Annotated in this window: 46 protein-coding genes and 1 pseudogene (2 of these 47 running past the window's edge); 25 read left to right on the top strand and 22 right to left on the bottom strand. The window is 52.4% G+C overall.

Annotation, left to right across the window (positions count from 1 at the left end):
- A protein-coding gene (locus tag CA264_RS19100) for a tyrosine-protein phosphatase (RefSeq protein ID WP_025608997.1) crosses the window boundary here: on the bottom strand, positions 1-371 show its 5' end (the start). 382 nt of this gene lie to the left of the window's left edge; only the first 371 of its 753 coding nucleotides appear in the window; the start codon lies at positions 369-371; the stop codon falls past the left edge of the window.
- Positions 372-614: 243 nt separating this feature from the next.
- Here CA264_RS19100 and CA264_RS19095 point away from each other — a divergent pair, with 243 nt between their 5' ends.
- The 4 genes from CA264_RS19095 (at position 615) to hpf (ending at position 3,372) form a co-directional block, all read left to right on the top strand.
- Entirely contained in the window at positions 615-1,754 is a 1,140-nt protein-coding gene (locus tag CA264_RS19095) for an acyl-CoA dehydrogenase (protein ID WP_025608996.1), read from the top strand.
- 149 nt (positions 1,755-1,903) lie between these two features.
- A complete protein-coding gene (gene rpsU, locus CA264_RS19090) occupies positions 1,904-2,098 on the top strand; it encodes a 30S ribosomal protein S21 (protein WP_025608995.1) in 195 nt (64 codons plus the stop codon).
- A 71-nt stretch (positions 2,099-2,169) separates the two neighbouring features.
- Entirely contained in the window at positions 2,170-3,048 is an 879-nt protein-coding gene (locus CA264_RS19085) for a tyrosine-type recombinase/integrase (protein ID WP_025608994.1), read from the top strand.
- A gap of 24 nt (positions 3,049-3,072) precedes the next feature.
- Positions 3,073-3,372, top strand: a complete 300-nt coding sequence (gene hpf / locus CA264_RS19080) for a ribosome hibernation-promoting factor, HPF/YfiA family (protein ID WP_025608993.1) — start codon at positions 3,073-3,075, stop codon at positions 3,370-3,372.
- A 121-nt stretch (positions 3,373-3,493) separates the two neighbouring features.
- On the opposite strand, the gene metK is transcribed toward hpf, so the two are convergent.
- Positions 3,494-4,798 carry a methionine adenosyltransferase gene (metK, locus tag CA264_RS19075; RefSeq protein WP_025608992.1) on the bottom strand — a complete coding sequence of 435 codons (1,305 nt, stop codon included), beginning with the start codon at positions 4,796-4,798 and terminating at the stop codon, positions 3,494-3,496.
- 260 nt (positions 4,799-5,058) lie between these two features.
- Here metK and CA264_RS19070 point away from each other — a divergent pair, with 260 nt between their 5' ends.
- The gene (locus CA264_RS19070) at positions 5,059-5,862 is read left to right on the top strand and encodes a phosphatase PAP2 family protein (protein WP_025608991.1); all 804 of its coding nucleotides are present in this window, start codon (positions 5,059-5,061) and stop codon (positions 5,860-5,862) included.
- Positions 5,863-6,451: 589 nt separating this feature from the next.
- On the opposite strand, the pseudogene CA264_RS19065 reads toward CA264_RS19070, so the two are convergent.
- The 8 genes and pseudogenes from CA264_RS19065 to CA264_RS19035 form a co-directional block, all read right to left on the bottom strand.
- A pseudogene (locus tag CA264_RS19065) lies at positions 6,452-7,610 on the bottom strand (IS256 family transposase); the annotation flags it as partial.
- 726 nt (positions 7,611-8,336) lie between these two features.
- On the bottom strand, positions 8,337-8,762 hold the full coding sequence (locus tag CA264_RS21970) for a hypothetical protein (protein ID WP_157593747.1): 426 nt from the start codon (positions 8,760-8,762) through the stop codon (positions 8,337-8,339).
- 21 nt (positions 8,763-8,783) lie between these two features.
- Positions 8,784-10,253, bottom strand: a complete 1,470-nt coding sequence (locus CA264_RS19060; RefSeq protein WP_025608990.1) for a SusD/RagB family nutrient-binding outer membrane lipoprotein — start codon at positions 10,251-10,253, stop codon at positions 8,784-8,786.
- A gap of 30 nt (positions 10,254-10,283) precedes the next feature.
- Positions 10,284-13,409, bottom strand: coding sequence for a SusC/RagA family TonB-linked outer membrane protein (locus CA264_RS19055; RefSeq protein WP_025608989.1), 3,126 nt, complete (start codon positions 13,407-13,409; stop codon positions 10,284-10,286).
- 662 nt (positions 13,410-14,071) lie between these two features.
- Positions 14,072-16,477, bottom strand: a complete 2,406-nt coding sequence (locus CA264_RS19050; RefSeq protein WP_025608988.1) for a prolyl oligopeptidase family serine peptidase — start codon at positions 16,475-16,477, stop codon at positions 14,072-14,074.
- A 118-nt stretch (positions 16,478-16,595) separates the two neighbouring features.
- A complete protein-coding gene (locus CA264_RS19045) occupies positions 16,596-18,269 on the bottom strand; it encodes an amidase (RefSeq protein ID WP_025608987.1) in 1,674 nt (557 codons plus the stop codon).
- A gap of 234 nt (positions 18,270-18,503) precedes the next feature.
- Positions 18,504-19,952 (bottom strand): tetratricopeptide repeat protein, encoded by a 1,449-nt coding sequence (locus CA264_RS19040; protein WP_025608986.1) that lies wholly within the window; start codon positions 19,950-19,952, stop codon positions 18,504-18,506.
- Between the two features lie 12 nt (positions 19,953-19,964).
- A complete protein-coding gene (locus CA264_RS19035) occupies positions 19,965-22,784 on the bottom strand; it encodes a TonB-dependent receptor domain-containing protein (protein WP_025608985.1) in 2,820 nt (939 codons plus the stop codon).
- A gap of 700 nt (positions 22,785-23,484) precedes the next feature.
- Between CA264_RS19035 and CA264_RS19030 the strand changes: the two genes are divergently transcribed.
- Positions 23,485-24,369 (top strand): TraB/GumN family protein, encoded by an 885-nt coding sequence (locus CA264_RS19030; protein WP_025608984.1) that lies wholly within the window; start codon positions 23,485-23,487, stop codon positions 24,367-24,369.
- 137 nt (positions 24,370-24,506) lie between these two features.
- Complete coding sequence (locus CA264_RS19025) at positions 24,507-26,456, top strand: M1 family aminopeptidase (RefSeq protein WP_025608983.1); 1,950 nt, start codon at positions 24,507-24,509, stop codon at positions 26,454-26,456.
- A 2-nt stretch (positions 26,457-26,458) separates the two neighbouring features.
- Here CA264_RS19025 and CA264_RS19020 read toward each other — a convergent pair whose 3' ends face one another.
- Both CA264_RS19020 and CA264_RS19015 read right to left on the bottom strand, forming a co-directional pair.
- Positions 26,459-26,815 (bottom strand): TM2 domain-containing protein, encoded by a 357-nt coding sequence (locus CA264_RS19020; protein ID WP_025608982.1) that lies wholly within the window; start codon positions 26,813-26,815, stop codon positions 26,459-26,461.
- Entirely contained in the window at positions 26,772-27,155 is a 384-nt protein-coding gene (locus CA264_RS19015) for a DUF2752 domain-containing protein (protein WP_084196290.1), read from the bottom strand. The genes CA264_RS19020 and CA264_RS19015 overlap by 44 nt, the downstream gene beginning before the upstream one ends.
- Before the next feature lie 75 nt (positions 27,156-27,230).
- Here CA264_RS19015 and CA264_RS19010 point away from each other — a divergent pair, with 75 nt between their 5' ends.
- Both CA264_RS19010 and CA264_RS19005 read left to right on the top strand, forming a co-directional pair.
- Positions 27,231-28,688: a PQQ-dependent sugar dehydrogenase gene (locus CA264_RS19010; protein ID WP_025608980.1), complete on the top strand. Its 1,458-nt coding sequence runs from the start codon at positions 27,231-27,233 to the stop codon at positions 28,686-28,688.
- A gap of 5 nt (positions 28,689-28,693) precedes the next feature.
- Positions 28,694-29,047: a c-type cytochrome gene (locus CA264_RS19005; protein ID WP_025608979.1), complete on the top strand. Its 354-nt coding sequence runs from the start codon at positions 28,694-28,696 to the stop codon at positions 29,045-29,047.
- A gap of 218 nt (positions 29,048-29,265) precedes the next feature.
- On the opposite strand, the gene CA264_RS19000 is transcribed toward CA264_RS19005, so the two are convergent.
- Entirely contained in the window at positions 29,266-29,643 is a 378-nt protein-coding gene (locus tag CA264_RS19000; RefSeq protein ID WP_025608978.1) for a hypothetical protein, read from the bottom strand.
- A gap of 300 nt (positions 29,644-29,943) precedes the next feature.
- On the opposite strand from CA264_RS19000, the gene CA264_RS18995 reads away from it, so the two are divergent.
- The 3 genes from CA264_RS18995 (at position 29,944) to CA264_RS18985 (ending at position 31,178) form a co-directional block, all read left to right on the top strand.
- Positions 29,944-30,150: a YgaP family membrane protein gene (locus CA264_RS18995; RefSeq protein ID WP_025608977.1), complete on the top strand. Its 207-nt coding sequence runs from the start codon at positions 29,944-29,946 to the stop codon at positions 30,148-30,150.
- Positions 30,140-30,547 (top strand): thiol-disulfide oxidoreductase DCC family protein, encoded by a 408-nt coding sequence (locus CA264_RS18990; RefSeq protein ID WP_084196289.1) that lies wholly within the window; start codon positions 30,140-30,142, stop codon positions 30,545-30,547. The genes CA264_RS18995 and CA264_RS18990 overlap by 11 nt, the downstream gene beginning before the upstream one ends.
- Positions 30,548-30,632: 85 nt before the next feature.
- A complete protein-coding gene (locus CA264_RS18985) occupies positions 30,633-31,178 on the top strand; it encodes a dihydrofolate reductase family protein (RefSeq protein WP_025608975.1) in 546 nt (181 codons plus the stop codon).
- 127 nt (positions 31,179-31,305) lie between these two features.
- Here CA264_RS18985 and CA264_RS18980 read toward each other — a convergent pair whose 3' ends face one another.
- Positions 31,306-32,571 carry a DEAD/DEAH box helicase gene (locus CA264_RS18980; protein ID WP_025608974.1) on the bottom strand — a complete coding sequence of 422 codons (1,266 nt, stop codon included), beginning with the start codon at positions 32,569-32,571 and terminating at the stop codon, positions 31,306-31,308.
- Positions 32,572-32,886: 315 nt separating this feature from the next.
- Between CA264_RS18980 and CA264_RS18975 the strand changes: the two genes are divergently transcribed.
- Genes CA264_RS18975 through CA264_RS18960 form a run of 4 tightly spaced genes read left to right on the top strand, consistent with a single transcriptional unit; the run spans position 32,887 to position 38,097 of the window.
- Positions 32,887-33,573, top strand: a complete 687-nt coding sequence (locus tag CA264_RS18975; RefSeq protein ID WP_025608973.1) for a TetR/AcrR family transcriptional regulator — start codon at positions 32,887-32,889, stop codon at positions 33,571-33,573.
- 10 nt (positions 33,574-33,583) lie between these two features.
- Positions 33,584-35,317: a peptidase domain-containing ABC transporter gene (locus tag CA264_RS18970; RefSeq protein ID WP_025608972.1), complete on the top strand. Its 1,734-nt coding sequence runs from the start codon at positions 33,584-33,586 to the stop codon at positions 35,315-35,317.
- 3 nt (positions 35,318-35,320) lie between these two features.
- Positions 35,321-36,676, top strand: a complete 1,356-nt coding sequence (locus tag CA264_RS18965; RefSeq protein ID WP_025608971.1) for an HlyD family secretion protein — start codon at positions 35,321-35,323, stop codon at positions 36,674-36,676.
- Positions 36,673-38,097 (top strand): TolC family protein, encoded by a 1,425-nt coding sequence (locus CA264_RS18960; protein ID WP_025608970.1) that lies wholly within the window; start codon positions 36,673-36,675, stop codon positions 38,095-38,097. Before CA264_RS18965 ends, CA264_RS18960 begins: the two co-directional genes overlap by 4 nt.
- 87 nt (positions 38,098-38,184) lie before the next feature.
- Here the strand turns inward: CA264_RS18960 and CA264_RS18955 are convergent, their stop codons facing one another.
- The gene (locus tag CA264_RS18955; protein WP_025608969.1) at positions 38,185-39,006 is read right to left on the bottom strand and encodes a sulfite exporter TauE/SafE family protein; all 822 of its coding nucleotides are present in this window, start codon (positions 39,004-39,006) and stop codon (positions 38,185-38,187) included.
- A gap of 202 nt (positions 39,007-39,208) precedes the next feature.
- Here CA264_RS18955 and CA264_RS18950 point away from each other — a divergent pair, with 202 nt between their 5' ends.
- The gene (locus CA264_RS18950; protein WP_036777694.1) at positions 39,209-40,432 is read left to right on the top strand and encodes an alpha/beta fold hydrolase; all 1,224 of its coding nucleotides are present in this window, start codon (positions 39,209-39,211) and stop codon (positions 40,430-40,432) included.
- An 840-nt stretch (positions 40,433-41,272) separates the two neighbouring features.
- Here CA264_RS18950 and CA264_RS18945 read toward each other — a convergent pair.
- The gene (locus tag CA264_RS18945) at positions 41,273-43,858 is read right to left on the bottom strand and encodes a lamin tail domain-containing protein (protein WP_025608967.1); all 2,586 of its coding nucleotides are present in this window, start codon (positions 43,856-43,858) and stop codon (positions 41,273-41,275) included.
- Between the two features lie 327 nt (positions 43,859-44,185).
- Here CA264_RS18945 and CA264_RS18940 point away from each other — a divergent pair, with 327 nt between their 5' ends.
- The 5 genes from CA264_RS18940 to CA264_RS18925 all read left to right on the top strand — a co-directional run bounded on the left by CA264_RS18940 (position 44,186) and on the right by CA264_RS18925 (position 47,659).
- A complete protein-coding gene (locus CA264_RS18940; protein ID WP_025608966.1) occupies positions 44,186-45,175 on the top strand; it encodes an aspartate-semialdehyde dehydrogenase in 990 nt (329 codons plus the stop codon).
- Between the two features lie 197 nt (positions 45,176-45,372).
- Positions 45,373-46,287, top strand: a complete 915-nt coding sequence (locus tag CA264_RS18935; protein WP_025608965.1) for a DUF5655 domain-containing protein — start codon at positions 45,373-45,375, stop codon at positions 46,285-46,287.
- Positions 46,288-46,429: 142 nt separating this feature from the next.
- On the top strand, positions 46,430-46,711 hold the full coding sequence (locus CA264_RS22155) for a hypothetical protein (RefSeq protein ID WP_157593746.1): 282 nt from the start codon (positions 46,430-46,432) through the stop codon (positions 46,709-46,711).
- Positions 46,712-46,806: 95 nt separating this feature from the next.
- Positions 46,807-47,091, top strand: a complete 285-nt coding sequence (locus CA264_RS18930) for a GIY-YIG nuclease family protein (RefSeq protein WP_025608964.1) — start codon at positions 46,807-46,809, stop codon at positions 47,089-47,091.
- 37 nt (positions 47,092-47,128) lie between these two features.
- Positions 47,129-47,659, top strand: a complete 531-nt coding sequence (locus CA264_RS18925; protein ID WP_025608963.1) for a GNAT family N-acetyltransferase — start codon at positions 47,129-47,131, stop codon at positions 47,657-47,659.
- 127 nt (positions 47,660-47,786) lie between these two features.
- Here the strand turns inward: CA264_RS18925 and CA264_RS18920 are convergent, their stop codons facing one another.
- The 4 genes from CA264_RS18920 to CA264_RS18905 form a co-directional block, all read right to left on the bottom strand.
- Positions 47,787-48,302, bottom strand: coding sequence for a hypothetical protein (locus CA264_RS18920; RefSeq protein ID WP_025608962.1), 516 nt, complete (start codon positions 48,300-48,302; stop codon positions 47,787-47,789).
- Positions 48,303-48,411: 109 nt separating this feature from the next.
- The gene (locus tag CA264_RS18915) at positions 48,412-49,554 is read right to left on the bottom strand and encodes an FAD-dependent monooxygenase (RefSeq protein WP_025608961.1); all 1,143 of its coding nucleotides are present in this window, start codon (positions 49,552-49,554) and stop codon (positions 48,412-48,414) included.
- Between the two features lie 96 nt (positions 49,555-49,650).
- Positions 49,651-50,712, bottom strand: a complete 1,062-nt coding sequence (locus CA264_RS18910) for a lysylphosphatidylglycerol synthase transmembrane domain-containing protein (protein ID WP_025608960.1) — start codon at positions 50,710-50,712, stop codon at positions 49,651-49,653.
- A 132-nt stretch (positions 50,713-50,844) separates the two neighbouring features.
- A complete protein-coding gene (locus CA264_RS18905) occupies positions 50,845-51,615 on the bottom strand; it encodes a segregation and condensation protein A (protein WP_025608959.1) in 771 nt (256 codons plus the stop codon).
- Positions 51,616-51,983: 368 nt separating this feature from the next.
- On the opposite strand from CA264_RS18905, the gene dxs reads away from it, so the two are divergent.
- Both dxs and CA264_RS18895 read left to right on the top strand, forming a co-directional pair.
- Positions 51,984-53,900 (top strand): 1-deoxy-D-xylulose-5-phosphate synthase, encoded by a 1,917-nt coding sequence (dxs, locus tag CA264_RS18900; RefSeq protein WP_025608958.1) that lies wholly within the window; start codon positions 51,984-51,986, stop codon positions 53,898-53,900.
- A gap of 305 nt (positions 53,901-54,205) precedes the next feature.
- A complete protein-coding gene (locus tag CA264_RS18895; protein ID WP_025608957.1) occupies positions 54,206-54,973 on the top strand; it encodes an alpha/beta fold hydrolase in 768 nt (255 codons plus the stop codon).
- Between the two features lie 39 nt (positions 54,974-55,012).
- Here CA264_RS18895 and CA264_RS18890 read toward each other — a convergent pair whose 3' ends face one another.
- Complete coding sequence (locus CA264_RS18890; protein ID WP_025608956.1) at positions 55,013-55,879, bottom strand: helix-turn-helix domain-containing protein; 867 nt, start codon at positions 55,877-55,879, stop codon at positions 55,013-55,015.
- 122 nt (positions 55,880-56,001) lie between these two features.
- Here CA264_RS18890 and CA264_RS18885 point away from each other — a divergent pair, with 122 nt between their 5' ends.
- Positions 56,002-57,183 (top strand): MFS transporter, encoded by a 1,182-nt coding sequence (locus tag CA264_RS18885; protein WP_025608955.1) that lies wholly within the window; start codon positions 56,002-56,004, stop codon positions 57,181-57,183.
- Between the two features lie 130 nt (positions 57,184-57,313).
- On the opposite strand, the gene CA264_RS18880 is transcribed toward CA264_RS18885, so the two are convergent.
- On the bottom strand, positions 57,314-57,671 hold the 3' portion of the coding sequence (locus CA264_RS18880) for a hypothetical protein (RefSeq protein WP_025608954.1). It continues 53 nt past the right edge of the window; only the last 358 of its 411 coding nucleotides appear in the window; the start codon falls outside the window, past its right edge; the stop codon is at positions 57,314-57,316.

Genomic DNA, 57,671 nt, shown 5'->3' with positions numbered 1-57,671 from the left:
AAGGTAAGCAGCTCCTGGTTGTTTTCCAGCTTCTCCAGAAAGCCTTCGTCCAGGTAGTACTCTGCGGCGCAGTCCAGCTCCATGTCGATGCCGGCCTCCGCTACCGCCTGCCGCAGCAGCTGCAGCTTCTCCCGGATGATCTCGGGCGTGTTCTTGTAGAAGTCGCTCATCACGTGCGGCGTCATGATCAGTTTGCGGTAGCCCAACTCCTTCATGGCCCGCACCAGCTCCAGCGAGCGCTCCAGGCTGTCAGAGCCGTCGTCGATGCCCGGCAGGATATGCGAGTGCATGTCCACCCCAAGCTCGCCAAGCGACACGCCCATAGCAGGATCACTGCTCCCTCCAAACAAGCTTTTCAAAAACTGTATCATCTTCTCTACATTGGTCCCTGTGGCCCTGCTGCAGCGGGCAGCACAGCAAGCAAACCTCAAAATAACGGAAATAATAATCCCTGTCAAAATAAAGCTGCTTTCGCCGCAGCCGCCTCTTTTACATACGATTAAATCTATATAGCCGATTGTCCCTTTACCCTAATTTCTATAGTTTTGTAAACAACGGATAGTGACCTACCGTTATTAATGCGACTTAACACCTTAACACAATCCAAACTATCAATGGAATTAAAAACAACTGAAAACCAGCGCATGATTGCGGATATGGTCCGGGATTTCGGCGCCAAGCACATTAAGCCCCAGATGCGGGAGTGGGACGAGTCACAGGAGTTTCCGGTGGAGGTCTTTAAGAAGCTTGGTGAGCTGGGCCTGATGGGTGTGCTGGTACCGACGGAGTACGGCGGCTCAGGCTTCGGGTACCTGGAGTACGTAACGGCTATCGCGGAGCTGGCTAGGATCGACGGCTCCATCGGCTTGTCTATGGCGGCACACAACTCCCTCTGCACCGGCCATATACTGCAGTTCGGCAACGAGGAGCAGAAGAAGAAGTACCTGCCGAAGCTTGCCACTGCCGAGTGGATCGGGGCGTGGGGCCTGACGGAGCCGAACACCGGCTCGGATGCAGGCAACATGCGTACGGTGGCCGTGCAGGACGGCGATTACTATGTGATCAACGGAGCGAAGAACTTCATCACCCACGGCAAGTCGGGCAATGTGGCCGTAGTGATCGTGCGCACCGGGGAGGTGGGCGACTCCCACGGCATGACGGCCTTTGTAATTGAGAAAGGCACACCGGGCTTCAGCGCCGGCCGCAAGGAAGACAAACTGGGCATGCGTGCCTCTGAAACAACAGAGCTCATCTTCCAGGACTGCCGCGTACACAAAGACCAGATCCTGGGAGAGGTGGGCGAAGGCTTTGTGCAGGCCATGAAGGTGCTGGACGGCGGCCGTATCTCTATCGCAGCCCTGTCGCTGGGCATTGCCCAGGGCGCACTGGATGCCGCGCTGGCCTACTCGCAGGAGCGCCAGCAGTTCAACAAGCCCATCTCCAGCTTCCAGGGCATCGCCTTTAAGCTGGCAGACATGGCAACAGAGGTGGAGGCGGCCTCGCTGCTTACCTACCAGGCAGCCGACATGAAGAACCGCGGCCTGAACGTGAACAAAGAGTCGGCGATGGCCAAGCTCTTTGCCTCTGAGGTGTCGGTAAGGGTGGCCAACGAGGCGGTGCAGATTTTCGGCGGCTACGGCTTCACCAAAGACTACCCGGCCGAGAAGTACTACCGCGACGCCAAGCTTTGCACCATTGGCGAGGGAACAAGCGAGATACAGAAACTTGTTATATCCAGAGCGATGCTTAAATAAAGCGCCCGGGAGAGGCTGTTTTGGCGCTTCTCCCAAGCTTTTTAAAATAAAATCAGCCTGACTGATAAATAATTAGCCAATAAGTTGATTTTTAAGTGTAAGCTTGTTTAAATTTGCAACCCTAAATTCAAAGAGAAGCGAGGAAAAATATGATTATTGTAAACGTAAAGGACAACGAGTCTGTAGACCGTGCACTGAAGAGATTCAAGAAGAAATTTGAGAGAACTGGTGTTCTGAAAGAGCTGCGTTCTAGAGCTTATTTCGAGAAGCCATCTGTATCTAAGAGAAAGCAGAAGGAAAGAGCAGCATACAAGCAACAGATGTTTGCTGAGCAAAACTACTAGTATCTCTAACAAGATATCTTATTTTTCCATAAATTGGTATATCTGATTCACCCAATCAGGTATACTAGTTTATGGATTTATTTTTTAAGTACCTACAGTACGAAAAGCGGTACAGCCCGCACACCTTAACCTCCTATCACACTGATCTGGGGCAGTTTGCGGCTTACCTGCAGCAGGTTTACGACATCACCGATGCCGCCGAGGCCGACCACACCATTATCCGCTCCTGGATTCTGACGCTGGTGCAGAACAACATTAAGCCGCGCTCCATCAACCGCAAAATTGCCTGCCTCCGCTCCTATTACCGATTCCTGCTGGCGCAGGAGCGCGTAAAGGTAAACCCCATGCTGCGCATTAAGGCCCCCAAGGCCACCAAGAAACTCCCTGCGTTTGTGCAGGAGGAGCCCTTCAACAACCTGCTCGACAGTTTTTCTTTTGAGGACACCTTTGAGGGGCAGCGCGACAGGCTGACCCTGGAGTTCCTGTACGGCACCGGCATACGCCTGGCAGAGCTGATCAACATAGAGCCCTCAGACATCGAAGAGAGGGCTAAAACCGTGCGTGTGCTTGGCAAGGGCAACAAAGAGCGCATTGTGCCGCTGAACGACTCCCTGCTTCTCGCCCTTGACGCTTACAAGACTGAGAAAAGTCATTTTTTGGGCGATAACAATTCGGTAAAATTGCTCGTTACAAATAAGGGACGGCCCCTTTACCCAAAATTTGTTTACCGCGTCGTTAAAAAGTATATCAGCTTGATTACCACCTCTGAACATAACAGCCCACACGTGCTGCGCCATTCCTTCGCTACGCACTTACTTAACAAGGGTGCCGACCTGAACGCGATCAAGGACCTGTTGGGCCACGCCAGCCTGGCGGCAACGCAGGTTTACACCCATAACACCATTGAGCAGCTGAAGTCCATCTTCGAGAAAGCTCACCCCAAAGCATAAGTTTAACTTTTAAATACAAAGACTATGAAGCTACAGATGCATTCCATCCACTTCGAGGCAGACAGACAATTGACTGACTTCGTTCAGCACCGCATAGACAAGCTGGAAACGTTCTATGATCGCATAGTGGAAGGCGAAGTGTTTCTTAAACATAACAACAGTGACGGTATCGCTACCAAAACTGTAGAGATTAAGCTCTTCGTGCCGGGCTCTACCCTCTTCTCAAAAGAAGAAGCCCCGTCTTTTGAGGCCGCCGCAGATGCCGCCGTAGAGGCCATGCGCCGACAGCTTAAAAAGTTCAAGGAAAAACAGATGGCGCACTAGCCATACCCGGCCTTGCCCGGTAAGAACTGGGGGCGGAAACACCCCGTTCGAAATAAAGTATAAAAGAGAAGGCCTGCTAAACATAGCAGGCCTTCTCTTTTATATAAGTGCCGGGTCCGGACTACAGACCGAACTCAGCCTTGATCCTGTCCACATAATCGAGTTTTTCCCAAGTAAAGGTCTCAAACTCTCTCGTCTCTTTCTTTCCGTTCACAGAAACTTCCACCACTTTCTTGCCCGGGGTTCTGCCCATGTGGCCGTACGCAGCTGTTTCTGAGAAGATCGGGTTTTGCAGGCCGTAACGCTGCACAATGGCGTAAGGGCGCATATCGAACAGCTTGCCTACCTTCTCGGCAATCTCCCCGTCGCTCATCAGGTGCCCGTTGGCATCGTTTACTTTCGTAGAGCCGTAGGTTGTTACGTACAGGCCTACCGGCTTGGCAACACCAATAGCGTAGGCCACCTGTACCAGCGCCTGGTTCGCTACACCCGCAGCCACCAGGTTCTTGGCGATATGGCGTGCCGCATAGGCTGCAGAACGGTCTACCTTAGAGGAGTCTTTGCCAGAGAAGGCACCGCCACCGTGTGCGCCTTTACCACCGTAGGTGTCCACGATGATTTTGCGGCCGGTGAGGCCAGTGTCTCCGTGCGGGCCACCGATCACAAACTTACCGGTTGGGTTAATATGGTAGATGATATCGGAGTTAAACAGCTTCTGGGTACGCTCCGGCAGTTTCTCCAGCACGCGCGGAATCAGGATGCTGTCCACATCGTCTTTGATCTTGGCTACCATCTTTTTCTCAGCGGCGTCTTTCGCCTCCGCAGTGTCTCCCTCGGCCGGCACAAACTCATCATGCTGCGTGGAAATAACGATCGTGTCGATCTTCTCCGGCACATCGTTATCGTTGTAGCGGATAGTTACCTGAGACTTGGCGTCCGGGCGCAGGTAAGTCATCTCCCTGCCCTCCTTACGAATGGCGGACAGCTCCTGCAGCAGCAGGTGCGAGATGCTCAGTGCCAGCGGCATGTAGTTGTCAGTTTCGTTGGTGGCATAGCCAAACATCATTCCCTGGTCGCCGGCTCCCTGCTCTTCGGGGTTAGCACGCTCCACGCCCTGGTTTATGTCTGACGACTGCTCATGGATGGCAGAGATCACTCCGCATGCATCCGCATCGAACATATATTCTGATTTGGTATAGCCAATACGCTTGATTACCTCGCGGGCCACTTTTTGCACGTCTACGTAGGCTTCTGTCTTCACCTCGCCGCTCAGCACCACAAGGCCTGTGGTTACCAACGTCTCGCAAGCTACTTTAGACTGCGGGTCTTGCTTTAGGAACTCATCTAAAAGTGCATCCGAAATCTGGTCGGCCACTTTATCTGGGTGCCCTTCAGACACAGACTCAGATGTAAATAAATAAGGCATTTTTTCTGTGGGTTTAGGTACAAAGTATAAACCAACTGCCCCCCGTGGCAGCGGCTACAAAGCTAAGACAAATCTGCCATACTTGAAACATGTATCTACAACAGTCCGGCAGGGCGCCCTTGCTTCTGCTCCACAGGGTTACGCGGAGAACGTGCCTCTAGTTCAAGGGGTTAAACCTGGCGGAGCATGCAAGTACAACCTTTTGAAAATTGAGCCCGTTTCAAGTACAACATTTTGTACTATCATTTGACACCTCCTTTATGAAACCTATACTAACGATACTTTCGGCCCTGTTCTTTTTAGCGCACAGCGTCTGCGCCCAGGATGACTCGCCCTACCGTACCAGCTTTAAGGTTGACGCCCCGATTATTGCGGCCGGCATGGGTCTGAGCGCCTATGGCCTGAAGCTGATGCAGGACAAAGAGGGCCTGAGCGAAGAGCAGATCATGGCCCTGGACAAGGATGACGTAAACGGCTTCGACCGCTTCTCTGCAGGGTATGACTCCAAGAACGCTAAGCAGATCAGTGACTTCCCATTCTATGGCTCCTTCGCCATGCCGGTGGTGATGATGCTCAACGATAACGTGCGCAGCAAAGCAGGGCAGGTTGTCGTGCTTTACGTGGAGACGATGGCTGTGACGGGCGCCCTTTTCACCATGACCAACGGGAACGTAGAGCGCACGCGCCCCCTTGCCTACAGCGATGATGTGGAGCTTTCGGATAAGAACGACTCAAACGCCAGGAACTCCTTCTACGCCGGCCACACAGCCGCCACCGCAAGTGCAACTTTCTTCGCCGCAAAAGTATTCCACGACTTCAATCCGGACTCCCCGGCCAGGCCCTACGTGTGGGCCGCCGCCGCCGCCATACCGGCGACAGTAGGCTACCTGCGCCTGAAGGCAGGAAAGCACTTCCTGAGCGATAACCTGCTAGGGTACGGGCTCGGTGCTGCCGCGGGTATTCTGGTGCCACAGCTGCACAAGAAGTCGAACACCAGAAACATCAGCCTTATACCTGTCTCAGGCAAGCACTTTAGTGGGGCTTTGATGACCTATACGTTTTAGTAAGGTATGTTTCCTACTGCTTACGTACTTTTCTCTTTAGTTATTTCGGATACTTCATGATAAATGACTGCTTCTCCGCACATAACTGACTGGCTGTGAAATGCGCCGCAATAGTAACCGGAGACGTTATGGCTACCTTACCTAGCCTTTTCTTACTTGATAAAAGGACAAAGTAACAGAGCCCGTACTTGTTGCTCTTCTTAAGCAAAATGTGAATAGCTTTTATCGCTTTTCAGCAAAAGATGAATTAAATAAAAGAAAGTGAGCCTGAAAACCAAGCCTATGGAAATGGTTGTGTATAAAGAATGCGATGCGAGCCGTTTAAGAAAGTAGTTAGCACAAGGGGTATCAAAGGAATAGTTCCAGAAGGGCGGTTGTGGCTTAAAACAAGAAAACGACCCTCATAAACTTCTCGATTATAAGACCTTTAAGAAAAAAACAAGCGTAGAGTAATCTATCGCTAGCTCAAAGATTATTGTAGATGGGGAGTGTAATTTAAACTGTGTCATTTCCATCTTTCCATTTACTGGCCCTTTTGCTGTTTTGGCTAAGTCCTTACGGCAAAAGGGCCAAACTTTTGAAGCGCGTCTCACTTCAAGTCCAGCTGCATCCTGTCCCCGAACCAGATCGAGAGCTGCTGGGCCGTCTGGCTCCAGTTGGCAAGGGGCATGATCCACTTTCGGCTGATGTTCTGGTGCGCAAGGTAGATCAGCTTCAGCAGGGCCATATCCGAGGGGAAGGCTCCCTTCGTTTTGGTCACCTTCCTGACCTGGCGGTGAAAGCCCTCGATGGTGTTGGTGGTATAGATCAGCTTTCGGATTGGCTCGGTGTACTTAAAGTACGTTGAGAGCTTGTCCCAGTTCCGCTGCCAGCTCTCAATGACCTTCGGGTACTTCTTGCCCCACTTCTCCTCTAATTCCAGTAGCCTCAGCTCAGCCAGCTCCTTTGACTCTGCCCGGTAAACGGGCTTCAGATCCCGCATGAACTCTTTCTGGTCCTTGGAGCCCACGTACTTGATGCTGTTTCTTATCTGATGCACGATGCAGCTCTGCACCTCGGTTTGCGGGAAGACACTGGCAATGGCCTCGGCAAAGCCCTTCAGATTGTCGATGCAGGCGATGAGTATGTCGGCAACGCCCCGCTGCTGCAGGTCGGTGAGCACACTGAGCCAGAATGTGGCCCCCTCGCTTTCCGAGACGTACACGCCCAGCAGCTCCTTGTGGCCGTGGCGGTCAATGCCCAGGATGTTGTAGACGGCTCTTGAGACGGTGCGCCCTTCCTGACGCACCTTGTAGTGCATGGCGTCCAGTCAGACGATGCAGTAGAGCGCATCCAGCGGCCGGGCCCGCCACTCCTTGACCTGGGGCACGATCTTCTCAGTCAGGGCGGCCAAGGTGTCGTGGGAGATGTCCATGTCGTACATGTCCTTGAGATGAGCCGAAATGTCCCGCAAACTCGTACATGCTCAGGATGCGGGGCTCCAGGTTCTCGGCCAGCACCGTCTCCCGCTTCTTGATGATCTGCGGCTCGAAGCTGGCCCAGCGGTCGCGGGACGACTCCACCTCAATGGTGCCGTCGGAGGTGCGCACCTGCTTGGAGACCTTGTCGTTGCGCCGGTTGCCTTTGGCCCGCTGCTCAGCGTCCAGATGGACTTCCATCTCCGCATCCAGGGCGGCTTCTAGGAAGTGTTTTAATAGGGGGCCAAGCGCTCCGTCTTTGCCGAAGGTGGATTTGCCGCTCCGGAATTCTCCAGGAACTGGCGCTTGATCTTCTCCAGATCCAGCTCGTTTTTCTCTTCCATGTTGACTGTGTTAAAGGCAACACTGCTAACCCTTTGACACAGTTTATTTCACAGCCTCTGTAGATGTAAAATACTAACCTTCAGCCTCTAGCAACGCTCAAGCCGACTTTTATCAAGGTAGTTGTACCTGAAAAGTATCCATCAGACACATCCTTGATAAAGGTATACAGCAGAGCGCTCCAGATATACCTGATGTACGGAGAGATTTATCTGATTCAGGTGGGGTTTGGTAGTCTAAAAGCAGGACTATCTCGCCGACGACGGCCTTACATTCACTTTACTTACATTGCAAGAGTAGGCATTGGTACACATGCAGCCACCTTCTCCTGTCCCAGCCATAAAGCCACTACAGCTGCCTCTACTTTTTTGTGGCTAAGTTGGTCTTTCTTGACTTCAAACTTTATCTACCTGCCAGACTTGATACATAGGCAGTCGCTGTACTCACAATTGTTGGCAGGCAAGCATGTCTCGAGTGATAACATTGTAAGATATGCTATAAGAGTAAATCCAAGCACGCTTGTGCCGGAGTTGCACCTAAGAACCTAAAAACTTGTGTTGCTATCATTTAGTAATGGTTTGTATGATGGAATAGCGGTGTTACCTTACTTAGGTTTTAAAACAAAAGAGGCTTCCAATTGGAAGCCTCTTTTGTTTTAAAACCTAAGTAAGGTACTTATTTCTTCGTGATATTGATAGTGACAACCTCTTTATCTGCTCCTTTTCTTCCTACAGACAAACCATCTGCATCTGTAAGTGATAGTGAAGCAACTGCAGTTTCTGAACCAGCAGGCACTACTCCTGTTGGTACTGTAAAAGTTAACGCTGTCGATAACGTATTTCTTGGTAGCACAACAGTTCCTGTAGCATTGTATGCTCCAGCTATCTCATAAGTAAGCGTCTTTGCCTGCTGAAAAGCTTCTCTTGATTGAAACGTAACAGTAGCTGTTGCACCTTCTTCAACAGTTAGTGCAGTTTTAGATTTTATTTCAACATATGCAGGCATAGATTCAGAAAAGTCATATGAATCCTTATCCTCTTCACATGCGGTAAACGACAAGCATGTTGCAAACAATGCTAATAAAACTAGTTTATGTTTCATCTTAATATCCTGTTAAGCGTTCTATAAATCGAACCACGTTTTTTCTGTAAATCTTGGTGCCGGGCTAGGCGAATTTGGATTAGAAGTAGCCTCATCTGGTGGGTATACCCATCTTCTAATCAAACCACCTGCCGGAGTTCCTTGTGGTTGAGTTAAGTTTGGTATTTCACTTCCTTCCACTCCAGATCTTCTCCATTGTGTCCAAGCCTCTAAAGGTCTATCCATTAAATCAATCCACTGCATTAAATGAATTTGATCTACTGGATTAGCAACTGCTGTTAGAGCAGGAAGTGTGTTTTGCACATAACTCTCTGCACCCGCAGCACCAATGCCATTGAACAACAGTGCTTCTTTAGTTGCTTTTTTATAGAGCTCATTAGCTTTTGCTATGTCTTGCCCAACTCCCAAACCTCTGGCATAAGCTTCTGCTTCTAAGTAAAGCTGCTCCTGATAAGAAAAAACTACCTCTGGTGCATCAGCTCTGTAAAGATACATGCTTACTGTTGCAGTCTCTGCATCTGCTTCTTCTTCTGAATCTACACCGTTATAGGTTGTAACATCATCAGGCTTATCAAAATAAACAGAAATACGTGGGTCCTCCAACTGCTTCATGTAATCCAATACATTGTTGTTTGCAAAGAAGAAAGTATTGATCACATTCCCTTTAGCATCAACCCCTGAATATCTTTTCAATATTTTGTATCTAGGGTTCTCCTTATCTGGCGAATTGAAGAAAGGGAAAGCGAAGTTTGCAGCCGAAGAGGACACCATACCTCCTTCAGTTAACATCTGCCCTATTTTGGAAGCAACAGAAGGATCCTTGTCAACCATTACCATGTAAGTTCTGAACTTAATGGATTTTGCAAAGCTCTTCCATTTAGACATATCTCCCTTATAAACCAGATCATAATCTGATATTTTTAAAGGACTGCTTTCATCTATTTGAACTATAGCCTCATCTAAGAGGGCGATCACCTGCTCAAACACAGACTTCTGCGAGTCAAATGCAGGATAAGCTATATCCCCCTGCCATGACTCTGAAAAAGGGATATCTCCCCAAATAGTAGAAGCTTCATACATCATAGTGGCCAACTCAATTTTAGCTTGAGCAGCTGCATTGTTATTAGCCGGCGAGGCTTTTTCTGCCTCAGCGATGGCCTGAATAAGATTCAGACCTGCTGTTGCATAATAAGCTTTCCAAGTGTTTCCTGTACTGTACGGGCTTATATCATATACATCGCCCTTACCCCAACCATAATTGCCTCCACTAGCTATAGTCTGTGCGGCCAACGCTACAGAGATATAATTGTCTCCACCGGCACGGTTTGCAGCCCAGTTCGTAGTTGCGTAGTTGAACAAAAGCTTTGGCTCAACTTTAGTGCTTGCGTATGGGGCTGTATTAACATCGAGATAACTCTCACAGGACGTTACAGCAACTGCACTTAACCCAAGCGCTGCAATTGCTGTGTATCTTTTAATGCTTTGAAACATTTTGAATCAATTTAATTTTTAGAACAACTATTAAAGTGTTAGTCTCAGGTTGAAGCCAAGTGTTCTTGTAGTTGGCATTGTGTTAAATTCAACACCTTCACCTACAGAACCGGCACCAAAGAAGTTAGACTCTGGATCAATATGAGGCACGTTAGAATGAATGATCCACAAGTTACGCCCTTCTATACCAAGTTCAGCAGACCCAATAAAGGTTTTATCTAGCCATGCTTTTGGCAGTATATAAGACACTCTAACTTCTCTAAGCTTCACATAAGATGCGTCAAAAACGTTACCTTCTGTATTTGCTGTAGCAGAATATCTACCCCAGAAATCTTGCATGCTTTGTACTGGAGTAGTGTTAGGAACAAAGTCTCCGTCTTTGGTCTTGTTTACTCCACGGTCAATAAAAATGCTTCCACGGTTTTCAAGCGTTTCTTCAGCTAAACCTGAAGAGCGAAGGCTAGCGACAGTACCTGAATAGAACACACCACCCTTACGAATGTCAACTAAGAATCCAAGATTTACACCTTTATAAGAGAAAGTGTTATTAACACCCATTGTCCAATCAGGGTTAATACTTCCTAAACGCTTACCCTGCTCAACTTCTCTTAGGCCTGTTTCTGCATTGATGATAAAGTTACCCTCTGGATCGCGCTGCCATGCGGTACCGTACAAGCCAAAAGATTTGCCATCCTCAGCTTTGATCTGCAAACCACTCCAACCACTAGCCAAACCATACGACTCTAAACCCTCTGGCAGATCTTCAACGGATTGTACGTTTCTAGCAAAATTCACATCTGTTGTCCAGTCAAATCCTGAAGAAGTACGTATTGGATTTAATCTCAGGTCAACTTCAAAACCTTTGTTCAAAACAGCACCTACGTTAACTGTTCTTGCAAAGTATCCTGTAGATAAAGGCACATCAAGGCTCACGATCTGATTAGATGTTTTCGTATCGTAGTATGTTACACCTAATCCAATTCTGTTGTCTAAGAAACGGAAGTCAGCACCAAACTCAATGTTCTCTTGGTTCTGTGGCTTCAGGTTAAAGTTTGGATACGTTCGTGGAGCGGTAAAACCGAGTAGACCACCATGAGGGAATGTACCACTTAAGCTATACTGTACAAAGTATGAAGTAGCCGGATTGTAAACATAGTCAAGGCTATAAGGATTTGCCCCGCTACCAACATTTGCCCAGCTAGCTCTTATTTTACCATAATCAAGAACGCTTGACTGGATGTTAAGTGCATCAGTAAAAACAAAACCTGCACTTACAGATGGGTAAAAGAATGATCTGTTATCTACAGGAAGAGTTGAAGACCAGTCATTACGACCTGTAACATTCAAGAACAAGTACTCTTTATAACTTAATCCTAAATCACCCCAGACACCGATAATTCTCCTCTGAGAAAACCCTTGTCCCGGAACTGTGCTAGTAGCATTTGCATAATCATACAGGCCATCAATCGTAAGGTTTGTAGCAGTTACTGATTGAGATGACACTTCAGTTGCATAAATGTTATGACCTGCCATTGCTTTTATGTTAAAGTCTGGCGTGATATCACGCTCGGCAGTAACAATAAAGTCGTTGTTGAATATTTGATTCTGTATTGTTGCTTTGTAGAACTCTCCTTGTAACGCGCCAAATGTGCCTTTACTTGTCTTGTTAAATCGATTTTCTGTATAGACATCTAAGCCTGCATTGTTAGACAAGGTTAACCATGAAAGAGGCTTGTAAGATAGTATCACGTTACCGTAAGCACGTTTCACGTCACTCTCATTGTTATTCCTGTTGATGATCCAGTACGGGTTATTACCAGTCTTATCTGGAGTCAATGCGATTTGCTCACCTGTCACAGGATCAATCCAGTTATCTCTCAACTGGTTAACGTCAACAGTTCTTGGCAATCCGTAGATTGCAGAAGTAAGGATATTTGGGCTATTAGAGCTTTGTACTGGGCGACCTTCAGCTTCAGTTTGAACATAATTAATGTTAGTACGAACTGTAAGCTTATCTTTGAAGCTTCTACCAGCGTTTAAGCTTACATTGTAGCGGTCTAAAGACTGGTTTTCGATGATACCTGTCTGGTTTGTAGAACCAACACTTAAGCGAAAGTCCCCTTCTTTGCTACCACCTTCGAACGCAAGGTTATTCATATACGTCATTCCTGTTTGGAAGAAGTCCTTCACGTTATCAGGATAAGCTTGCAACGTTACATCTTCTCCTAAGAAGTTTTTTTCTGTAACATCTTGCACTTCGCTAATTTTAGGTCCCCATCCATTTGTGTTGCGTATGTTGTACTGCCCATAGTTACCCTGTGCGTATTCATTCTGAAGATCAGGCAAACGTAGCACATTGTCGAAACGTGTTGAAGAGTTCAAAGTCACTTTCACTTTGCCCTCCGCACCGCGCTTAGTAGTAATGATGATAGCACCATCTTTAGCTCGTGAACCATAAAGCGCTGTAGCTGCAGCTCCTTTTAGAACTGTCATGCTCTCGATGTCATCTGGGTTGATATCACCGGCTCTGTTACCATAGTCTACAGACGCATTGCCGCTTGGGGAATTCGAGTTACTAGGAGTGCTGTTACTAATAGGAAGGCCATCAATAACGAACAGCGGGTTAGAACCTTCGAAGCCATTAGTACCACGAATCACTACTTTAGAAGAGCCTCCCAAAGAGCCTGAAGACTGTGTAATACGAACCCCGGAAACCTTACCAGCAAGACCATTCACAACGTTTGTCTCACGAGCTTTGGTTAATTCTTCTCCTTCTACTTTAGTGGCGGCATAACCAAGAGATTTTGTCTCGCGCTCAATACCAACTGCTGTTACGACCACTTCTTGCAGCTGCTTTGTGTCTACACCCAAAGCAACGTTCACGACACTAGCATTGTCAACGTTACGCTCCATTACAGCATAACCAATGAAGCGGAACACCAGTGTATTACTCCCTTCAGGAAGGCTAATACTGTAAGTTCCGTCAACACTAGTAGTTGTACCTACTGTAGTACCTTTTACTAGAACTGCTACCCCAGGCAGAGCATCTCCATTGCTCCGGTCTGTTACCTTTCCAGATACGGTTCGATTTTGCACCCACGCCTGGCTTACAAGCGTTAGAAGCATCACCAAACCAAAAAATAGAACTTTTCTCATAAAGCTAGATTAGATTGATTGGTAAAATAGATTTTAGTTGTTACCCAAATATACTTTAATACTAAAACAATATGAATGCATCCCTAAAAAAAACTTTATCTATACTTAATATAGCAAACTATTCACTTTTATTAAAAGGTTTTAACAAACACAAGACACTGATTAACACAATGTTACAATACAAAAAGAGATCCATACAACTTTCTTGTCTTATTGCTAGAATAACGCTTAAGTCTCGCCGACCTGAGATCCATTTTTACCGTTCCTCACAATGCTACATAACCTTGTTATCACAGCGTTGATGACAAACAAGAAGCTTTATATTATACTTTTCAAACATATAAAATCTTCCATACTAGATTCTTCCTGTATACCTGATTTAAAAGCACAGTCCTCACTTTAGAAATTGGATAAAACAAGAACGCCTCCTGTTACAGAAGCACATTAACTGTACTTCTGTAACAGGAGGCGTTCTTAAAACACTGCCCTTTAAAGATGTAAATGTAAGCTTAAAGGGCAGCTTACATATTCTCTCCGCCCTCCTTCGTTAAGTTGGTTGGAGGTAGAAGCTGCCGTAGCCGAAAACCTAACCCTAGCTAGGCTCCTCTACATGTTCTTACACCGTTTAAAGCTATAAAGACAAACTTAAGCGGTCAGCTCGGTTATTTCTTCCCCTTCAGGTTCTCCTCAAACAGCTTGTAGATACGCTTGTATTCATCTGTCCAGCTGGCTGGCTCCGTGAAACCATGGTCTTCTACCGGGTAAACCGCCAGCTCCCAGTTGTCCTTGCCCAGCTCGATGAGGCGCTGCGACAGGCGCACTACATCCTGGAAGTGCACGTTCGTATCCACCATCCCGTGGCAGATGAGCAAGGCGCCTTTCAGGCCTTCGGCATAGTAGATCGGAGAGCTCTTGGTATAGGCGGTGCTATCGGTGTAAGGTGTGTTAAGAATGTTGGAGGTGTAGCCGTGGTTGTAGTGGGCCCAGTCGGTAACGGAGCGGAGAGCGGCACCAGCGGCAAAAACATCGGGCTCCGTAAACATGGCCATCAGAGTAATAAAGCCTCCGTAAGAGCCACCGTAAATACCGATGCGCTTCGGGTCTACGTTATACTTGTCTACCAGAAGCTTCGCTCCATCCACCTGGTCGCTTAGGTCTTTCCCTCCCATAAACTGGTAGATCCCCGTGCGCACGTCCCGGCCGTAGCCGGCACTGCCCCGGTAGTCGATATCCAGCACAGTATAACCCTGGTCGGCCAGGAAGTTGTGGAACATGTACTCGCGGAAATAGGAGCTCCACCACTTGTGCGCGTTCTGCAGGTAACCGGCACCATGCACGAAGATAACGGCCGGTCCGTTCTGCTCCGGGTTCTGCGGCCGGTACAGGCGGGCATTCACGTCGGCGCCATCCTCTGCCTTAAAGGTTATCACCTCCGGCTCACGCCAATCGTATGACTTAAACTCATCCGTCAGGGAATGCGTCACCTGCTTTGCCTTCGCCCCCTTCTTGTTATCCATCACATACAGCTCCCAAGGCTTGTTGCTGTAGGAGTAACGGATGGCCAGGTGCTTCTCATCCGGCGACAGCTCCACCTCGTGCGCCCCTGTAAAGCTGGTCAGCTGCACCATTTCGCCACCGTTAACAGGCATGCGGTAAAACTGTTTTTCGCCCGGGTGCACTTTGTTTGCCGTGAAGTAGAAGTGCTTTTTATCGTCCGACATCCGCACATCCGACACTTCGTACTTACCGCTGGTCAGGGCTTTTTTATCGCCCGTGTTCACATTCACGGCATAGAGGTGCGAGTAACCGCTCTCCTCCGAGTGGAACCACACCCGCTCGTTATCCGGCATCCAGCCGATTTCGCCGGGGCCGTAGCCTATGCCGGGGCCGTTAATCCAGGCTTCGTCGCGCTGGCGGTCCAGCAGGGTTAGCTTGTTGGTAGCCGGATCAAGTTTAAGTATCCAACGGTCTTTGTTGTCCTGTGAGCGGGCCACCACCACGGCGTGCTTGCCATTGTTTGACCAGAACGGGCCATAGATAACTGCCTCGCGTGGCGCAGGCTTTTTAGTTTTGCTATCGGCGGCACTGGTCGAGGCGCTTGCTTTTGCCTCCTGCTGCAGCAGATAGGCCGGCTGGTCGTAAATCCCCTCCACCTCGTTCATCAGCACTTTGTAAGTCGAGTCGCGCTGCGTGTCGTACACAAAAAACTCGGAGCTGCTCTGGGCGTCGCCTACTTTTGTCCTGGTGTTGATATCCTCGGTATAGCCCGACTCTGTAACATAGTTTGGCACCACCGCCACTTTTGAGTTCTTAGGGCGGGAGATCAGCTGGTACGTAATGAAGCGCCCGTTTGGCCCCAGCGTCACGTCGTTCACCAGCTTGTCTTCTATGTAGATCTCCTTCGGGCGGTTTGGCGCATCAAGCTTCTGCTGTTTCTCGTTTGCGTCTTTGTCCTCTTTGCGGTCGCGCACGATCTGGAGCAGCGCCAGTTGCTGTTCCTTTAACCACTCGCGCTGCGCGTCTTTGCCCTCTTCAGCCGGTTTGCGGCCTTTCCTGAAATCGGTTAGCTGCACGGTTTGCCCGTTGCCGACGGCCCAGGCAAAAAGGTTACCGTCTTTCATGTACACCACGCGCTGCTCATCGTGGCTAAAGGCGGGGCTGCTTTCGCGCTCCACGGTGTTGGTTAGCTGCTGCGCCTTTCCCGCCTTTACATCATACAGGAAGATATCGCCGTTCTTTTCGTACACCTTCTTAGTTTCAGCGCGGTTATACTCGCCGCGCTGGCCTGGCAGGCTGCGCCGCTCCTGTGCGCTCACCTTCTGCAGGTTTTTGCCTTCGGCGCTTACACTGTAAAGCGAGTCCTGCCGGTTGCCCTCCGGGTTCCAGTAGAAATAGATCTTCTTGCCGTCTTCGGACCAGAACACATTGCTTGGGGAGGTGCCGATCCACTTTGGGTCGCGCATGATCTTCTCCACGCTTAGCACCATTTTATCGTTCTGTGCCTGCAGCTCAGCGCTGCCCAGCAGCAGCAAAGCCATAAGGGCTACGGCTTTTCGTTTCAGTTGCATGATAGGTTTGTTAGATGAAGGTTGTTTCGATTCGATCAACCCTCAAGTTAAAGTATAAACACACAGGAAGCAAAACCGCTGCCCCTAAGAAGTTGCTCTTCCAGGCAGCGGCTGCACGTCAGGACTTTTTCTTCTTCCCAAAATCCATGTTTGGGTGCTGCTCGTCGTGCGGGGTTATACCCTGGTAGAATTTGGCAAAGCTCAGCAGCTCGGCCTCACCGAAGAGTTTGCCCATAAAAGTAATAGTGGTAGGCATGCCGTTCTTCTGGAAGCCGTTCGGCACCACCACGCAAGGGTGTCCCGTCAGGTTGGTAACCACCAGATTGTTGCTGGCGAAGGAGGGGCTGATGTACACATCCACGTCTTTTAGCGTCTCCTGCATTTGCTGCACCAGTAGGCTACGCACGCGCTGCGCCTGCAGGTATTCTACAGCAGGTATAAAGCGGGCGGAGCGGAAGATGTTCGGCCACGCGTTTTTGTGCTGCGCCACCAACAGGCTGTCGCGGCCACTGCGGGTGAGTTCATCAAAAGCGGCAGCCCCCTCCACCGATATCGTCAGTGTCAGTTCACCGGCGGGCAGGTCTGGCAAGGAAATCGGCACCAGCTCCACCCCTGCCTGGCGAAGTGCCTCCAGCGTTGCCTGGTCGTTCTCGGCGAAGCCGTACTTCCTGGCGAAGTCGTCTTTCAGGTATCCTACCCGCAGCTTCTTCGGGTTTATACTTTGGTTGTAGTTGAAAGGCGCATCGTACACCGACTGGTCTTTCCCGTCCGGGCCGTAGATGGCGTTGAACACAATGGCGCAGTCTTCGGCGGAGCGGGCAATAGGCCCGATTTTATCCATGGACCAGCTTAGCGCCATGGCCCCGTGGCGGCTCACACGGCCGAACGTCGGCCTAAGCCCTGTCGTGCCGCAAGCCGTAGACGGAGACACGATAGAGCCGAGTGTTTCTGTACCGATGGCATACGGCAGCAAACCGCCTGCCACCGCCGCCGCCGATCCTGCCGAGGAGCCGCTGGAGCCTTTGGAGATATCCCAGGGTGTGCGGGTCTTGCCGCCGTACCACACATCTCCCATCGCTAAGGCACCCAAGGTGGTTTTTGCCACCAGCACACCACCGGCATCCTGCAGGCGCTGCACCACCGTGGCATCCTCGTCAATCACCTGGTCTTTGTAGGGCATGGCACCCCAGGTGGTTTTATACTTGCGTGTCGAGAGCAGGTCTTTCACACCGAAGGGAATACCGTGCAGCAGGCCTTTATACTTACCCGCCTTTATTTCCTTGTCTGCCTGCCGTGCCTGCTGAAGCGCCAGCTCCTCTGTGAGCGTTGTTATACACTCCAGCGCAGGCCCGTACTTCTTCAGTCGGTCCAGGTAGAACTTTGTCAGCTCTTCGGAGCTGATCTGCTGTGTTCGCACCAGTTCCGCCAGCTGCGGAATAGTGTAAAACGCCAGCTCCTCCCGCTTTTTTGGCAAGGTTACCTTCTGCGGCCGCTCCGCTGCAAAAGGCGTTCTCTCCGTTTCGAAGGTGTAGCCGACCGGAATCGGGTTAAACACTAAAGCCGGCGCTACGCTGTTTGGCAGCTCCTGCCTGCGCAGCACCTCATAGTCTTTCCTAAAGCTTTCCAGCTCTGATGTAGCGGAGTCTAGCTGGGCCTCTGTAAAACGCAGGCCTATTACTTTCTGCGCCTCCTGCAGGGTAGCTACCGTCAGCGTATCTTCTGCCACTCTGGCTACAAATGCGCCTGACACAAAACAGGCGACACCGAGCAGGGCAATGGTTTTATTTTTCATGTAAAGTTTAATGGTTCAGCTTTCTAAGATAGGGAATTATCTCCATACGAAAAGAGGCAGGCACATTCAGTACCTGCCTCTTTTCGTATGGAGATAGCCTGTGCAACAGCACCCGCTCTGTGTTACACCTGCGGTTCTACTGCTGTTCAAGCACGTATACTTCTTAAACCTTAACAGAAGCCAATGCCCGGATTCCTCAGGCACAGTTCCTGTTAGGGTCTAGCTTTGTACTGCCTAATGGAAAGGCAACACTGCAGGCGAAGTCTTATTTTCAACCAGCACTCTGTTCAGATTCACATCAATCACTACTGTTTTAGCAGACTTATCATAGGTAAACTGGTCAATCACCCCTCCTTCAGGTATGAAGGAAGGAACAAAGGCTTGTGTTTGCTCATTGGTGATCAAAGGGTTACTTAAAGCCTCCACTTCAGAAACCGGGAACCTAACCCCCAGGTCTACCATTCTTCTTCCTTCCGCGATAAATACTTCCTGTCTCATGAGGTACAGCGTTTGCAGCGCTGCGTCCTCACTCGAAAGTGCATCTATTTCTGCAGGTGTAACTGATGTGCCTGAAACTGCAGGAACAGTAACTGCTCCTGCTTGGCGATTAAGCACCAACCCGGCACGCAGAGCTCCAGCAGGGCTTGCAGCAACTAGAATACCAGCCTGATCCGGTCTGTCGCCAGCGCTTACGGATGGTGGAGTTGCCTGAGGGCGACCTTCTGCAGCATCATTAAACGTCTCCACTTGACGTGCCTTAACCACAGAGACAGCATTTTTCATACTGCCCTTAGCCACTTCCAACTGATTATTAGCAAGTGCAGCCTCTGCTAAGATTAAATGTGCCTCCTCTATTTTAAGAATAGCAATTGGATCCGCAGTATCTCCTGTTCCATTGTACTTAGGGTCTAGAAAGTCTAATCTGGGCAAGGGCTGTAGGTCGTCGAACGTATTTCTATCAAAAATAGCATCCTCCATGGTATTACTAGGCCCATTAGCATCATCAAACTGCACAACTCTTAAATAGTTCGGGTTTGCCGCAATTGCGCTGTCAGCATACTTCTTAGCATTGTCTTTATCGCCAAGTCTATAATAAGCACGGGCAAGGGCAATATTGTATCCAGCCTTTCTATCAGCATTTGTCGTCAGCGTCAGAGCCTTCTCAAAGTCTTCAATTGCGAGCCGGATGTTTTCCTCTGGTGCAAGAGCAGGACCTAAAGGCTCAGCGGGCAACGCCACAAACAACTCCCCTGCCAAGAGCTCTGCATACCCCTTGAAGAAGTATAACTCTGCTTCTTGATCGGCAGTTGTGTTCTCATCCGCAGGAAGCACTTTTGTTAGCCCATACACCGCAGACTCTCTAAGATCAGCGATGGCAAACTGTGCTGCGTTTATATCAGAATCCTTAAACTTAATTTCCAGCTTATCTAAGCTTTGATTGTAGAAAGTTTTAGTATTAACATAATTATCAGAGGCAATCTCTGAAATCGTAACATAGTTGTTTAGCACTATCGCCGCTTGCCTCTCCACACCTGCTAACCATGCAACCATAGGGTTACTTGTAGCTAGAATAGCTTCCTCAGTAAGGTTTGGGTTAACCACTTCCGTGGGGTCAAGCAATTCACACCCTGCGGTCAGCGTTAAGGAGCCAATTAAACCGATATATATAATTTTCTTTTTCATGATTCCTTTTAATTAAAATGTGAAACGGAGGGTTCCTAAAAACTGACGAGGCGCTGACTCAGTACCGAAGCCAAACCCGCCCACTGTTACTGTGTTCTGGCTTCTAGCACCTGCGCCGGTAACCTCGGGGTCGAAGTTTGAGGATACAAAGTTCAGGGGGTTGATAGCATTGAAGCCAATCTCCATACCTTTGAAGACATTACCGTAGAACCTCTCTGGCACTCTATATGACAGAGCGATGTTTCTTACTTTGAAAAAGTCAGTGTCTTCTACCCAAACTCCGGCCAAATCGAAGAAGCTCGCCTGATCTAAAGCTGGCTCGGGTATTCTGTCGTCCTGCAACCCTGCAAAGAAGCGCAGCACCTCATCTACGTTCACACCTTGCGCTCCAACCTGATAGGCAGCATTTACATCTAGAGTTAACCTGTTAAACAAGGTTGCACTTATGCCTGTGTTACCGAACACCTCTGGCTGAGCCGAACCAAGGTTATCGTTTGCAACTGACTCAACAAAGTTACCTTCTTCGTCAAACACTGGATTTCCTCCTCGGAAGTAGCCAACAGGCAACCCCTCTTTCACAAAAGAGCCCAAGAACGTAAACCCACCAATCACAAACTCAGGTGCCCCACCAGAGCTTAGCACTACGTTTTCATTCTTATTAACCGATGCGTTATAGCTTAGTCTAAAATTATCATTGTCCACTATAACAGCATTTGCAGAAAACTCGAAGCCCTTGTTTTCTATCTCCCCTAAGTTTCGCAATTGGTTGTTCTGGCCTGTTGAAGGAGCAAAAGGTGCGTTAAACAAAGCATCCTCTGTTGTGGCCTTATAGAAGGTGACACTAAAATTTAGTCTGTTTCTGAACAAACCCAGGTCTCCACCAACCTCAAAGGTCTTCGTTCTTTCCGGCTTCAGCTCCGGATCGCCAGGCTGACCAAAAGTGTAAGTTGCAACGCCAAGAACTGAGTTAACTTCAACTAACCTGTCCCTGCTAAAGGCAGGAGGGAAATTACCAGCCTCGCCGTAGTTCGCTCTAAGTTTTAGGTTCGTAATGATTTCAGCAGGTATTGCTTTAAAGTATTCTTCAGATGAAACGTCGTAAGACACACCCACTTTAGGGAAATACTGTAAGCCGATTTCTTCACCGAAAGCCGAATTTCCATCTGCCCGGAGTCCAAACTCTAAGAAGTACCGATTCTTAAAACCGATGTTTTCTTGGCCATAGAAACCGTAGTTCGTTAAAGTACTGATAAAGTCTTCGCCAAGCACCTCAGCAGAGTTGTTTACAGACTGCGAGCCTTCAGTAACTCTGCTAGCGTCTAATCGCAGCTGCCTATCCTCGTTTCTAAAAAACTGAGTACCCAAAGTTGTAATAAAGGAGAAGTCACCTACCTCTTCTTTGTACTGTGCATTCACGGTTCCTGTAATACCCAAGAAACTTCTTGTAGCTACACTTATAGACCCTTCATCACCCTCATTTGCAGCGTTTCCTAAGGCAATATCCAAAGCGTTTGAGTAAATCTCTTTCTGTTCGCTGTTTCTGGAGTCCAAACCAACAACTGCATTAACAGTAACTTTATCAATCGGATTATATTCGACAGCATGTGATGTCTGTACCCGGTTTACAAATTCATTAACGTATATGTTATCTTGGATTGCATCAACAGTTGCTTGAACCTCTACCTGCTCTTCAGCAGTTAGCTCCGACAGCTCCCCGTATGCGCCCGTCTCTAGGTTGGCAAAGGTCGCTGCACTTGTGTTGGCGTTATAGTCCCGCTTAAAGGAGGTTCTAGTAAAACCAACCGAGCCTGTATAACGCAACTTGCTGTTCACCTTTGCAGACACTGTACCCCTTAGGTTATAGCGCGTCTGGTCGTTATTAGGCCTGAACCCGTCATCATCATACATATTGCCAGAGAAGCTGTAAGTAGCGTTTTCACCGCCGCCATCAAAACCTAAGCGATAGCTTTGCACAAGGCCGGGATCGAAAATGTAGTCAGCAGTCTCTTCGTACTTTAGATAGTCAGTCGTTCCTACCATTGTTCCCAGCTGGGTCTCGAAAGTAACCCTACCCGGCCCTGCTGTCCCTTTCTTTGTAAAGATTTGAATAACTCCATTAGCGGCATCTGCTCCATACAGAGTTGTTGCCGCACCACCTTTTATAAACTCTATCCTTTCAATGTTCTCTACCGGAATATCAGCCAGAGCACTACTTTGCGCTCCCCCTGTGCCGATCCCGAGAGCAGAGGCAGTATTTAGGTTATCAGCACGCACGCCATCAATGTAAATCACAGGCGTTGTAGAGCCATTGGCAGAAGACACACCACGCGAACGGATAATTGACGCTGTTCCTGGCTGCCCAGAATTCAATTGAATTTGAGTACTAGGCAACTTAGACTGTAGCACCTGGTCAAGCCTAACAGTCGGAGTTTTACGCAGCTCTTCTGCAGTGATTACATCAACAGTGGTGGACAGGCGCTTCTTCTGAATACCGACACCCTGACCTGTAATTACAACCTCCTCTAATTGCCTGGTATCAGTTTCTAAGGCCACATTGATAACGGAGCGGTTATCAATGGACACATCCTTCGCTTCGTACCCGACATACCGAAACAGCAACGCATTTGTATTTGCTGGAACGTTTATTGAGTAAGACCCATCCGCAGATGTTGCGGTACCGACAGTAGTACCTTTTGCCAGCACTGTAACCCCCGGCAAAGCATCTCCAGTAGCTGCCGAAGTTACTCTTCCTGTCACTGTTTTGCTTTGAGCCTGCACTTGCTGCAGCAAGGCAAAAACCAAAGCAAAGCTTAATAGTAAAAGTTTTCTCATAAAATGATTTTTTAAGGTGAGAATTGGTTAGATTATGTTGCAAGACCCAATATAACTATTTTGAACAATAACGCAGCAAACACAAATAAATATATTTAATTTAAATTAACCTCTACCTGTTAAACACAATTAACTACCTTAAAACAGAATACCCCCTCCTTACCAAACACCACCATCCCCTTTTGAAAATCAACCATATACCTGATTTTATAGACACATCAATATTAACAACATTTCAACGCCTGTTAGAAACACAACATCAATGTTAAAACACACTAACGTCAAAAAAATTGCACTATACCAATTATTCCACCCGGAAATAATAGAAGGATATAGATTTACATATTAATAATCCTTTTTACAAACTTCCATTCCAGGCAAGTAAAAAGGCACTCTACTCCCAGGCTTGGAGACTGAAGCTAGAACGAGTAGAACAAAAGTGTTTTAACACTAAAGCAGTGGAAAGTCTGACGGAAGTGCTTTAAGCACCTCATGCCTGCTAAGCATATCCTAAAGCAAAGCAATTTTCACAACCTTGTTTAAAACAGTATAAATTACGAAGAGAGGCAGGCAGGGCTAAAGAGCAGCACCTCACTTCCTGCACCAGGAAAGCAGGCAAGCCGCCAACGCATTGCCGCAGGAGAGCCGCACTTCATAGCAGCAGGAAAATGCTTATCTTAGCCACCACAACCAAGGACGCATGAAGAGAACGCAAAACCTGCTGCTGACACTGTTACTGGTGCTGGCACACGCCCTGCCTGCACTGGCAGGCGGCAATAAAGTCGAAAACGCGCTGCTGTGGCAAATATCCGGCAATGGTCTGCAAAAGCCGTCCTACCTGTACGGCACCATCCACGCGGTGTGCCCGGAAAGGATGGTACTACCAGAGGCACTGCAGGAAAAGATGCGCCAGACAGAGCAACTGACACTGGAGCTGGACATGGACGACCCACACATGATGGCGCAGATGATGCAGTTTGCCGTACTGCCCGAGGGGCAGTCGCTGCGGGCAATGTTCAGCGAAGAGGAGTACAACCTGCTCCTGGATTACTTCTCGGTTAAGATGGGCGTAAACCTCCTGTACATGGATAACATGAAGCCTTTTATACTTCAGACGATGCTACTGGCCAACCTGACGGACTGCACACCGGCGTCCTACGAGCAGAAGCTGATGGAACTGGCACACGCACAGCAGAAGGAGGTGCTGGGCATTGAAACCATAAAAGAGCAGATGGATGTGGTGGATATGCTGCCAAACGACCTGTACGCGGATATGCTGGTACGAACGGTGCGCGACATCCCCCGTTCTAAAGCGGCTTACCACAAAATGGTGGACCTGTACCTGGCACAAGACCTGAAAGGGTTGGAAGAGCTGATGAAGCAGGATTATACCGAGGAGGATTACAGGAAGTTCAAGGAAGTGTTTCTGGTGCGGCGTAACGAGAAGTGGATTCCAGTTTTGGAGCAAATGGCCAAGGACAAGCCGACCTTCTTTGCCGTAGGTGCCGGGCACCTAACCGGCGAAAACGGCGTGGTGGCGCTGCTGCGCAGGCAAGGCTACAAAGTGACTCCCGTAAACAGGTAGCCCCCGCGTAAACTATAAAACACAGAAAGGCAGGCAGCGCTCAGGCGGTACCTGCCTTTTTGCTTTCTGCGTATGTATAAAGAGCTTTCCTCCTGACCCTGTACCAGCACACCGCGCTATACTTAAAGCCAGAGAACATGCTGCGAACCATACTCCTGCTACTGCCTTACCTGCTTCTGCACAGTTCCGCCGCCTCGGCCCAAAGTATAAGCTGCGCTGAGAGCCGCACCCATGCCCTTCAGCGAAAAGCGACTGCCACACCCGAGCACCAGCAGCTGATGAACCGCTACGACATAACCTTTTACAGGCTAAACCTACAGCTGGAGCGCAACAGCCGGTACATTGCCGGTGATGTTACGCTCCAGGCGCAGGCGCGGCAGCCACTTGGCACCTTCGCCTTTGAGCTGCACCAGAACTTCCAGATAGATTCGGTGGTGGTGAACGGGCGGCGCGAAACAAGTATAACGCGCCAGGGAGGCGATGTAGCCGTGGCCCTCTCTGCCCCGGTAGCGGCGGCACAGCCTGTTACGGCAGTTATCTACTACAAAGGCACCGCGCCGTCGGGAGGAGGCGCAGCTGTTGGCAACGGCTTTAACACCGCCGTAGAGCCGCAGTGGGGCAACTCCGTTACCTGGAGCCTGAGCGAGCCCTACGCAGCCTACGAATGGTGGCCCACCAAGCAGGTGCTGACCGACAAAGCCGACTCTGTACACGTGTTCGTTACCACGTCCGCCGAGAACAAGGTAGGCTCCAATGGCCTGCTCACGCGCGTGGCAGACTTACCCGACGGCAGAAGGCGCCACGAATGGAAATCGCGGTACCCGATTGACTATTACCTGGTGTCTGTGGCCGTGTCAGACTACGAGGAGTACCTGCTGTCTGCCCACCCTGCTGGCGCTCCTGCCCCCATCCCTATTCTAAACTATGTGTACCGGGGCGGTGCCTTGCAGGCCTACCGGCAGGAGATTGACAACACGGCTCGCTTTCTGGAGCAGTTCTCGGAGTTGTTCGGGCTGTACCCGTTTTACAGGGAGAAGTACGGCCACAGCATGGCCCCGATCGGCGGCGGCATGGAGCACCAAACCATGACAACCCAAAGCGGCTTCTTCTTTACCCTTACAGCACATGAGCTGGCCCACCAGTGGTTTGGCGACAACGTAACCTGCGCCAGCTGGCAGGACATCTGGCTGAACGAGGGCTTTGCCTCCTACGCGGAGTACTTAGCCTTAAAGCCCGTCAGTAACGAGGCGGCAAGCAGATGGATGAAAGATGCGCACGCCTCAGCGCGCCAGCGGCCCTTCGGCAGCCTGAAGGTAGAGGACACCACCAACGTAAGCCGGATCTTCGACAGCAGCCTGAGCTACAGGAAAGGAGCTAGCGTGGTGCACATGCTACGCTTTGAGTTAAATAACGATGACGTGTTTTTCCGGGGGCTGCGGGAGTACCAGCAGCGTTTCGGGGGAGGCACAGCGAATACCTCTGACCTGCAGAAGGTGATGGAAGACGTTTCGGGGAAGGAGCTGGATTACTTTTTTGAGCAGTGGTATGAGGGCAACGGCTACCCCATCTATAGCGTGGAGTGGAACCAGGAGGACAGCCGTGTACTGATACAGAGCACCCAAACAACCAGTGGCACTACGCCTTTTTTCCGCTCTGATGTAGCCTTTGGCATCGTAACCGCCAGCGGCACCTCTGTTATACGTGTGCAGCAGCGCAAGCCCGTAGAGGCTTTTCTTGTACAGGTGCAGGGGCCTGTGCAACGCATCGTTACTGACCCTGACGAGTGGTTGCTCCTCCAGGCCGAAACAACGCAGAACACCGCCTTGCGCGTACCTGAGGCGGAGCCAGCGGTCCTCTACCCGAACCCCGTGTACACGACCACCATCACTGTGGGCAACCTGACGTTCCAGCCTGACGCTGCCCGTATCTACGATGCCGCCGGCAAGCTGGTCCGCGCGTATAAGCTGCCCCCGGCCTTTCAGGTGGAGCTGGATGTGAGCCAGCTCAGCGGCGGCTGGTACAGGCTATGGCTCACCAACGGCACCGAGAGCTACAGGCAAAGCTTTATCAGGGTTACCGGCAAATAAAGTTAGTAGCGGTTGTAGCGCAGCATGCCCATCGTTTTATCAGCCTCCTTCACGTTGTACTCGTAAGCCAGGCGCTTGTGGTTGATCAAATCCACAATGGTACCAACCAGGCAGAGCCCACCCGTGAAGAAGTACAGCAAGCCCAGCCCGATCTGCCCCACAACGAAACGCTGGATACCCGCCACCCCGAAAAAGCCGATGATGGTTGTGATCAGCAGCAGCATGGGCTCCCGGCGGCGCGACCGATAGATGCTGGCAAACTGGCGCGCCTCATCCTCGCTCAGGTCCTGTACCAGGCTCTGCACGTAGCGCATTTCATCCGGCTCCAGGTCCGGCATCAGGTGGAGTATACTTGCCATAACACTTAACTTTGGTTAGTTGATGATTCCGTTTCCGATAAAAGTATAAAAGCCTGCCGCAGCGCCATAGCAACAGCACAACCGCAGGCGCTGCCAGCGGGTGGGCACGCCAAGACGCCTCCCACTCTCCCCGTGCCAGATAGGCAATACCATGCCCCAGGCCGCAGCCGGGGCAGCCGCTCTCCAGCACCCAGCTAAAAGGGCAAAAGCTAAACAGGTGCTCCTCATGCGGGTCCGTTAGGGCAAGCACAGCCAGCCCCAGCAGCCACAGCAGCACCTCGAGGGGCAGCCGCGCCTGCACCCAATGCCAACCGCTATAAACACTACCCAAATGCTTCATTTCAACTTCGGTGTTCGTAGGCCGTACTGAACAATAGTGATTTAATGTAGGACAAAATTCTGTAAATCAAAAGCTATGAGAAATATTTACCGGCTCCTGCCCTTGCTCCTACTCTTTTGCCTTTGCGGGTGCTACCGCATCCTCTCCTCCGATGGCGGTGGCCAGGGCAGCATCCGCACAGGCGCCCGCCCCATCGACCCCTCCGACATCGCACTGCCGGAAGGGTACTCCGCCGAGGCTGTCGCCAGTGGGCTCACCTTCCCGACCAGCGTGGCTTTTGACGAACAGGGGCGGCTTTACGTCGTGGAGGCAGGTTACTCCTACGGCGAAGTGTTCCTGGCGCCCAAGCTGTTGCGCATAGAGCCGGATGGCAGCTACACCACCATTGCCACAGGGCAGAAGAACGGCCCCTGGACCGGCGTTACCTACCACAACGGCAACTTTTACGTGGGCGAGGGAGGCGAGCTGGAGGGCGGCAGGATTCTGCGAATTTCTCCGGAAGGAAACATCACCTCCTTAGTAGAGGACCTGCCTACGCTGGGCGACCATCACACCAACGGCCCCGCCGTAGGGCCCGACGGGAACCTGTACTTTGGCCTGGGCACTGCCACCAACTCCGGTGTCGTGGGCCCGGACAACTATGACTATGGCTGGCTCCAGCGCTTCCCCGAATTCCACGACATCCCCTGCCGCGACATTGTGCTGAAGGGCCGCAACTATACCTCCGAAATACCGCTTGGCCCCAAGAGCGAGCCGCAGGCAACGGGCGCCTACTCCCCCTACGGCACCCCCACCAGGGAAGGGGAAATTATCAGAGGCCGTGTTCCCTGCTCCGGCGCCGTCATGCGCATCTCCCCGGAGGGCGAGGGGCTGGAGCTGGTGGCATGGGGGTTCCGGAACCCTTTTGGCTTGGCCTTTTCGCCTGATGGCCAGCTTTACATCAGCGAAAACAGCTATGACGTGCGCGGAAGCCGCCCTGTTTGGGGCACTGCCGATTACCTGTGGCATGTAAAGCCGGGCACCTGGTACGGCTGGCCCGACTATGCCGGCGGCATGCGCCTGGACGGGGAGCGCTTTGAGGCGCCGGGCAAAAAGGCCCCGCAGCCTTTGCTGGCGCAGCACCCTAACCAGCCGCCCAAGCCCGTAGCCGACCTGGGCGTGCATTCATCTTCAAATGGGCTGGACTTCTCGCGCAGCAGCTCTTTTGGCTTTCAGGGGCAGGCGTTTGTGGCGCAGTTCGGTGATATGGCCCCGGAGGTAGGCAAAGTGCTGGCGCCTGTCGGGTTTAAAGTGGTGAGGGTAAACGTGGCGGATGGCACAGTAGCCGACTTTGCTGCCAACAGGGGCAAAATAGTGGCACCTGCCTCCAAGTTAAAAACAGGCGGCTTAGAGCGCCCCCTCGGCGTGAAGTTCTCTCCAGACGGGGAGAGCCTTTACATTGTTGACTTCGGGGTAGTGAAGATGACAGAGAAAGGAGCAGCGCCACAGGTTAAAACCGGTGTGGTCTGGAAAATCACTAAAACAAAAAGCTAAACCTCATGAAAAAGACTGCGCTACTTTCCGCCGGCCTCCTGTTCCTGCTTTCGCTTAGCTTCTGTGGCACTGCCCGCCGCGGTGTTCCTATGTTCGAGCCGCTCTCTATAAGCAGCCCCGCCGTAGCCCAGGGCAAAGCAGTGTTTAAGGCCCACTGCCAGAAATGCCATCCGGGAGGTACTGCCGGGCTGGGGCCGGCTATCAACAACAAGCCGTTGCCGGGTTTCCTCATCCGGTACCAGGTGCGCCACGGGCTGGGGGTAATGCCTGCGTTCAAAGAAGAGGTAATCTCAGACCAGGAGCTCGACCACTTAGTGGCTTACCTTAAAAAGCTCCGCAAGGCGAAGGATGAAGTATAAAAGAGTACTTGCTGTTACCGAAGCGGGCTACGTAAACATGTCAGGTCTTTCTGATTTGAATAACGCAGTGATAAGCACTCCTCCAGCTTAAGCTTGCGTTAGAAGCAGTGCTTCAGTTAACCACACCCTTGCCTGCCTCCTTTGGGCACAAAAAGTATGGCATAAAAAAAAGCCCCACAAGGTGAGGCTTTTTTCGGCTTACTATATGACGTTCACAGTTATTCTTGATCCGATGATGCGGCAGCACCGCCTTTTTCGTTCATTCTAACCACACCGGCTTGTCCTTCGGCGTTGGTCATTTTCACTTCGTATACTACTTCACCGTTGGCATCGCCTTCTTGCGGAGATACTTTGTAAATCTCTCCTACCGTCCAGTCTTTGTACACATCGCTTTTCAGCGCGTTCTGTACACCTTCCGGCAGCTGGTCTTGCGTTACCTGCTCACGGTTGCCCGCTTCCGCAGTTTGCTGTGCCTGGCCTTGTGTTTGCGTTTGTTCCTGCTGCGCCTGACCCTGAGTTTGTGTCTGTGCGTTAGCATCAAGTGAAGTAAATCCTAGTATGGCAATTGCTGCTGCAAAAAATGTCGCTTTTTTCATATGTATTCGTGTTTTATTCTGTTTGTTTAGCCAGTGTAGTAACAGAACCGTGCCAAAGTCATTATTACTACGTAAACAGCTATCCTACAACAATTTAAGAACTATATAAAGCAAAAATATACTGTGGAACATATATAACAGTCTGCTTCTTAAATCCACAAACTGTAGAACTTCTCTACAGGCCAGCCAGCGGCAGCGTTACTGCTTGCCCCCTGCCGCTTCAGCTAGCTGCCACGTTTGTTTAACCTATCCCCTGCTCCAAAGTATACATACATATCATTGGCTAAAAACGAAGGAAACATGGAGTGTAACGTAGGAATGACAGAGCAGAAGCTGCGTGTGCTGGCGGGGCTGGCGCTGGTTGGCGTGGGAGCTTTTTATAACTCAAAACCTGTGGCTGCCTTGGGTATCATCCCCATCCTGACTGGCATGCTGCGCTGGTGCCCGCTTAATGCCGTAGTGGGCTACAACGGGTGCCACGACAAAGGGAAGGCCTATGGTCGCTAAGCAAGGCAGTTCCCCAGCCGGGGTGGCCGCTCCGCCCCGGCCGGTGCTGGTGTACGACGGAGACTGCAGCTTTTGTAAATACTGGGTGCACCGCTGGCAGCACCGCACGCAGGGCAGGGTGCAGTATGTGCCCTTTCAGGAGGTGCCAGACAGATTTTACGGTATCAGCCATACGCAATTCCGCCAGTCTGTGTACCTGATTACGCGCTACGGGCAGCGCCTGCACGGAGCCGAGGCGGTGGCTGTGCTCTTGCAGCTGAGCGGCTACGGCACCTGGAGCGGACTATACTACCGCCTGCCCTTCGTCAGTACGGTGGCAGAGGCAGGGTATCGCCTGGTGGCCAACCACCGCGACTTCTTCTTTAAGCTGACCCAACTGTTTTTCCGGACTACCTGAGGCAGCCGGAGCCAATTACCAGCGCGCGGCCTCACAGCGGTAAAACTATGTACACACACTATCCGGCTTTCAAGCACCTGTTTCTATGCAAGCAACACGAAAACTTGTCCTGTACATTGCCGCCAGCCTTGACGGCTTTATTGCCCGCAAAAACGGTGACACAAGCTGGCTCCACGACGAGCGGTACGCTATCGAAGGCGAAGACTTTGGCTACCGCGCCTTTCTCCAAGGCATCGACACAACACTAATGGGGCACAGCACCTACCAGGCTGTACTTGGTTTCGAGATACCCTTCCCCTATCCTGATAAAACGAACTATGTCTTCAGTCGCTCGCAGCACCCGGAAACGGAGCATGTGCAGTTTGTGCAGCAGGGGGTGCCGGAATTCGTACAGCGGCTAAAGCAACAGCCGGGGCAGGATATCTGGCTGATCGGGGGCGGCCAGGTTAACACGCTGCTTCTTAATGCGGGCTTGATAGATGAAGTTGTACTTACGTACATCCCCATAGTACTTGGTAGCGGTATCCCTCTCTTTGCTGCCGGTGCACGGGAAAAGCAGCTGCAGGCACAGGAGAGCAGGAGCTTCAGGAACGGCTTTGTGCAGGTAAGCTACAGTTTAACTCCCGCGTAAACTGCCTCCTGTTGCTGCCAGAGGCTCCGCCCTACCGGCTTGCCCGCCCGGGGGCAAGCCCTATTAAAAAAGGCCTGTACAAACCACTTGTCTGCACAGGCCTTTGCCTTCGTAAAAGTATAAACCGCTACTTCTTTTTCTTTGCCTTGGCTTTCGCTTTTTTAGATTTGGCGGCCTTCACCTTCTCATCTGTCTGCTCCGCCTCTTTTATCAGCGCTTTCCAGTCATACTTGGCCTCGGCACTGAAATCGATCGTGGCTTCGTAATCCTCCTTGTCCACTTCCAGCACCTTAATGTCCTTGGTCAGGTACTTCTGAATCTCGTCCAGGATTGGCTTTTCCTCAGGGGCGCAGAAACTCACGGCGATGCCCTTTTCGGTGCCACGGCCGGTACGGCCCACCCGGTGCACGTAGTTCTCCGGCTGCTCCGGCAGGTCGTAGTTCACCACGTACTCCACGTTCGGGATATCGATGCCGCGAGCGCTCACGTCGGTGGCAACCAGCAGCTTCACTTCGCCCTTCTTAAACTTGCGCATTACATCCAGGCGGTCTTTCTGCTCTTTGCCGCCATGTATGCTTATGGCCTGAATGCCCACACGCTCCATGGCCGCCACCACACGCTCAGCGCGCACTTTGGTACGCACAAAGGCCAGTATCTTCTTGTCCGAGTTCTCCTGCACCACGCGCTCCAGAAAGAAGCGCTTGTCGTCCATGTCCACGTACATCACGGAGTGGTCTATGCTTTTCGCCACCGGGTCTTTCGGGGAGATCTGGATGCGGACCGGCTTGTTCACCAGCGAGTAGGCCAGCTCCTTTATCTTTTCGTTGATGGTGGCCGAGAAGAACAGCGTCTGGCGCTGGCGCGGCAGTTTTGTGATCAGCTGCCGGATGTCGTGGATAAAGCCCAGGTCCAGCATGTGGTCGGCCTCGTCCAGCACCAGCACTTCCACGCGGTGCAGGTGTATATGCCCCTGGCTCACCAGGTCGAACAGGCGGCCCGGCGTGGCCACCAGCACGTCAATACCGTCTTCCAGCTTCGCGATCTGCGGCCCCTGCTCCACCCCGCCGTACACGCAAAAGGTTGTAACGCGGGTGCCGCGGCCGATTTCGTTAAACACCTCGGTTATCTGCAGCGCCAGTTCGCGGGTCGGCACCATCACCACGCACTTAATGCCGTCGCCGCGCTTGCGGTTTTTGCTAAACTGCAGCCTGTCGAGCACCGGAATAGCAAAGGCGGCTGTTTTACCTGTACCCGTCTGGGCAATGGCCAGCACATCCTCGCCCTTCATGATCGGTGGGATAGCTTTGAACTGGATATCGGTCGGCTTTTTAAAGCCCAGCTTGCTCAGGCTTTTCTTTATCTCGTCGGAGATACGGTAATCTTCAAATCTCATGGTGATGGTATTTATACTTGGCTCTACCTATGTCTACGGCTGAGCCAGGCTGCAAAGGTACGCTTAATTGTTAAATTGCTGTAGGCTTAATTGTTGCGGAAGGCCTTCGCCCGCCCGCCATGTCCGCAGCCCTCTCCTCTCCCTTGCCCCACGCCGTGCCGCACCGGCCTGCTTTTCAAAAAAAATGATAGCTTCAGAAACATTTTTGATAGTAAAACTATTATCACTAAAAGCAAGTGTATCTTTGCTGCGGAAAAACAGGCTACCGGTAAGCTCCGGGCAGCACATCAACAGAAAAGAACACAGACAACCACTATGTTAGCAACAGGCATCACACTATCGCTCAACCACAAGTCGTACCTACGCGAGCCGGAGGGCACCGAGCTGGGGCGCAAAATCATCTCCGAAAGCATCAAGCTGATAGATGAGCTGGGCTTTGAGCAGTTCACGTTTAAGAAGCTGGCGGCTGAGATCGGCTCCACGGAGGCGTCTGTCTACCGCTATTTCGAGAACAAGCACAAGCTGCTCGTGTACCTGGTGTCGTGGTATTGGGCATGGGTGGATTACCGGGTGTCCTACGAAATAAACAACCTGCAGGACCCGCGCGAGCGCCTGCGCCGGGTGATCGACGTTATCAGCAACACCGGCCAGAACGACCCCGCCACGGCGCACATTGATGAGGAGGCCCTGCACCGCATCGTTATTGCAGAGGCCTCCAAGGTATACCTTACCAAGGATGTGGATGCAGACAACAAGGAGGGCTACTTTCTGGAGTACAAGCGCCTGTGCAGGCACATCGCCGATATTGTGGCAGAGCTGAACCCGAACTACCCGTACCCGCACGCCATCGTAAGCACGATGCTGGAGGCAGCGCACCAGCAGGTGTTCTTTGCCGAGCACCTCCCTTCCCTCACCGACATGCACGGGCACCAGCAGCCGGAGGCCGCCACCTGTGCGTTTCTGAAGCACCTGATTTTTTCCGCCATCGACCATAGCCAGTAACGAAGCACGTATGAATACTTCCTCTAAAAAGAAATACACGCCCATGCAGCGTTTCCTGCAGCTCCTGACGCTGGAGCGCCGCGAGATCCTGTACATGTACGTATACGCCCTCACCGCCGGCCTCATCAGCCTTTCGCTGCCGCTGGGCATCCAGAGCATCATCGGCTTCGTGTCGAGTGGCGAGATACCGGTTTCGGTGGTGGTGCTGATCGCGCTGATCGTGCTGGCCCTGCTGCTGATGGGCGGCCTGCAGGTTATGCAGCTGTGGCTCGTCGAGTTTATACAGCAGCGCCTGTTTGCCCGCACCGCCTTCGACTTTGCCTACCGCGTGCCGCGCCTGCAGCAGGAGGAGCTCCGGGCCTACTACCCGCCGGAGCTCATGAACCGCTTCCTGGATGTGCCGCTGCTGCAAAAGGGGCTTGCCAAAATACTCATTGACTTCTCCACGGCGGTTATCCAGATCATCTTCGGCCTTATTTTACTCTCGCTTTACCACCCGTACTTCATCTTCTTTGGCGTCATCCTTATAATTGCCCTGGGGCTCATACTTTGGTGGACAGGCGACAAGGGCGTAAAAACGAGCCTGGAGGAGTCGAAGTACAAGTATAAACTGGTGGCTTGGCTGGAGGAAATGGCGCGCTCGCTGAGCACCTTTCAGCTGGTGGGCCATACCAACCTGCCCATGCAGCGCACCGACGGCTACGTAAGCAGCTACCTGAAAGTGCGCAAGGAGCACTTCCGCGTGCTGATGACGCAATACTTCAGCTTTGTGGCCTTTAAGACCTTTATCACCGGCGGCCTGCTGGTGCTGGGCTGCGTGCTGGTGGTGCAGCAGGAGATCAACATCGGGCAGTTTGTGGCCTCTGAGATCATTATCATCCTCCTGATGACGGCGGTAGAGAAAATCATCGTGAAGCTGGACACCGTCTACGATGTGCTGACCTCGCTGGACAAGATCGGCACCGTGACGGACCTGCCCATAGAGGAGGCGCAAGGCATAGACCTGCGCGAGGGGGTAAAGCAGGGGCTTGAGGTGCAGGTGAAGAGCCTGGCCTACAAGTACACCGACGCTAAGAAGCTGGCCCTGGACCACGTCTCTTTCCACATACGCCCCGGCGAGCGCATCTGCCTGGCCGGCTACAACAGCTCGGGCAAATCGACCCTGATTAACCTGCTGCTGGGGCTGTTCCCCTCCTACGAGGGCAGCATCGCCTACAACGGCCTTTCGCTGCGCGACCTCAACAAGGCGAGCCTGCGCAGCCTTATCGGAGACAACATATCCAAGGAGCAGGTGTTTGACGGCACGTTTCTGGACAACCTGACGCTGGGCCAGGAGCTGCCGATGCAGGACGTGGTCTGGGCGCTGGAGGTGACCGGCCTCACCCAGTTCGTGCATGCCCTGCCGGAGGGTCTGCACACGTACCTTACCGGCGGCAGCATGCGCCTGCCCGCCAGCGTTGCCCGCAAAATCATACTTGCCCGCAGCCTGGTGCAGCGGCCCCGGCTGCTCATTATCGACGATTTCTGGGCAGGCATGGAAAAACCTGAGAAAATGCGCCTGCTGGGCCTGCTGTTTGCCCCCGAGTTTAACTGGACCGTGCTGATCGTGAGCAACGACCCGGATGTGATGCAGCTGTGCCACCGGACCCTGCTGCTGCAGGAAGGGCAGCTGGTGGCAAGCGGCCCTTTTGCCGAAATGCGCCAGCGCCACGAGTTACAAGACCTGATTACCATACCTGTTTAAGACATGGCGAAAGACCAAGAAATATACCTGAACCAGAAGGCACAGATGGAAGCCCTCAAGCACGTGCAGTCGCCACGGCTGGGGCGCGTGCTTACCTACTGGATAGGCGGCATTCTGCTGATCACTGTCCTGTGCCTTTTCCTGCCCTGGACGCAGAACATCCGCACACAGGGCACACTAACCGCCTTTACCCCGCAAGACCGCCCGCAAACCGTGGAGGCCACCATTGCCGGCCGCATAGAGCAGTGGCACATTGTGGAGGGCGCCTTTGTGCAAGCCGGTGACACCATCGCCACCATATCCGAAATAAAGGAGAAGTACCTGGACCCCAACCTGCTCGACCGGTTAGGCGAGCAGGTGCAGGCAAAGGAGGGGGCTGCCAATGCCACCGAGGAGAAGGCACAGGCAATGGCCCAGCAGATACAGGCCCTGCGCGAGGGGCTGCGCTACAGCCTGCAGAAGGGCCGCAACAAAATAACGCAGACCCGCCTCAAGCTCCAGAGCGACAGCATGGACCTGGTAGCGCAGCGCATGGAGCTACAGATTGCGGAGGATCAGTTTGCCCGCCAGCAGAAGCTGTATGAGCAGGGCCTGAAGTCACTCACGGAGCTGGAGCAGCGCCGCCTGAAGCTGCAGGAGGCACAGGCAAAGTTGCTCTCGCTGGAGAACAAGCTGGGAGCCACCCGTGCCGAGCTTGTAAACGCCCGCACGGAGCTAAACTCACTGCAGGCCGAGTATGCAGATAAAATTGCCAAGGCTGATGCTGAGCTGAACGCCACCCGCTCCTACCTCTACGGCACGCAGGCCGAGATATCGAAGCTGCAGAACGAGTACACCAGCACTCAGGTGCGCAACCGCTACTACAACATCCAGGCTCCGCAGGACGGTTATGTGGTGAAAACGCTGAAGGCGGGGATCGGGGAAACCATTAAAGAGGGGGAGGCCGTGGCCACCATTATGCCCGAAAACCCACAGCTGGCAGCAGAGCTTTACGTTAAGCCCCTCGACCTGCCCTTGCTGAAGGTCGGCGATAAGATGCGCCTGCAGTTCGAGGGCTGGCCGGCGCTGGTGTTTTCCGGCTGGCCCGATGTGGGCTTCGGAACGTTTGGCGGAAGGGTAGCCGTAATTGACTACACCGGCACAAACAGCAAGTACAGGATACTCGTGGTGCCGGACCCTGCGTCGGAACACTGGCCGGACGCCTTACGCGTAGGCTCCGGCGTGTACGGCTGGGCCATGCTGAACACGGTGCCTGTGTGGTATGAGATATGGCGCCAGCTCAATGGCTTTCCTCCCGACTTCACCGGCAGCGGCACAACTACGGGCAGTGTAGACGGCAAAACAGACAAAAACAAATGACACCTACGTATAAATACCTACTCTGGCTCGCTTGCTGGGTTGTACCACTGCTGGCTACGCAGGCGCAGGACACAACGCAAACCCTGACGCTGCAGGAGTATCAGCAAGTTATACTTGCCAACCACCCGGTGGCCTCGCAGGCGGCCCTCCTGACGGAGCAGGCCCGGCAGGAGCTGCGCATGGCCCGCGGCGTGCTGGACCCCGTGCTTAGCAGCAAGCTCTACCGCAAAGAGTACGGCGGCAAAGAGTACTACAACCTCTGGAACAACACCCTGCGCGTGCCCCTGTGGTTCGGGCCGGTGCTGCAGGCGGGCTTTGACAAGAACACCGGCCAGTACCTGAACCCGGAGCACACCATGCCTTCCGACGGGCTGAGCTATGCCGGTATCTCCGTGCCGCTGGGGCAGGGGCTTTTTATAGACGAGCGCCGCGCCACTATTCAGCAGGCAAAGCTGATGCAGGGCATAGCCGAGGCAGAACGCGTGAAAACCATTAACAAGCTCCTGCTGCAGGCCACCAAAGACTATTGGGAATGGCTGCTGCAGCACCGGACAGCGCAGCTTTACCAGGAGGCGCTGGAGTTGGCAGCCTTCAGGCTACAGGCGGTGCGGATACGGGCCCAGGAGGGCGACCTGGCGGCCATAGATACCGTGGAAGCCCTGATGGCTTTGCAAGACCGGGAAGTGATGCTGCAGCAGACACAGCTGGCGCTGCAAAATGCGAGGCTGCAGGTGGCTGTGCACCTGTGGGCAGAGGACCAGGTGCCGCTGGAACTGCAGGAAGGCACTGCTCCGGCACTGGCTGGCACAGAAGCCGCAGCGGTAAACCCGGAGGAGCTGCAGGCACTGTTGGCGGCAGCCCGGCGCAACCACCCCGAACTACGGAAACTGGGCCTGAAGGGGGAGCAACTGGAGGTAGAGCGGCGCTATGCCGCCAACAAGCTACTGCCTAAGCTAAACGCTGAGTACAACGTGCTGCAGCGCGATTTCTACCTTCAGCCGGACGTTGTGGAGCAGGACTACCTGCAGGGCAACTACAAGCTGGGGCTTAGCTTCAGCATCCCGCTCTTCCTCCGGGAGGAGCGCGGCAAACTGCAGCTTACCAAGATTAAGCAGCAGGCCAACAGCCTGGAGTTGGTGCAGCAAAGCCGGGAGATTGAGAATGCCGTTCAGGCAGCCTACAACGAGCTGCAGGCCCTGGAAGAACAGTTGCAACTACAGGAGCGCATGGTGGCCAACGCCCTCACACTGCGCGACGGAGAGTTGATCCGCTTCCAGAACGGCGAAAGCTCTCTGTTCCTGATCAACTCGCGGGAGGTAAAACTGCTGGAGGCACAGGCCAAGCTCTACGCAATGCGCACCAAGTACGCCAAGGCCAAAACTACTCTTTACTGGGCCGCCGGAGAGATACCGGTAGAGTAACTATAGAAGGAGCTGGATTTGAAGTTTGGCTGCCTTTCCGCTGCCGGCCGCCTCGGCACAGAAGCGAAGGCCACAGCTTGGCGGTGCTTAGCCCTTTTTCCCGAACCACCGCTGCACGGAGGTGGCGAGCTGGGTAAACTCGCTGCCGCCCGTGCCGTAGGTGTCGTAGGCAAACTTCAGAATAATGCCGCTCACCACCACCAGGAACAGGACACGCACAAAGCCAACGCCACGCTTCAGTGCCGTGCGGGTACCCAACTGCGAGCCAATAACGCTGCAAACAGCCATCGGGATCGCCACCTCATACATAATATAACCTTTGTAGCCAAAGTACAGCAGGGCCGACAGGTTTGTCGCCACGTTTACCACCTTGGCCGCGGCAGAGGCTGCCAGGAAGTTGAAGCCGAACAGGCCTATAAAAACGAATATGAGGAAGCTGCCGGTGCCAGGGCCAAAAAAGCCGTCGTAGAAACCGATAGAGGCCCCTACCAGCAACCCGTACAGGCGCTCTTTCTGCTCCGTTAGTTTTGGCGCATGCAGCGACCCAAAGTCCTTTTTGATGAACGTATAGACGGCCACCAAGATCAGCAGCAGCAGGATCAGCGGCTTCAGCAGGCTGGCGTCCAGGTGGCTCAGTGCCCTGGCTCCCAGAAAGGAGAAAGCAAAAGCCGCCCCGGCCGCCGGCAGTATAGCCAGGTAATTGATCCTGACCGTACGCACATACTTCACCATCGCTGCTGTGGTGCCTGCTATACCGGCAAACTTACCCGTGCCGAAAATGGCCGGCAGCGGTGCCCCCGGCAGAAACACGAGCAGCGCGGGCAGCTGTATCAGGCCGCCGCCTCCCACCACAGAATCGATAAAACCCGCCATAAAGGCGAAAAAGCACAGGTACAGAATGTTTTCCACTCCCAAAAGTATAAAGCTGGTTTGCGCCTAACCCACTGGCATGCCTAAGCTTGCCCCAGGAGAAAAGCGGCGCAAGATACGGCTCCGCCACAATAGCCTAAGCAGCCTCCACAAAAATTAATTTTGTGACTTTGCCCGGCAGGATGGCACTTCTGGGCAGGTGCAGCTGTTGCGTTCCTGCACATCAACAAGAGTAAACCCTGTGTTAAAGAAACTCCTAACGTATACTTTACTGCTCGGCACGCTGCTGGGCAATACATCCTGCGACAAAGAGGCCACAGCCGCCGCCCCGGTAGCCGCCGAGACACCCGTTGAAGAAGACCTGGCTGGCCAGGACCTGTATGTGTCTTCGGAGCTTCTGCTAAGCGTGCCGAAGGATATGCTGCAGCAGATGGCTGCCTCGCAAGGCTACGGCACCTACGGGAACGAGGTGCAGTATGGCGTGTCGGTTTACAGGCTGATATACCACACCACGTACCAGGGCCGCGAGATAAATGCTTCGGGCCTGGTTTGCGTGCCTCAGAACATGGCGGCACCGGCTCCGGTTATCAGTGCGCAGCACGGCACGATCTTCACCCACCAGGATGCTCCCTCTAACTTCCAGGGGCTTTCCGGCTTTGAGCTGTTTGCCTCTGCGGGCTATGTCATGCTGATCCCGGATTACATTGGGTTCGGTGCGTCTAAAGAAATCCTCCACCCTTACTACGACCAGCAGCATTCTGCCCTGGCGGTAGTGGATATGATCAAGGCGGCCAAAACGCTCTACAAGCAGCACAACATTCCCGTTAGCGACAAGCTCTTTCTGGTGGGCTACTCTGAGGGAGGGTATGTAACGCTGGCGGCACAAAAAGAAATAGAGACAAACCCGGCACATGGCCTCCGGGTAACGGCATCGGCGGCAGGAGCCGGCGGCTATGACCTGGTAGCGATGCTGAGCGGCATTAAAACCGGGCAAGCCTACTCCTACCCGGCTTACCTGGCGTACGTACTGCAGTCTTACAACACAACCAACGGGTGGAACCGCCCTTTGGCAGAGTTCTTTCAGGAGCCTTATGCCACCAAACTCCCCGGCCTGTTTAACGGCAGCAAGAGCGGCAGCGCCATCAATCGGGAGCTAACCTCAGACCCGAACAGGCTGTTTAGCCCCTCGTTTTTCGCTGCCCTGCAGGACGGCCAGAAAGAGCTGGTGCTCAAGCAGGCCCTGCAGGCCAACAGCTTTTACGAATGGGTGCCCCAAAGCCCTACCCGCCTGTACCACGGCACGACAGATAAGATCGTTCCCTTCGATAACTCCCGGAAAACCTATGAGCGCTTCATCAGGGACGGAGCAAAGCAGCTAGAGTTCATACCTATTGAGGGCAAAGGCCACGGCTCAGCCTTTGAGCCGATGCTACAGTCGCTGGTTCCCTGGCTTCAGCAGTTTTAGCATTATTAACCTAAGCCCCGCAGTTCGCTGCGGGGCTTTTTTGTTGCCGTATTTCAACCACACCTTCTTAAACGTTTCCTCAAGAGGAGGGTCAGTAGTAGCCATTCCCAGGGTATAACGCTGTGGAACTGGTTGCATAGGTGAACCCACGCCTAGAAGTTTCATGGCTAGTGGTATCGCACGGACAGGTCGCGGCCTGCCCCTACAAGCCTGCTGTACAGCTACCTGAAGTGATCCCAGCCCTTGGGGTGAGCGCCTTGTAGCTTTCCGGTGCCGCGGGAGCGGGATTGCAAAGCGACAGCGAGCAAAGAAAAGCTCCCAGTGCGATACCCTTGGGCCCCTACCCCTAGGACGAGCCCTCGCGGGCACGAGCGCTCCAAAGCAAGAGGTGAAACATTAGGTGTGTAGGAGCTGGAGATGAACGGAAGCTAGAAAGAATGGCTTGGTTGAAGATGCAGAAAGTAGGGGCTATGGAATTAGAAGCAGGGGTAGTCTAAGGCACAAGCGGACGCTTGCGCCAGAGAAGCTGTTTTAAGTATCGGCTGTAAGTATGGCTTTGCAAGCCAGTCGAGTTGCAAACTCGACATTATAGTAGGACACAAGTCTGAAGACTTGCGCCAGGTAGGTGCTTGAAAGCTGGAGGATGAACAGTAATTAGAAAGTATAGCTTAACTGAAGATGTGGTAAGCAGCGGCAATGGAAGTATAAACCACAAGTAGCAGAGAAAATTAGAAAACTTGCACCAGGCAAGTGTGGATAAAGTAGCTTATCCACAAAGTTGCTAACATTTTTAGCTGTTCATCTAAATAATTTAGCACTTCATATATTCAGCCTCTGCCCTCAAAGCTTCCCGCCCAGTACAACTTTCTCTTTGTAGGTATGCTTCTCTCCGTTTAAGCCGAATAACTCAATGTAAAGCAAATAGTAGCCGATATTTGCTTTAGTACCGTCTTCGCGCAGGCCATTCCACTGGAAGAAGCCGTTGTTGGCTAATAACTCATTACGTACTAGCTTTTTAATCTCCCTGCCTTGCGCATCAAAGATGGTGATGTTGGCGACTAAGCCTGTTTTGTCAGTGCTATAATTAATGGTGGTATAATCTTCAAAGCCGTCGCCGTTAGGCGAAAAGACGACAGGCGATATGTCAAATACCTGCTGCGCCACTACTCCCTCCTGCGACTGTGAGTTTTTATACCCGGGCGTGGCAAAAACCGTAGTTGCTGCCGAGTGGAAGTTACTGGCTATACTTGGCCCCTCCAGCCGCAGCCGCTCCAGCGATACACCGTTCACATCATCTATCAACTCAAAATGCATGTTTTCTGAATAGCTGAACCTGTCTGCCACACTGCCATCCGGCTGTAGCACCACAACTGTGCCGGCATCGTCCGGATAGCTGGGCAGGCTGCTCATTCGGAGAAATGTTTCCTGCCGGGCAGCCGGATAATTTGTTTTGATGTTTTCAGGACTGGAGGTGAGTACCACGTATTGCCCCGGTGCTAACACATAATTACTTGTTGTGAGCGTTTTCTTGTTGCTGATAGTATCGCCGGAGGTGTTGGCTAGTTGCCAGTTTTGCAGGTTCAGGTATTTACTGCTGCGGTTTACCAGCTCCACAAAATCTGCCCCTCCAGTGCGAGGGTTAAATAGAACCTCGTTGATCACGACATCGCCAGGTTCGGGAGCAGAGGGCAAAGCAAAAGTATAGCTTAAAGGTTCTGGCACCAGATTGCCGGAGCAGTCAATTATACCGGTCGCAGTTAAAGTATAAAGCTGGCTCTCCTGCAGCGGGGAAGCTAGTGTAAGTATAACTTCGGAAAACAGCGGCCCCGGCACCTGCACACTGGCTATACTTATACTTGGGCTGAGGCTGAAGTTCGCTATACTTGCTGCCTGTACACTATCCAGCCGTTCGTTAAAGCGCAGCAATAGCCTATCTGGTGCCACAGCGGTTACATCTGTAAGTGTAGGCGGCGTGTTATCAGGATTGGAAGCAGCAACAGAGTTGGGTTGGGCAGGTGTGCCGCCGCGTGGGTCTACGGAAGCAGACCAGTTGTCTGCGCCAGCGCATGGGTTTTGCACATCTACCATCTCCAGGCTCCATCCGCCTTCTCGTTTACTGTTGTCTTTGTACCAGGTGTCAGCGTAGTTAACGGCATATATTAACCTGCCATTAGGCTGCCGCAGTTGCAGGAGCTCGCCACTGTTATTCAGACTCGGAAAGTTGCTGATGCCAATCACCTTGCCGTACTGGCTGAAGTTCTGCACTTGGCTATTCGGCACCACTACAGCATATTTTCCAGGCAACAGCTGCACAGCAGGCAGTGTGGTAGTAGAAGTAGCATCAGAATAGCGTATCCCCTGCAGGTTAAGCACCTTTTCTTCGGTAGCATTGTACAACTCAATGTATTCCTGCGCAGGCAAGCCAACAGCAGGCGTTTCGTCGGCCATGATTTCCGTTATCAACAGCTCGTTATATCCTGGCAACACAGCAGGAGGCACAAAACTAAAGCTCTGTTCAATGGGGCTGCGAAGGCTATTGCCATATACATCCTGCAGGTTAGTTATACTTAGGGTGTTGTTGCCGCTCCTGAAGTTCTGGGCAAATACCAGGCGCACGCGGTCTGGTGCTGTAAGCTCTGCGATAACAGGTTTTATACCTCCATTTAAAGTATAATTAGCTATGTTCTGCGCCTGCTCCGGTTGCAGCGGCTCGTTAAAAAGCAACGTCAACTCCTGTGGGTTTACCGTCTGAAACTCGTTCAGTACAGGAGCCTGCGTGTCTACAATCAGGAAATCATCAAAGTAGAACTTTTGGCTATTAGCGGAGCTGTATTTAGCCAGTACACCAACGTATGAGGAGCGCTTGTAGGTGGCATCGGTAGCGGTGCCTTGGCTGGTAAACTTTTGCCCAGCGCCTGTAATATCTATACTTAGCTCCCACTCATAATTTGTACTTCGCGTTACCCGCACCCGCACGACATTATTACTCGTGGCCACGGTCTTATCCTGCCCATCAATAATCTTCACAGCCGTTTTGCCCGCGTCTTTCCGGAAGAGACTTACTTCGTCGGCAGTGCCGCCTATGCGCACAAAGTAGCCGTTGGCGGCGGTACTGTTCAGGTTTTCTGTGTCTGACATGAGGTAGATATCGGCATAGTTGCTGGACGAGGTTGCTAGCCGCAGGTTAGTCCAGAACTCCCAGGCGGTGCCTACTGCTGCCTGAGAAGGCGTTACCAGCTGAAGAATTGTACCCGTTACGGCTGGCCCGTTGCTCTGCAATTGGTTCTGTGCATTGACGGTGAAACTGCCGGTATCACCCGTCCAGATGGGGTTTTGGGTGAAGTTGCCGTCGGTGAAGCTCTCCTGTAGCTGGGCACTGGCAAGGAACGGAAGTAGCAGTAGGATAGCGAGTAAAGTTTGTTTCATGTGTACTGTTGTGGTGAAAACTTTTGTAAGTTTGCGGCCGCGTGAGGGATAGAGCCGACACCCCGCAGCGCAGCGAGGAGTACAGGCGAAAGCCCGGCCTGCTCGCGCTAGCGAAAGGACACGCCCAAAACAAAGCATCGCCAGGCACACGCAAGGCCTTCACGAACAGCGATGTTTAGCAGAACGCCTCGTTAATTTAGAACTTTTACGGGAGCAGGATTGGTTTGGGTATGAGGCGGTAACGGGTTGTGCAGTAGCCAGTCTGAGCCCTGCGCATCTTTTCGCCCTGTCACAGACACATTAATATTTATCTATACCTTTTAAACAATGAAAGTAGCAGTTGTAGGCGCCACCGGATTGGTTGGCGGTGAAATTTTGAAAGTACTGGCGGAGCGCGACTTCCCGGTAACAGAGTTATTGTTGGTTGCTTCTGAGAGATCTGTTGGTAAACAGATGGAGTTTAAGGGTAAACAGGTAAAGGTTATCGGGATGCAGGACGCGATTGCGGCTGCCCCGCAAATTGCAATTTTCTCCGCCGGCGGCAGCACTTCTACGGAGTGGGCTCCAAAGTTTGCAGAAGTAGGCACCGTGGTAGTAGATAACTCTTCGGCCTGGCGCATGGACCCTACCAAAAAACTGGTAGTACCCGAAATTAACGCTAAAGAGCTGACGAAAGAAGATAAAATTATCGCCAACCCAAACTGCTCTACCATCCAGATGGTGGTGGCGCTGAACAAGCTGCACGAAGAGCTGCAGATGAAGCGTATCGTGGTGAGCACCTACCAATCGGTAACGGGTACTGGCGTGAAGGCTGTAGACCAGCTCATGAACGAGCGTGAGGGCAAGGAAGGCGAAAAAGCGTACCCATACCAGATAGACCTGAACGTGCTGCCACACATCGACGTGTTCCAGGACAACGGCTATACCAAAGAAGAGATGAAGATGATCCTTGAAACCAAGAAGATCATGGGTGATGACTCTATTCGCGTTACAGCCACAGCAGTACGTATACCGGTGATGGGCGGCCACTCGGAGTCGGTGAATGTGGAGTTTGAGAAGGATTTTACCCTGGACGAAGTATACCGCATCCTCGGCGAGACCGAAGGTGTGGTGGTAGTGGACGATGTGAAGAACCTGAAGTACCCGATGCCGCAGGATGCGCACGGAAAAGACGAGGTGTTTGTAGGCCGCGTACGCCTGGATGAGACACAGCCGCGCACAGTAAATATGTGGATTGTGGCTGATAACCTGCGCAAAGGTGCCGCTACCAACGCTGTGCAAATTGCCGAGTATTTGGTGAAGCACGAGCTGGTGTAAGCTCTTAAAATTCCTGATCTCAAAAGGCTGTTCATTTATCTTGGACAGCCTTTTTGCTTTGAATATAAATCTTAATTGTGAAAAGTATATATTGAGGATGGTATATTGATTAACAGGAATGACTCCATATATAGTATAAAGAGCCGGAGTTTCATCTAGCTAGTAGTTGTAGCGCATTCTAAAAAAGACAAAAACATATGGCAAATTATAGAAATAGAGATGGAAATCTAGAATTGATAAAGGAGAATCCGTTCAAACTGGAAAAAGAGATTCAGACTCTGACGGAGCAAAATTTGAAGCTTATTTTCGGACTAGATTTTGTAAAATCTGAGTTTTCATTAAACAACTTTCGAATCGACACATTGGCATTTGACCACGATGCAAGTGCGTTTGTAATAATTGAATATAAACGTGACAAAAATTTCAGTGTAATTGATCAAGGTTATGCTTATCTGTCATTAATGTTGAATAATAAAGCAGATTTCATATTGGAATATAATGAGTGCGGAAAAGATATTCTAAAAAGAAATGATGTTGATTGGTCTCAATCAAAAGTGATTTTTGTTTCGCCTTCGTTTACAACATATCAAAGAGAAGCGATCAACTTCAAAGATTTGCCGATTGAGTTATGGGAAGTAAAGCGATACGACAATGCGACTGTTAGCTATAGTCAAATTCAAACGAGCGGTGCACAAGAAAGTGTTAAAACAATTTCCCGAGACGATAACGTTGTTGAGACTGTTAATAAGGAAATTAAGGTTTACACAGAAAGAGAACATTTAGAAATCGCATCCCCTGAAATTTTAGAATTGTATGAGATTTTAAAGAATGCAATTACAAATCTTGATGGAGTTGAAGTAAAGCCAACTAAAAAATATATTGCATTTATTAGCGGTTCCAATATTGCTGACATCCATGTTCAGAAAAAGGCTCTGAAAATGTGGATTAATTTATTCAAAGGGGAGCTTGACGACCCAAAGGAACTAGCACGAGATGTTGCTAATATTGGTCATTGGGGAAACGGAGATTATGAGTTGCAAATACGAGACGATAATAATATTGAATATATCATGTCATTAATAAAGCAGGCATACAATAAGAATAAAAAGTAACGACTCCACAACAACGGACATACTACATAACCGTTGTTGTGGTTGCAGATGAGCAGAACGGTTTGTAGTTACGGGTTTGGTTGGTATACCTATTTTGTTTGTTTTAAACCTCCCATGCCGCAAGTTTAGCGCAGCGTAACTTGTGGCTGAAATGAATGGAAGTTTTCAACTTCCTTGCTTTAAAAAAGCAACAGCGGCAAAGGCCTTAGCTACACCCCTATGCCGCAAGTTTAGCGCAGCGCAACTTGTGGCTATATTAAATGGAAGTTTTAAACTTCCTTGCTTTGAAAAAGCAAAAGCGGCAAAAGCCTCAGCCATACTTTATACGCTAGCTTGCCAAGTACAAAACCGCTGCTTTACTGCTTTCTGCTTCCGCAGAAAGCATTTGAAAACTTGCGTCATGGGTTCCCACAAGTTACGCTAGCGCTAAACATGCGGTATGAAAGGTATAAAAGGCTCTTGCACTTAAACCAAGGCTATGTATGAGGTTACTTTTCGATACTTAGTTAGATATATAAAGTGAAAGTCATCTACAAGATCACCTATCCTAACGGTAAAGTCTACATTGGTAAAGACCTCACAGGTACGCTAAATTACTTTGGCAGCGCCAACAGCAAACTGATAGAACAAGACTTTACGAAAGAGCAACAGCGTGATTTTACGATCAGAAAAGAGATTTTGTGGGAATCTGAAACTGCTTCTGATAAAGAGGTAAACCAAGTGGAGATTGCGTTCATCAGAAAGTGTGATTCCAACAACCCGGCTAAAGGCTACAACCAATGGCCTAAGTACCGGAGGCTCTAGAAAAGTTACGGCATATCCAGCTAACCCATCAACCAAAATGCAACCTCAAAACATCCAAACAGACAGACTGATACTTGTACCTTTCACGCTGGCAGTAGCCGATGCCCTGCTGCGGGGCGAGGTAAGCATACTCCGTAAGGTCGGGCTCCAGCCAACGCCTTCCTGGCCGGACCAGGAGGCAATTGAAACACTGCCGAAGATCATCCGGAACCTGAAGCTCGTGCAGGAGCCAACCGGCTTTGAGTCGTGGATGGTGGTGCGGCGAAGCGACAAAACCGTGATCGGTGACGCCGGTTTCAAAGGCCTGCCCAACGCCGACGGAGAGGTGGACATTGGCTACGCCATTATAGAGCAGGAGCACCAAAAGGGCTATGGCCTGGAGGTAGCCAAAGGTTTGGCAGACTGGGCTTGCCAACAGCCAGGAGTAAAGGCTATCACAGCCAAGTGCTTGCGCCACAACGCTCCGTCTGTTAGAATACTAAAAAAACTGGGGATGCAGGAAGCAGGCGGAGATGAGCAGCTGATTTACTGGCGCATGCCAACTACTGCCCCCACGCCGCAAGTGTAGCGCAGCATAACTTGTGGCTGAAATGTACGGAAGCTAACGGCTTCCTGCCTTGGCTGGTAAAAGCCACCAGGGCCTCGGCTATACTTTGCACTTTGATGAACGAGGTATAAAAGCAGGCTTTCCTGTTTTACTCTGCCGCTACCGCCGCGCCTTCGGGGCACTTATACTGCATCAGCTCCCGGATGTTCTCGGCACACTTCACCGGGATGAACGTGTACACCTCGGTGGCACCGTCGCAGTACTTAAAGCTGGCAAAAGTAGTACGGCCTTTGGGGTAGACCCATTTATCATCGCCACAGCCGTACACAAACAGCGGGAATTCGTCATAGAGATAATCCACATAAGACACCACTTCCTGCCCCTTCACAAACAGCAGGCGGCGGTGGTTTTCCGGCACTTCGGCCCCCTCCCACTTAAACCCGATGGCGTCGCTGATGGCCTTCTCATCTTCGTTTGGCTGAAAATAGTACATCGTGTCCCAGTCGAAATCCGTCAGTTCGGCCATCTGTATCGTCTTGTAGCCTTCCGGCCCCACCTCTCCCTCGGTTACAGCGGCTTTTAGCTTTTCGTTCAGGCCGGAGTTGCTGCCCGAGCAGCCCAACAGCAGTACAGCAGACACAACAACGAGTATATTCTTGAGCATGATTTTGGTCTCTTTAGGTAAAGGGGAAATGCAATAAAGGCTCAAACTACGGATAAATTTCCGATCCTCATAAAACCCAGGGGCAGATTAAGCTCGCATTAAGGCCTCGCTAGAAGCCCACCCGGTACAGCCACTCCATCTGGCTTTGTGTTACAGCGCCGGGCATCGTACGGAACGCCGCGTTCCGGGCACTGCGCAGCAACGGGTTCTGCCACTGCGACACAGCTCCCAGCAACCTGGACAGGCGGATGACCTTTGCCGTCCGGGCCAGGCGGCGCTGCTCATACCTTGCCAGCGCCAGCCCCAGGTTTTTCTCCTGCTGCAGGCACTGCCCGAGCACAACGGCATCTTCTATGGCCTGGCAGGCACCCTGGCCCATGTTAGGCGTAGTCGCGTGTGCCGCATCGCCCAACAGCAGCACCCGCCCGTAGGCAAAGCGCCGCAGTGGCTTTAGGTCGGCAATGTCGTTCCAGATGAGCTGCTCAGGAGGCGTGGCCCCAAGTATGGCGGGCACGGCGGCAGGCAGCCCGGCAAAGTGGCGGGCTAAATCGCCTGGTGCCATGCGCTGCATCCGGGCGTCGTTTTGCGGCGCGTTAACGCAGGCGTACCAGTAGACTTTGTTGCCGAGCAAGGGCGCAAGGCCCACCCGCCCCTGCGGTGCCCACGTCTCGGCCGAAATCATCTTGTTTATATTTACACCGGGGTTCTTCACCACGCCGCGCCAGCAGGTGTACCCGGCATAGCGGGGTGTGCTTTGGGGCAGTAACTGCTGCCGTATGCCGGAGTTAATGCCATCGGCGGCAATCAGCAGGTCGGCAGTTGCCTGCGTGCCATCGGTAAAGGCCACCTGCACTTTCTCGCCCTGCGGCTGCATGCCTGCGCTACGCTTGCCTAGCTCCAGGGTGCCGGGCTGCAGGCGCTGCTGCAGTACCTCGTGCAGGTCGGCCCGGTGAATAACAAAGTTGTTGATGCCGTACTTGCTGCTCAGCGGGCGGGTATCCATGTTGCTGACAACGTTACCGCTCTCATCGAATATCACCAGCGCCTGCAGCTGCTTGCCGCGCGCCACGGTTTCCTCTGCCACCCCCAAGCGCTGGAGCGCCTGCATAGCATTGGCTGCCAGGCCCACACCCGCGCCCACTGGCTTTAGCGCGGGGGCCGCTTCGTATACTTTCACCTCCACGCCTACCTGCTGCAGGGCTATGGCTGCACACAGCCCCCCGATACCGCCTCCTACTATTGCAACGTTCATATAAAGTCTTTGCTGGTTTTGGTTCTCAGAAACTGTAAACGCCGGCTTCGGACCGGCGTTTACAGTTGATTTTATTTTGCAATGGCCCTCGGAGGCCTACACATTCACTTCGCTCTCCTGGGCCTGGCGGCCGAATACTTTGGCAATCCACTTCGGCAGGAAGATAGAGCCCAGCACCAGGTACGGATAATAGGTGATCAGGCGGTACAGCACCACCACAATGCCACTGAAACTGCCCAGAAACAAGCCAAAGAAACTCGGGAAGGCCATCTCCACGATGCCTGCCCCACCGGGTGTGATGGCAATCAGCATCACGATCCAGAAAATAAGGTTGCGCGACAGAATCAGCATGTGCTCGCTCAGGCTCACGTCCACGAAGGCGGCGATCAGGCAGTTGAGCAGGAAATAGCGGGCGCTCCAGACAAAAACGGTGGAGATGATAGCCCTTGCCCAATAGTTAAAGCCCTTTCCTTTGAGCTGCCCCGACGCCCACACAATCTCGTTGCCGTGCTGAAACGCGTTTACGCGCCACTTGCGCAGGAAGCCCACACCTGTCACCTTCAGCAGCACCCATTTAAAGGCGCGGGGCTTAATGAACAGGGCATAGATCATCACGAACGTATACAACGTAATCAACCCGTAGCTAATGTAAAAGGCTGACTGCAGCTTGGCCACATCGGCCGGCTCAAGGTTAAAGGTCGGGAACACCTGCCCCTGCGTGAGCAGCAGCGCAATGGGCGCGGCCACAATAAAGAACATGTTATCCAACACCGCCGTGAGCATCACATACGCCAGCGACTTGCCCAGCGGGATGCCCTCCTTGTTCAGGATGATGGTGGCAATGGTGGTGCCGCCCACCACGGAGGGCGTAATGGCCGAGGCAAACTCCCAGAGCATGATCACATCCACGCTGTTGCGCCAGGTCAGGAACTTATCGGTGAGGGAGCGGATGCGGTACATATAGCCGGCATCGCGCACCACCAGCACGACCAGCGCCGCCACCAGCCACCACACGTTGGCCTGGGCAATGCCTTTCAGCTCGCTTACCCTGTCGTCTTTGATAAAAAGCCATGCCGTGGCGCCTAAGCCCAACAAAACGGGTATCAGCACCTTTACCGGGCTAAAGCTCTTTAATATCGTTTTTTTGTTCTGATCCATGTAAGGTGGTCACAGTTTGTCTGCTGCCCCTGCTAAAACGGCGCCGCAGCCTCGCTCGGCAGACGCGTAAAGCTATTAACTATTCGGGAACCAAGCCTAAACAGTTGGCAAATTTCGCAATTTCGGCACCCGCTACTCTACCAGCAGCTGCATTACCTGGGCGGCCTGCCCCTCAGACTCGGTAATGATAAAGTCGTTGAAGCCCTCGCCTATCTCCACCCCGATCAGGTTCAGCTGCAGCATATCCAGAATGGCCAGGAAGTTGAAGATCATGCCGATCTTGTCCGGGAACTCCTCGATCAGCTTGGAGAAGGCCAGCCGGTTTCGCGCCTGCACCATGCCCAGGATAACGTCGCGCTGCTCCTCGATGGTGTACGGGTACTGAATAACGGTGTGCTTCGGCCGGTTCTGCTCCTCCTCAAAGCGCGTCATCACTTTCTCGAACACGCGCATAATCTTGTAGAGGCTCAGGTCCTGGAGCTCGTACTCAAAGTGGTTGGCGTTGGCGATCTGCTGCAGCTCGTGCTGTATGTTGCCGCGGTTCTCCTGCGCCAGGCGCTGGTCCTCCATCTCCGAGAGGCTGGGCACGGCGCTTTTATACTTCTTGTACTCCAGCAGGTGCTGCACCAGCTCCTCGCGCGGGTCAATCTCGTTGCCGTCCTCGTCTTTGTCGGCGCGGGGCAGCAGCATTTTGGCCTTGATGCGCATGAGCGTGGCCGCTGTAAGTATAAAATCGCTGGCAACCTCTATGTTCAGCTGCTCCAGCTGCTGCAGGTACCCCATAAACTCATTCGTGATCTGGAAGATCGGGATGTCGTGTATCTCCAGCTCATCGCGCTCAATAAAGAAAAGCAACAGGTCAAACGGACCCTCAAACAACGGTAATCTAATCTCGAAACTCACCTTATCAACTCATTTATAGGCGCGTGTGGCTGCGCAGGTGGCAAAAATAAACATTTTCAGCGGATTGAAGCATGGCCGCCCTCCTGCATCAACTCAATCCCTGGCCGGCATAGTTCATAACCATTTAGGAGAAGTTAGGTATAACGGGAGACGCACCTGCTGGAAACACTCCAAAACCGGGGCCTAGCAGCCTGACACCGATTAACATATACTTATCCATATATTGCACGTACAAGTATCACCTGTTCTGCAGTGCTTTTCTTGGCTGCTTGTGTTGCATAATTTACTAACTTTACGATTTGGCTGGAGAAGCGCTTTAAGTAAACTTTCCCCAGATTTTTTTGTTAGAGGTCTATAAAGACAATTCTATGATTATCAAACCCGGAGAGCTGCTCGCCTCCATCAACTCACCTGCCGATCTCCGGAAGCTAAAGCCGGAGCAGTTGCTGCAAGTGAGCCAGGAACTAAGGCAGTATATCATCGATGTCGTTTCCATCCATGGCGGGCACTTTGGTGCGAGCCTCGGCGTAGTGGAAATCACCACGGCGCTGCATTATGTGTTCAACACGCCCTACGACCAGTTGGTATGGGATGTGGGGCACCAGGCGTACGGGCACAAGATCCTGACCGAGCGCCGCGACGTGTTCCACACCAACCGCAAGCACGGCGGCATCTCCGGCTTCCCGAAAAGAAAAGAAAGCGAGTACGACACCTTTGGCGTGGGCCACTCCAGCACCTCTATTTCGGCGGCGCTGGGCATGGCGGTTGCCTCCAAGTATAAAGGCGAGGACCAGCGCCAGCACATCGCCGTGATCGGCGACGGTGCCATGACGGGCGGTATGGCCTTCGAGGCGCTCAACCACGGCGGCGTTGCCAACGCCAACCTGCTGGTAGTGCTCAACGACAACTGCATGAGCATAGACCCGAATGTGGGCGCGCTCAAAGAATACCTGACCGACATCACCACCTCGCGCACCTACAATAAGATGCGCGATGAGATCTGGAAGATACTGGGCAAGATCAGCAAGTTTGGCCCGGATGCCCGCGCGATTGTCTCTAAGATAGAGAGCGGCGTGAAAGCGGCCATCCTCAAGCAGAGCAACCTGTTCGAAGGACTGAACTTCCGCTACTTCGGCCCGATAGACGGCCACGACATCAACCACCTGGTGTCGGTAATGGAGGACCTGAAGCACATTCCGGGCCCGAAAATCCTGCATTGCCTCACCACCAAGGGCAAAGGCTTTGCCCTGGCCGAGAAAGACCAGACCAAATGGCACGCGCCAGGCCTGTTCGACAAAATCACCGGGGAGATCTATAAAAAAGAGTACGATACGCCGCAGCCTCCCAAGTACCAGGATGTGTTTGGCCACACGATGGTGGAGCTGGCGGAGCAGAACCCGAAAATCATGGGTGTAACGCCTGCCATGCCATCCGGCTGCTCGCTCAACATCATGATGAAGGCCATGCCTGACCGTGCCTTTGACGTAGGCATTGCCGAACAGCATGCCGTAACGTTCTCTGCTGGCCTGGCTACGCAGGGGCTGGTGCCGTTCTGCAACATCTACAGCACCTTTATGCAGCGCGGTTACGACCAGGTGGTGCACGATGTGTGCCTCCAGAACCTGAACGTGGTGTTCTGCCTCGATAGAGCCGGTTTTGCCGGTGCCGACGGCCCGACGCACCACGGCGCTTACGACATTGCCTACATGCGCTGCATCCCGAACATGGTGGTGGCGGCCCCTATGAACGAGCAGGAACTGCGCAACATGATGTACACTGCCTCGCAGGAGGACATGGGTCCGTTTACGATCCGTTACCCGCGCGGCGAAGGTGTGATGCCGAAATGGCGCACCCCGCTGGAGCTGCAGCAGGTAGGCAAAGGGCGCACCGTACAGGAAGGCGAAGAGGTCGCCATCCTTACCTTCGGCCATGTTGGAAACTATGCCGTGGATGTTTGCCAGAAGCTGGCGCACGACGGCATCACCCCAGGCCACTACGACATGCGTTACGCCAAGCCACTGGACGCGGAACTGCTGCACCACATCTTCTCGAAGTACGACAAAGTAGTAACCGTGGAGGATGGCTGCCTGCAAGGCGGTTTCGGTAGCGCAGTACTGGAGTTTATGGTAGACAACGGCTATACTTCCCAAGTGAAGCGCCTCGGTATTCCGGACGCCATCTTTGAGCACGGCTCTCAGTTGGAGCTGCAACACGAGGCCGGCTTTGCCCCTATTGACATCGAAAACACCGTACGCGAATTAATCGGTGTAGCGGTGAAAGTATAGATATTAGACGCTAGATACTAGACTTTAGATAAAAGGCCTCGCAGGTAATATACTTGTGAGGCCTTTTTGTCTGGATCAGGATTTTCAGGATTAGAGGGTTAGCAAGACATAAGTTGCTATCTCTGAACCTCCCGAAAGAAGCTGGATTTTCAGGATTTTTTTAAATTGACTTCATCAGAATTACTTTTGTAAAGACAGGGCAGTATAAAAGAACGTAAACAGCCATCTCCCCGTCATCCTATTTATCTAAACAATCCTGTAAACCCTGATTCAGACAAGAGAAGTCTAGCATCTAAAATCAAAATATGACTTATACCGATACCGGCTCCGGCGATGTACTGGTTTTCCTGCACGGCTTCTGCGAGAGCAAGCAGGTATGGGCGGAGTTTATACAGCCGCTGCAGCAGAAGTTCAGAACCGTAGCCTTGGACCTGCCGGGCTTTGGCGAGAACACTGACAACGTGAGCAGCTACACGATGGAAAGTATGGCTGACTATGTGAAGCAGAAGTTGGAAGAGCTGAATGTGCGGCGCTTTATACTTGTAGGCCACTCGATGGGCGGCTATGTAAGTATGGCTTTTGCCGAAAAGTACGGCCACATGCTCAACGGCCTCTGCATGTTCCAGTCTACTGCCTTTGCCGATACAGACGAGAAAAAGGAACAGCGCAGTAAGAGCATCGACTATGTGGAGCGCCACGGTGTGGTTAACTTCATCAATCCTTTTGTAGAACCGCTCTTTTACCGCGAAAACCGCCAGCGCCTGGCTCAGGAGATAGAGATGATGAAGGAGATAGGCCGTGCCACGCCGCAACCAAGCGTTACGGGTGCCCTGGCCGCCATGCGCGACCGCCCGGACCGTGCGGAAGTGCTACAGCAGCTAAAGTGCCCGGTGCTGTTCATCTTCGGGAAAGACGATGGTGCCGTGCCGCTGGAAAAGGCATTGGAGCAATGCCACCTGCCGGGCAACAGCATGGTGTACTTTCTGGAGAAAACCGGTCACATGGCCATGTTTGAGCGCACCTACGAAACCCGCAAAACACTCGAAAAATTCGCCGAAACCATACTTGGCTAAACCGGCCCCGGTAGCCGTAGATCCAGCAGGGTCGGCTGCTTACTGGCTCTTCCTAAACTGCTCCGGCGTTTTGCCGCTGTGCTTTTTAAAGAAGCGGGAGAAATAGGAGTTGTCCTCGAACTGCAGCTGGTAGGCAATCTCTTTCACAGATAAGGTGGAGTGCAACAGCAGGCGCTGCGCCTCCACCATCACCCGCTCCTGAACAAGCTGGCTGGCGGTTTTGCCCACCGTACTTTTGCAGAGCACGTTAAGGTGGTTTGGCGTGATGTGCAGCATATGGGCATAGTCCTTTACCTCACGCTTATCCAGAAAGTGCTGGTTCAGGAGCAGCTCAAATTCCCGCACCTTGGCCACAGCGCCGGCGGCCTTGCCCTGAAGGGCCTCTGAGCGGTACAGGCGGGCGGAGTTCTCCAGCAGTATGTGCAGGAACGACAGCAGCACCTCGTTTCGGTGCGGCAACTGCGCCTCGTATTCCCGGAACATGCACTCCACCAGGTTTTGCCAAAAGCTGTCTTTGGGCAGCGCTAACAGCGGTTTGTGCTGCTGGCTATGGAAGAACGGGTATTGGTAGAGCCGCTGCGGGTACCGCTGCAAAAAGAAGTTCGCCTCAAAGAAAACGGATACACCCTCTATATCCGGTGAGAGACTCCAGCTGTGCACCTGCCCCGGCGTGAGGAAGAACAGCTGCGGCGGCTGGATCGGGTGCGTCACAAAGTCAATGGTATGGGTGCCGCTGCCGGAGGTAACCATCATGGCCAGGTAGAAAGTGTGGCTGTGGGGCTTATCAATGTTTTCGAAACGCTGCACCAGCTCTTCCAGGCGCGTCATGTAAAAGACCTTGTCCCGCTCCTGCGCCTTCCCAGGATACTCCTCGATGCAATAAACCGGAAACTGCTTTTGCTTCATTTGCTGCACTGCTTGTGGCACTAAGGTACAAAATTATAGCGCCTGAGCGGCCAAAGTAGAAGCGGGAGCGGCTACAGGAAAACAAAAGAAATGTATCTTTATACTTCACCAGCCCCAAACCCATGACACAAACTGCCGCACTAGCACCGCCTCCTGCCCGCATCCTGCCTACCATCGTGTTCTCACAGTTTGCGGGCACCTCCCTGTGGTTTGCAGGAAACGCCGTGCTACCGGAGCTGCAGGCGTCGCTGGGGCTGCAGGAGGAGGCTCTGGGCCTGCTGACTTCCTCTGTGCAGCTCGGCTTTATACTGGGCACCCTCTGCTTCGCCTTCTTCGCGCTGGCCGACCGGATGTCGCCCCGCCTCCTGTTCCTGCTCTGCTCGCTGCTGGGGGCCACGGCTAATGCGCTGGTACTTTTTTCGGCCACCAGCATTACAGGCGTGCTGTTGCTGCGCGGCCTCACGGGCTTTCTGCTGGCGGGAATTTACCCGGTGGGCATGAAGATCGCGGCAAGCTGGTACAGCGGCGGGCTAGGCAAAGCCATCGGCTACCTGGTGGGGGCGCTGGTGCTGGGCACGGCCTTTCCGCACTTGTTGCGGGGGTTGGGTGCGGCGCTTCCCTGGCAAACCATGCTGCTGGCGGTAAGCACGCTGGCGGCGGCGGGTGGGCTGCTGATGTACCTGCTGGTGCCCGATGGGCCTTACCTAACCAAGGGGGCAACGTTTGAGGTGCGCAACATGCTGCGCGTGTTCCAGGTGCGGGAGCTACGAGCGGCGGCTTTTGGCTACTTCGGGCACATGTGGGAGCTGTACACGCTGTGGGCTTTTGTACCGTTTATACTTCTCTCCGCTTTTCCGCAGTGGCCGCAAAGCCAGCTGTCTGCGTTTAGCTTTTTGGTGATTGCCGCCGGGGCAGTAGGCTGTATCGGTGGTGGGTACATATCGCAGCGGTGGGGCAGCGCACGGGTGGCTTTCGCCCAGCTGCTGCTTTCCGGGGTGTGCTGTATCCTGAGTGTGTGGGTGCTGCAGACGCCCCTGCTCCTGTTGCCCTTCCTGCTGTTCTGGGGCGTGGTCGTGGCCGGCGACTCCCCGCAGTTCTCGGCACTGACGGCCCGCACAGCTCCGCCGCAGCTTATGGGCACGGCCCTGACGGTGGTTACCTCCGCCGGCTTCGCCATCTCTGTTCTCAGCATACAGCTTACCGGCTACCTGCTTACAACCATGCCCGCACAGTGGGTGTTCGTACTCCTGGCTGTGGGGCCACTGACGGGCCTGCTCTGCATGCGGCCGCTGCTGCGTAGGTAACGGAGGCCCTCCTGTCCAGGTAAGTCTGGGCAAAAACGCTGCAGGCTGAACGCAAAAGCGGCAACCTGCTAGGTGCAGGTTGCCGCCAAAAATCGAAACCGTATATGTATACTTAAAAACGGCTGGTTTGTTACTCCTTCAGCTCCAGTTCCATCAAAGTTCCGTCATCGGCACGAAGGTCCAGCTCATCGTCGTCCAGCTTCACTACCTCAAAGTTCTCGGTCACCTCCTGGTCCTCGAACTGTAGCGACAGGCGTTTGGCAGCCTCATCAAACGACCAGGTGCCGGTTTGCAGGGTTCCGCCACCGCCCAGGGCAAAGCGCCCGTCAGCGTAAAACTGCATGGTCTGCGCCTGCTCTGCATCCGTCAGGGCCTGCTCTTCTCCGGCGGCGTTCTCTTCTATGTCGGCCACCCAGGTTTTACTGTCGGCCCCCGAAATCATACTTTCTGAGCCTATCTCCTCCTTGTTTCCACAGCTCGTAAAGGCT

It is taken from the genome of Pontibacter actiniarum, from assembly GCF_003585765.1.
GTDB classification, from domain to species: Bacteria; Bacteroidota; Bacteroidia; order Cytophagales; family Hymenobacteraceae; genus Pontibacter; species Pontibacter actiniarum.
The sequence above is the reverse complement of the archived record's forward strand: the minus strand, read 5'-3'. Positions and strand labels throughout refer to the sequence as shown.

What these genes read in the sequence shown, in the direction of transcription:
- CA264_RS19095 (WP_025608996.1), top strand. Translation starts at nt 615, where the DNA reads ATGGAATTAAAAACAACTGAAAACCAGCGCATGATTGCGGATATGGTC.
- rpsU (WP_025608995.1), top strand. Translation starts at nt 1,904, where the DNA reads ATGATTATTGTAAACGTAAAGGACAACGAGTCTGTAGACCGTGCACTG.
- CA264_RS19085 (WP_025608994.1), top strand. Translation starts at nt 2,170, where the DNA reads ATGGATTTATTTTTTAAGTACCTACAGTACGAAAAGCGGTACAGCCCG.
- hpf (WP_025608993.1), top strand. Translation starts at nt 3,073, where the DNA reads ATGAAGCTACAGATGCATTCCATCCACTTCGAGGCAGACAGACAATTG.
- metK (WP_025608992.1), bottom strand. Translation starts at nt 4,798, where the DNA reads ATGCCTTATTTATTTACATCTGAGTCTGTGTCTGAAGGGCACCCAGAT.
- CA264_RS19070 (WP_025608991.1), top strand. Translation starts at nt 5,059, where the DNA reads ATGAAACCTATACTAACGATACTTTCGGCCCTGTTCTTTTTAGCGCAC.
- CA264_RS21970 (WP_157593747.1), bottom strand. Translation starts at nt 8,762, where the DNA reads ATGAAACATAAACTAGTTTTATTAGCATTGTTTGCAACATGCTTGTCG.
- CA264_RS19060 (WP_025608990.1), bottom strand. Translation starts at nt 10,253, where the DNA reads ATGTTTCAAAGCATTAAAAGATACACAGCAATTGCAGCGCTTGGGTTA.
- CA264_RS19055 (WP_025608989.1), bottom strand. Translation starts at nt 13,409, where the DNA reads ATGAGAAAAGTTCTATTTTTTGGTTTGGTGATGCTTCTAACGCTTGTA.
- CA264_RS19050 (WP_025608988.1), bottom strand. Translation starts at nt 16,477, where the DNA reads ATGCAACTGAAACGAAAAGCCGTAGCCCTTATGGCTTTGCTGCTGCTG.
- CA264_RS19045 (WP_025608987.1), bottom strand. Translation starts at nt 18,269, where the DNA reads ATGAAAAATAAAACCATTGCCCTGCTCGGTGTCGCCTGTTTTGTGTCA.
- CA264_RS19040 (WP_025608986.1), bottom strand. Translation starts at nt 19,952, where the DNA reads ATGAAAAAGAAAATTATATATATCGGTTTAATTGGCTCCTTAACGCTG.
- CA264_RS19035 (WP_025608985.1), bottom strand. Translation starts at nt 22,784, where the DNA reads ATGAGAAAACTTTTACTATTAAGCTTTGCTTTGGTTTTTGCCTTGCTG.
- CA264_RS19030 (WP_025608984.1), top strand. Translation starts at nt 23,485, where the DNA reads ATGAAGAGAACGCAAAACCTGCTGCTGACACTGTTACTGGTGCTGGCA.
- CA264_RS19025 (WP_025608983.1), top strand. Translation starts at nt 24,507, where the DNA reads ATGCTGCGAACCATACTCCTGCTACTGCCTTACCTGCTTCTGCACAGT.
- CA264_RS19020 (WP_025608982.1), bottom strand. Translation starts at nt 26,815, where the DNA reads ATGGCAAGTATACTCCACCTGATGCCGGACCTGGAGCCGGATGAAATG.
- CA264_RS19015 (WP_084196290.1), bottom strand. Translation starts at nt 27,155, where the DNA reads ATGAAGCATTTGGGTAGTGTTTATAGCGGTTGGCATTGGGTGCAGGCG.
- CA264_RS19010 (WP_025608980.1), top strand. Translation starts at nt 27,231, where the DNA reads ATGAGAAATATTTACCGGCTCCTGCCCTTGCTCCTACTCTTTTGCCTT.
- CA264_RS19005 (WP_025608979.1), top strand. Translation starts at nt 28,694, where the DNA reads ATGAAAAAGACTGCGCTACTTTCCGCCGGCCTCCTGTTCCTGCTTTCG.
- CA264_RS19000 (WP_025608978.1), bottom strand. Translation starts at nt 29,643, where the DNA reads ATGAAAAAAGCGACATTTTTTGCAGCAGCAATTGCCATACTAGGATTT.
- CA264_RS18995 (WP_025608977.1), top strand. Translation starts at nt 29,944, where the DNA reads ATGGAGTGTAACGTAGGAATGACAGAGCAGAAGCTGCGTGTGCTGGCG.
- CA264_RS18990 (WP_084196289.1), top strand. Translation starts at nt 30,140, where the DNA reads ATGGTCGCTAAGCAAGGCAGTTCCCCAGCCGGGGTGGCCGCTCCGCCC.
- CA264_RS18985 (WP_025608975.1), top strand. Translation starts at nt 30,633, where the DNA reads ATGCAAGCAACACGAAAACTTGTCCTGTACATTGCCGCCAGCCTTGAC.
- CA264_RS18980 (WP_025608974.1), bottom strand. Translation starts at nt 32,571, where the DNA reads ATGAGATTTGAAGATTACCGTATCTCCGACGAGATAAAGAAAAGCCTG.
- CA264_RS18975 (WP_025608973.1), top strand. Translation starts at nt 32,887, where the DNA reads ATGTTAGCAACAGGCATCACACTATCGCTCAACCACAAGTCGTACCTA.
- CA264_RS18970 (WP_025608972.1), top strand. Translation starts at nt 33,584, where the DNA reads ATGAATACTTCCTCTAAAAAGAAATACACGCCCATGCAGCGTTTCCTG.
- CA264_RS18965 (WP_025608971.1), top strand. Translation starts at nt 35,321, where the DNA reads ATGGCGAAAGACCAAGAAATATACCTGAACCAGAAGGCACAGATGGAA.
- CA264_RS18960 (WP_025608970.1), top strand. Translation starts at nt 36,673, where the DNA reads ATGACACCTACGTATAAATACCTACTCTGGCTCGCTTGCTGGGTTGTA.
- CA264_RS18945 (WP_025608967.1), bottom strand. Translation starts at nt 43,858, where the DNA reads ATGAAACAAACTTTACTCGCTATCCTACTGCTACTTCCGTTCCTTGCC.
- CA264_RS18940 (WP_025608966.1), top strand. Translation starts at nt 44,186, where the DNA reads ATGAAAGTAGCAGTTGTAGGCGCCACCGGATTGGTTGGCGGTGAAATT.
- CA264_RS18935 (WP_025608965.1), top strand. Translation starts at nt 45,373, where the DNA reads ATGGCAAATTATAGAAATAGAGATGGAAATCTAGAATTGATAAAGGAG.
- CA264_RS18925 (WP_025608963.1), top strand. Translation starts at nt 47,129, where the DNA reads ATGCAACCTCAAAACATCCAAACAGACAGACTGATACTTGTACCTTTC.
- CA264_RS18920 (WP_025608962.1), bottom strand. Translation starts at nt 48,302, where the DNA reads ATGCTCAAGAATATACTCGTTGTTGTGTCTGCTGTACTGCTGTTGGGC.
- CA264_RS18915 (WP_025608961.1), bottom strand. Translation starts at nt 49,554, where the DNA reads ATGAACGTTGCAATAGTAGGAGGCGGTATCGGGGGGCTGTGTGCAGCC.
- CA264_RS18910 (WP_025608960.1), bottom strand. Translation starts at nt 50,712, where the DNA reads ATGGATCAGAACAAAAAAACGATATTAAAGAGCTTTAGCCCGGTAAAG.
- dxs (WP_025608958.1), top strand. Translation starts at nt 51,984, where the DNA reads ATGATTATCAAACCCGGAGAGCTGCTCGCCTCCATCAACTCACCTGCC.
- CA264_RS18895 (WP_025608957.1), top strand. Translation starts at nt 54,206, where the DNA reads ATGACTTATACCGATACCGGCTCCGGCGATGTACTGGTTTTCCTGCAC.
- CA264_RS18890 (WP_025608956.1), bottom strand. Translation starts at nt 55,879, where the DNA reads ATGAAGCAAAAGCAGTTTCCGGTTTATTGCATCGAGGAGTATCCTGGG.
- CA264_RS18885 (WP_025608955.1), top strand. Translation starts at nt 56,002, where the DNA reads ATGACACAAACTGCCGCACTAGCACCGCCTCCTGCCCGCATCCTGCCT.